This window comes from Rhodococcus sp. 05-2254-6 (assembly GCF_002258565.1).
Classification (GTDB): domain Bacteria; phylum Actinomycetota; class Actinomycetes; order Mycobacteriales; family Mycobacteriaceae; genus Rhodococcoides.
In genome coordinates this window covers 1-43,311 of record NZ_NOZF01000120.1, presented here as the reverse complement: position 1 = coordinate 43,311, position 43,311 = coordinate 1, and the positions used below count along the sequence as shown (strand labels likewise).

40 protein-coding genes and 1 pseudogene are annotated in these 43,311 nt (G+C 64.8%); 12 read left to right on the top strand and 29 right to left on the bottom strand.

Features of this window, described 5'->3' with window-relative positions:
• Positions 1 to 13: 13 nt before the first annotated feature.
• On the top strand, positions 14 to 802 hold the full coding sequence (locus tag CH256_RS15560; protein WP_068050717.1) for an ABC transporter ATP-binding protein: 789 nt from the start codon (positions 14 to 16) through the stop codon (positions 800 to 802).
• Positions 803 to 805: 3 nt separating this feature from the next.
• Here the strand turns inward: CH256_RS15560 and CH256_RS15555 are convergent, their stop codons facing one another.
• The 6 genes from CH256_RS15555 to CH256_RS15530 form a co-directional block, all read right to left on the bottom strand.
• Complete coding sequence (locus CH256_RS15555; RefSeq protein ID WP_094642078.1) at positions 806 to 1,912, bottom strand: alcohol dehydrogenase catalytic domain-containing protein; 1,107 nt, start codon at positions 1,910 to 1,912, stop codon at positions 806 to 808.
• 83 nt (positions 1,913 to 1,995) lie between these two features.
• Positions 1,996 to 4,674 (bottom strand): MGH1-like glycoside hydrolase domain-containing protein, encoded by a 2,679-nt coding sequence (locus tag CH256_RS15550; RefSeq protein ID WP_256980959.1) that lies wholly within the window; start codon positions 4,672 to 4,674, stop codon positions 1,996 to 1,998.
• Between the two features lie 24 nt (positions 4,675 to 4,698).
• Entirely contained in the window at positions 4,699 to 6,621 is a 1,923-nt protein-coding gene (locus tag CH256_RS15545; RefSeq protein WP_094670015.1) for a putative nucleotidyltransferase substrate binding domain-containing protein, read from the bottom strand.
• The gene (locus tag CH256_RS15540; protein ID WP_094670014.1) at positions 6,611 to 8,158 is read right to left on the bottom strand and encodes a GMC family oxidoreductase; all 1,548 of its coding nucleotides are present in this window, start codon (positions 8,156 to 8,158) and stop codon (positions 6,611 to 6,613) included. Before CH256_RS15540 ends, CH256_RS15545 begins: the two co-directional genes overlap by 11 nt.
• 12 nt (positions 8,159 to 8,170) lie before the next feature.
• Complete coding sequence (locus CH256_RS15535) at positions 8,171 to 9,682, bottom strand: APC family permease (protein ID WP_094670013.1); 1,512 nt, start codon at positions 9,680 to 9,682, stop codon at positions 8,171 to 8,173.
• A gap of 25 nt (positions 9,683 to 9,707) precedes the next feature.
• Entirely contained in the window at positions 9,708 to 11,198 is a 1,491-nt protein-coding gene (locus CH256_RS15530; RefSeq protein WP_373454832.1) for an aldehyde dehydrogenase family protein, read from the bottom strand.
• Between the two features lie 279 nt (positions 11,199 to 11,477).
• Here CH256_RS15530 and CH256_RS15525 point away from each other — a divergent pair, with 279 nt between their 5' ends.
• Complete coding sequence (locus CH256_RS15525) at positions 11,478 to 11,732, top strand: hypothetical protein (RefSeq protein WP_068050740.1); 255 nt, start codon at positions 11,478 to 11,480, stop codon at positions 11,730 to 11,732.
• Positions 11,733 to 11,858: 126 nt separating this feature from the next.
• Positions 11,859 to 12,779, top strand: a complete 921-nt coding sequence (locus CH256_RS15520; RefSeq protein WP_094670012.1) for a YdcF family protein — start codon at positions 11,859 to 11,861, stop codon at positions 12,777 to 12,779.
• On the opposite strand, the gene CH256_RS15515 is transcribed toward CH256_RS15520, so the two are convergent.
• Positions 12,773 to 13,366 carry a TetR/AcrR family transcriptional regulator gene (locus tag CH256_RS15515; protein ID WP_094670011.1) on the bottom strand — a complete coding sequence of 198 codons (594 nt, stop codon included), beginning with the start codon at positions 13,364 to 13,366 and terminating at the stop codon, positions 12,773 to 12,775. The two genes, CH256_RS15520 and CH256_RS15515, sit on opposite strands and share 7 nt — an antisense overlap.
• A gap of 76 nt (positions 13,367 to 13,442) precedes the next feature.
• Here CH256_RS15515 and CH256_RS15510 point away from each other — a divergent pair, with 76 nt between their 5' ends.
• A complete protein-coding gene (locus CH256_RS15510; protein WP_094670010.1) occupies positions 13,443 to 13,919 on the top strand; it encodes a DUF4188 domain-containing protein in 477 nt (158 codons plus the stop codon).
• Positions 13,920 to 13,930: 11 nt separating this feature from the next.
• On the opposite strand, the gene nuoN is transcribed toward CH256_RS15510, so the two are convergent.
• The 14 genes from nuoN to CH256_RS15440 form a co-directional block, all read right to left on the bottom strand.
• The gene (gene nuoN / locus CH256_RS15505) at positions 13,931 to 15,493 is read right to left on the bottom strand and encodes an NADH-quinone oxidoreductase subunit NuoN (protein WP_094670009.1); all 1,563 of its coding nucleotides are present in this window, start codon (positions 15,491 to 15,493) and stop codon (positions 13,931 to 13,933) included.
• Positions 15,490 to 16,989 (bottom strand): NADH-quinone oxidoreductase subunit M, encoded by a 1,500-nt coding sequence (locus CH256_RS15500; RefSeq protein WP_373454831.1) that lies wholly within the window; start codon positions 16,987 to 16,989, stop codon positions 15,490 to 15,492. The genes nuoN and CH256_RS15500 overlap by 4 nt, the downstream gene beginning before the upstream one ends.
• 35 nt (positions 16,990 to 17,024) lie before the next feature.
• Positions 17,025 to 18,893, bottom strand: a complete 1,869-nt coding sequence (gene nuoL, locus CH256_RS15495; RefSeq protein ID WP_094670007.1) for an NADH-quinone oxidoreductase subunit L — start codon at positions 18,891 to 18,893, stop codon at positions 17,025 to 17,027.
• Between the two features lie 13 nt (positions 18,894 to 18,906).
• On the bottom strand, positions 18,907 to 19,206 hold the full coding sequence (gene nuoK, locus CH256_RS15490) for an NADH-quinone oxidoreductase subunit NuoK (protein WP_094670006.1): 300 nt from the start codon (positions 19,204 to 19,206) through the stop codon (positions 18,907 to 18,909).
• Complete coding sequence (locus CH256_RS15485; protein ID WP_094670005.1) at positions 19,203 to 19,955, bottom strand: NADH-quinone oxidoreductase subunit J; 753 nt, start codon at positions 19,953 to 19,955, stop codon at positions 19,203 to 19,205. The genes nuoK and CH256_RS15485 overlap by 4 nt, the downstream gene beginning before the upstream one ends.
• Positions 19,952 to 20,497, bottom strand: a complete 546-nt coding sequence (gene nuoI, locus CH256_RS15480) for an NADH-quinone oxidoreductase subunit NuoI (protein ID WP_094670004.1) — start codon at positions 20,495 to 20,497, stop codon at positions 19,952 to 19,954. Before nuoI ends, CH256_RS15485 begins: the two co-directional genes overlap by 4 nt.
• Complete coding sequence (nuoH, locus tag CH256_RS15475) at positions 20,490 to 21,800, bottom strand: NADH-quinone oxidoreductase subunit NuoH (protein ID WP_094670003.1); 1,311 nt, start codon at positions 21,798 to 21,800, stop codon at positions 20,490 to 20,492. Before nuoH ends, nuoI begins: the two co-directional genes overlap by 8 nt.
• Positions 21,797 to 24,265 carry an NADH-quinone oxidoreductase subunit G gene (locus CH256_RS15470; protein ID WP_094670002.1) on the bottom strand — a complete coding sequence of 823 codons (2,469 nt, stop codon included), beginning with the start codon at positions 24,263 to 24,265 and terminating at the stop codon, positions 21,797 to 21,799. Before CH256_RS15470 ends, nuoH begins: the two co-directional genes overlap by 4 nt.
• Positions 24,262 to 25,563 (bottom strand): NADH-quinone oxidoreductase subunit NuoF, encoded by a 1,302-nt coding sequence (gene nuoF, locus CH256_RS15465; protein ID WP_094670001.1) that lies wholly within the window; start codon positions 25,561 to 25,563, stop codon positions 24,262 to 24,264. Before nuoF ends, CH256_RS15470 begins: the two co-directional genes overlap by 4 nt.
• A gap of 1 nt (position 25,564) precedes the next feature.
• The gene (nuoE, locus tag CH256_RS15460; protein WP_094670000.1) at positions 25,565 to 26,458 is read right to left on the bottom strand and encodes an NADH-quinone oxidoreductase subunit NuoE; all 894 of its coding nucleotides are present in this window, start codon (positions 26,456 to 26,458) and stop codon (positions 25,565 to 25,567) included.
• A complete protein-coding gene (gene nuoD, locus CH256_RS15455; RefSeq protein ID WP_068050737.1) occupies positions 26,455 to 27,753 on the bottom strand; it encodes an NADH dehydrogenase (quinone) subunit D in 1,299 nt (432 codons plus the stop codon). Before nuoD ends, nuoE begins: the two co-directional genes overlap by 4 nt.
• Positions 27,753 to 28,415 carry an NADH-quinone oxidoreductase subunit C gene (locus CH256_RS15450; protein ID WP_094669999.1) on the bottom strand — a complete coding sequence of 221 codons (663 nt, stop codon included), beginning with the start codon at positions 28,413 to 28,415 and terminating at the stop codon, positions 27,753 to 27,755. The genes nuoD and CH256_RS15450 overlap by 1 nt, the downstream gene beginning before the upstream one ends.
• A complete protein-coding gene (locus tag CH256_RS15445) occupies positions 28,412 to 28,966 on the bottom strand; it encodes a NuoB/complex I 20 kDa subunit family protein (RefSeq protein WP_094669998.1) in 555 nt (184 codons plus the stop codon). Before CH256_RS15445 ends, CH256_RS15450 begins: the two co-directional genes overlap by 4 nt.
• Before the next feature lie 72 nt (positions 28,967 to 29,038).
• Complete coding sequence (locus CH256_RS15440; protein WP_032397854.1) at positions 29,039 to 29,398, bottom strand: NADH-quinone oxidoreductase subunit A; 360 nt, start codon at positions 29,396 to 29,398, stop codon at positions 29,039 to 29,041.
• A 289-nt stretch (positions 29,399 to 29,687) separates the two neighbouring features.
• Here CH256_RS15440 and CH256_RS15435 point away from each other — a divergent pair, with 289 nt between their 5' ends.
• On the top strand, positions 29,688 to 30,401 hold the full coding sequence (locus CH256_RS15435; protein ID WP_094669997.1) for an aquaporin: 714 nt from the start codon (positions 29,688 to 29,690) through the stop codon (positions 30,399 to 30,401).
• Between the two features lies 1 nt (position 30,402).
• Here the strand turns inward: CH256_RS15435 and CH256_RS15430 are convergent, their stop codons facing one another.
• Positions 30,403 to 30,852, bottom strand: coding sequence for a hypothetical protein (locus tag CH256_RS15430; RefSeq protein WP_094642113.1), 450 nt, complete (start codon positions 30,850 to 30,852; stop codon positions 30,403 to 30,405).
• 79 nt (positions 30,853 to 30,931) lie between these two features.
• Positions 30,932 to 31,576: an AMIN-like domain-containing (lipo)protein gene (locus CH256_RS15425; RefSeq protein WP_094669996.1), complete on the bottom strand. Its 645-nt coding sequence runs from the start codon at positions 31,574 to 31,576 to the stop codon at positions 30,932 to 30,934.
• A 100-nt stretch (positions 31,577 to 31,676) separates the two neighbouring features.
• Between CH256_RS15425 and CH256_RS15420 the strand changes: the two genes are divergently transcribed.
• Positions 31,677 to 31,952 (top strand): hypothetical protein, encoded by a 276-nt coding sequence (locus CH256_RS15420; RefSeq protein WP_068050747.1) that lies wholly within the window; start codon positions 31,677 to 31,679, stop codon positions 31,950 to 31,952.
• A gap of 9 nt (positions 31,953 to 31,961) precedes the next feature.
• Here CH256_RS15420 and CH256_RS15415 read toward each other — a convergent pair whose 3' ends face one another.
• Positions 31,962 to 32,393 (bottom strand): hypothetical protein, encoded by a 432-nt coding sequence (locus CH256_RS15415; RefSeq protein WP_068050748.1) that lies wholly within the window; start codon positions 32,391 to 32,393, stop codon positions 31,962 to 31,964.
• A gap of 66 nt (positions 32,394 to 32,459) precedes the next feature.
• Here CH256_RS15415 and CH256_RS15410 point away from each other — a divergent pair, with 66 nt between their 5' ends.
• Positions 32,460 to 33,224 carry a 2-phosphosulfolactate phosphatase gene (locus CH256_RS15410; RefSeq protein WP_094669995.1) on the top strand — a complete coding sequence of 255 codons (765 nt, stop codon included), beginning with the start codon at positions 32,460 to 32,462 and terminating at the stop codon, positions 33,222 to 33,224.
• 97 nt (positions 33,225 to 33,321) lie between these two features.
• Complete coding sequence (locus tag CH256_RS15405; protein WP_068050753.1) at positions 33,322 to 34,065, top strand: polyprenol monophosphomannose synthase; 744 nt, start codon at positions 33,322 to 33,324, stop codon at positions 34,063 to 34,065.
• Between the two features lie 8 nt (positions 34,066 to 34,073).
• Here CH256_RS15405 and CH256_RS15400 read toward each other — a convergent pair whose 3' ends face one another.
• The 5 genes from CH256_RS15400 to CH256_RS15380 all read right to left on the bottom strand — a co-directional run bounded on the left by CH256_RS15400 (position 34,074) and on the right by CH256_RS15380 (position 40,362).
• Complete coding sequence (locus CH256_RS15400; protein ID WP_068050750.1) at positions 34,074 to 34,859, bottom strand: SDR family oxidoreductase; 786 nt, start codon at positions 34,857 to 34,859, stop codon at positions 34,074 to 34,076.
• Positions 34,860 to 34,994: 135 nt separating this feature from the next.
• A complete protein-coding gene (locus CH256_RS15395) occupies positions 34,995 to 36,281 on the bottom strand; it encodes a M16 family metallopeptidase (protein WP_068050751.1) in 1,287 nt (428 codons plus the stop codon).
• A 67-nt stretch (positions 36,282 to 36,348) separates the two neighbouring features.
• Positions 36,349 to 38,610, bottom strand: a complete 2,262-nt coding sequence (locus CH256_RS15390) for a polyribonucleotide nucleotidyltransferase (protein ID WP_094642123.1) — start codon at positions 38,608 to 38,610, stop codon at positions 36,349 to 36,351.
• Positions 38,611 to 39,002: 392 nt separating this feature from the next.
• Positions 39,003 to 39,272: a 30S ribosomal protein S15 gene (rpsO, locus tag CH256_RS15385; protein ID WP_032397847.1), complete on the bottom strand. Its 270-nt coding sequence runs from the start codon at positions 39,270 to 39,272 to the stop codon at positions 39,003 to 39,005.
• Between the two features lie 121 nt (positions 39,273 to 39,393).
• Complete coding sequence (locus CH256_RS15380) at positions 39,394 to 40,362, bottom strand: bifunctional riboflavin kinase/FAD synthetase (protein WP_094669994.1); 969 nt, start codon at positions 40,360 to 40,362, stop codon at positions 39,394 to 39,396.
• 102 nt (positions 40,363 to 40,464) lie between these two features.
• On the opposite strand from CH256_RS15380, the gene CH256_RS15375 reads away from it, so the two are divergent.
• From CH256_RS15375 to CH256_RS28610, 4 genes and pseudogenes are all read left to right on the top strand, one after another.
• Positions 40,465 to 41,427, top strand: a complete 963-nt coding sequence (locus CH256_RS15375; RefSeq protein WP_373454829.1) for a metal ABC transporter substrate-binding protein — start codon at positions 40,465 to 40,467, stop codon at positions 41,425 to 41,427.
• Positions 41,424 to 42,251, top strand: coding sequence for a metal ABC transporter ATP-binding protein (locus CH256_RS15370; protein ID WP_094669993.1), 828 nt, complete (start codon positions 41,424 to 41,426; stop codon positions 42,249 to 42,251). Before CH256_RS15375 ends, CH256_RS15370 begins: the two co-directional genes overlap by 4 nt.
• A 3-nt stretch (positions 42,252 to 42,254) precedes the next feature.
• Positions 42,255 to 43,127, top strand: coding sequence for a metal ABC transporter permease (locus CH256_RS15365; RefSeq protein ID WP_094669992.1), 873 nt, complete (start codon positions 42,255 to 42,257; stop codon positions 43,125 to 43,127).
• Between the two features lies 1 nt (position 43,128).
• Positions 43,129 to 43,311, top strand: a pseudogene (locus CH256_RS28610) (metal-dependent transcriptional regulator); the annotation flags it as partial.

Here is a 43,311-nt window from a genome sequence, read left to right as displayed (position 1 = left end):
GGCCGGTCGTCCGGTGCCATCCAGCGTCCTGTTCGCCGACCGAGTCGATCTCGTCCGTGGCGGGCGATACCTGCTCAGCGATGCCTCGCTGCGGGTCGAGGAGGGTCAGCACTGGGTGTTGCTCGGTGCCAACGGCGCGGGCAAATCCACCCTGCTCAGCTTGCTCGGCGCGCTCGTCCATCCCACGCACGGTGCAGTGCACGTTCTGGGCCATCGCCTCGGGCGAGTGGACATGCGCGAATTGCGGACGCACATCGGCCACGTCGACCCGCGGTTGAAGATCGAGGCTCCGCTGACGCTGTTCCAGGTGGTGCTGACCGGGCTGACCAATACTCCGGATCTGGTCCCGAGATGGTCGGCCGACAACCACCAGATCGCCCGCGCTCACCGTCTGATCGAATCCCTCGGCGTCGCCCATCGCACCGACGCGTCGTGGCACACGCTCTCGCAGGGCGAGCGAGGCCGAGCGCTCATCGCGCGCGCCCTACTTCCCGACCCGGCGCTGCTGTTGCTCGACGAGCCTGCCACCGGGCTCGATCTCGCTGCCCGCGAACAACTTCTGAGTGCACTCGACTCGTTGCGGGCCGAACACCCGACCCTGGCCAGCATTCTGGTGACTCATCACCTCGAGGAAATCCCGACCTCGACCACCCATGCCCTCCTCATCCGCGACGGAAGAGTACAGACACAAGGAGCCGTCGACGTAGTACTGACCACCGACAACATCAGTGAGTGCTTCGACCATCCCATCGAGATCTCGAAGCAACGCGGGCGGTGGGTCGCCACGGCGGCCCACCGCTGATGCTCAGTCGAAGACGATGACCTGACGGATCGCGTTGCCGTCGGCCAATTCGTCCATGCCGCGGTTGATCTCGTCCAACGTGATTCTCGACGAGATCAGCTTCTCGACGGGAAGCCGTCCCTCACGCCACATCTGTGCGTAGGTCGGGATGTCGCGAGCCGGTACGGCGGAGCCCAGGTAGCTGCCGATGATCGTGCGGGCTTCGGCCACCAGGCCCAGCGGTGAGATGGACGAGCGGGCGTCGGGTGCGGGGAGACCGACGGTGATGGTCTTGCCGCCGGGAGCCGTTGCAGCGACTGCAGTTTCGAATGCTCGCGCGTTGCCTGCCGCCTCGATGACGATATCGGCCTTGATTCCCTTCTCGGCGAGCTCGGCCGGCGAATACACCTGCGTTGCGCCCAGATCGGTTGCGGTGGACAGCTTGTCCGGCACCCCGTCGACTCCGATCACCTCACCGGCACCCACCGATACGGCCGTCAGAACCGCTGCCATACCGACTCCGCCGAGGCCAACCACCATCACCGACTGTCCGGGCTTCGGAGTGCCGGCGTTGAGCACCGCGCCGCCACCGGTCAGTACCGCACAACCGAGGACCGCTGCGATATCGGCGGGGATGTCGTCCTCGACCGGAACCACCGACTTTCGGCTCACCACAGCGTGTGTGGCGAATCCGGAAACTCCGAGGTGATGCTTGACCTCTTCCCCGTCACGGTGCAACTTGATGCCTCCGCCGAGCAGTGTCCCGGCATTGTTCGACGCGCTGCCGGTGACGCACGGCATCTGGCCGTCGGTGGCGCACCCGGCGCATTCGCCGCAGCGTGGCAGGAATGTCATGACGACGCGGGTGCCGACCGCGATGTCGTCGACGCCCGCGCCGACCTCCTCGACGCGGCCTGCGGCCTCGTGGCCGAGCAACATCGGCACCGGACGAACTCGATTGCCGTCGACCACCGACAAATCCGAATGACACAGGCCCGCGGCTTCGATTCTGATCAGCAGCTCCCCCTCGCCCGGCGAACCGAGCTCGAGGTCGGAGACGGTGATGGGATGCGAGTCCGCGAAGGGACGAGATCGGCCGATTTCTTCGAGTACTGCGCCGCGAATCTTCATCCCACCAGACTATGCGGCTCCGCCGCATGTGCGTGGAACTTCGTAGTGGGCTACGAGTTTCCATGCACATGGGCCGCAGGCCCTCAGAGCGGCAGACGGGGCCTGAGCAGGTGCGCAACCAATGCCGTCCATCCGGTTTGGTGTGTGGCCCCGAGTCCCTCGCCGGTGTCTCCGTCGAAGTACTCGTTGAAGCTGGGGTGCACGCTCCACAGCGGGTCGAGGCTCGATTCGATGCGATTCCCGTCGGCGGGCCTCTTGCCGTCCACCGGTCGGAACAGCCCGGCGAGACCGTTGTCGATCAGATCGGCGGCATCGGTGAGGGTGCGATGGTTGCCCGAGCCGGTGGGGATCTCGATGGTGAACGAGTCGCCGTAGTACCGGCCGTAGGCGCGCAGCTTGTCGGCCAGCAATACGTTCACCGGGAACCACACCGGACCGCGCCAGTTGGAGTTCCCACCGAACATTCCGGTGCGCGACTCCCCCGGCTCGTATTCGATGGACAGGCTCCGGCCGTCCACGTCGAACGTGACCGGTTCGCGGTAGGAGGCCGAGAGCGATCGAATCCCGAAGTGCGACAGAAACTCTTCGGAGTCGAACATGCGAGCCAGGATGCGCTTGAGTCGTTCGGGTTGGACGAGTGTCAGCAGCATGCGCACCTCGCCGCCCTCGCGCCGAGCCAGCAGAGGGCTGACCATCTCCGGTCGCCTGCGTTGGATCCAGCGCAGGCGAGCGGTGAGATCGGGACATTCCTCCTCGACCCACGGCGGGATCTCGGTGGCACCGAGGATGGGCAGCAGTCCAACCATGGACCGCACGCGCATCGGTACCGCATCGCCCTCGGGCTGAACCAGGACGTCGTAGAAGAACCCGTCCTCCTCGTGCCATAGCGAAATGTGCTGCGATCCGAAGGAGTTCACTGCCTTGGCGATCGAGAGGAAGTGTGAGAAGAACTTGGTCGCGACGTCGTCCCAGGCGCTGTCGTGTCGCGCGAGTTCCAGCGCGATCTTGAACATCTGCTGGCAGTAGAACGCCATCCAACTCGTCGCGTCCGACTGTTCGAGCCGAAATCCGGGTGGCAGTGGGGCAGATCGATTGAACAGTCCGATGTTGTCCATGCCGAGGAATCCACCCTCGAAGATGTTCGAGCCCTCGGAGTCCTTGCGGTTGACCCACCAGGCGAAGTTGAGCAGCAGCTTGGTGAACACCCGCACCAGGAATTCGCGATCGCGGTAGCCGTCGATGCGATAGACGTGCCATGCCGCCCACGCGTGCACGGGTGGGTTGACGTCACCGAACTCCCACTCGTACGCGGGCAGTTGGCCGTTGGGGTGCATGGCCCATTCCCGGCACATGAGCACCAACTGTTCCTTGGCGAAATCGGCGTCCACGTGCGCCAACGGAATCGCGTGGAAAGCCAGGTCCCAGGCCGCGAACCACGGGTACTCCCACTCGTCGGGCATCGAGATCACATCGGCCAACGCCAGGTGACGCCAGTGCGCATTGCGCCCACCCGGGTCCTGCCTCGAGTCCGGAGCCGGAGCGCCGACCTTGTCGCCCTCGATCCACTCCTCCACGTCGTATCGGTAGAGCTGTTTGGTCCACAGCAAACCGGCGTAGGCGCGCCGCGCGACATGCCGGTCGACATCGGTGAGGTCGGCTCCGATCACGGCACCGTAGAACTCGTCGGCCTCGGCCTGCCGGTCGGCGTGGACGGCATCGAATCCGGCCCCGAACGTCTGCTCGTCCGGCCGGTTGGGCGACAACCGCAATCGAACCGATTCCGTTGCACCGGGGGCGATGTCGTCGAAGCGGTACCAGAACGCAGCCTTCGTACCGGTCTGCTCGGGGTTGACCGCATCGAGCTCCCCGTCGACGACTCGGCGGCCGATGCCGTCCTTGGGGTACGCCGAGATGTTCTCCTGCCCCCACAGAGCCTCGGCATTGGTTTCGTTGTCGCAGAACAGAACTGCCGGTGTTCCCTCGGCACTGAGGTAGTAGCGACCGAGGAATCCGTGGTCGACGGCGATGGCTTCGAGTCCACCTGCCATCAGGTCCGGCGGGCTCAGCTGCGCCAGCGTGCCGCCACGCTCGTCGCGTCCCCACGACCAGGTGTTGCGCAGCCACAGGTGCGGCAGTAGATCGACCGACGCCGCCTCGGGGCCGTGGTTGGTGATCGAGATGGTGATGCAGATGTCGTCGGGTGAGGCCTTGGCGTACGTGACCTGGACGTCGAAGAATCTGTTCTCGTCGAGGATGCCGGTGTCGGCCAGCTCGTATTCGCGGTCGTCACGCCCGCGTCGAGCATTCTCTTCTCGCAGGTGGGCGTACGGATACTCCGCGTGCGGATAGCGGTAGAGCCATTGCATCCAGCTGTGCGTCGGTGTTCCGTCGACGGCCCAGAAGTATTCCTTGACGTCTTCGCCGTGATTGCCCTCCTCGTTTGCGAGGCCGAACAACCGTTCCTTGAGGATCGGGTCCTTTCGATTCCACAGTGCGAACGAGAAGTTCAGGAACCCGAAGCGGTCGCAAATTCCGCCGATACCGTCCTCGCCCCAGCGGTAAGCGCGCTTGTGCGCCTGATCGAACGGAAACGACGCCCAGGCATTGCCGTCCTCCGAGTAGTCCTCGCGCACGGTGCCCCATTGGCGGCCCGCCAGGTACGGGCCCCACTGACGCCACGGTCCACTGACCCCGGGCGATTCCGCCAACCGATGGTGTTCGACGGTGGACGGGATGGGAACGCTCACGGGATTGGTGGTCACGGCACACAGTCTGGTCGTTGCAGGTCATCGATGCACGCCGACATTGGCCGCCAGATACCCGACGCGTCGTTGCACCGCGGCGATCTCGCGGATGCCGTCGGTGAGCAGACTCCGCTCCAGAGGTGACAGATCTGCCATGATCAGCACGTCACCGGGTCGGTGGCCGGCCGTGATCTGGTCGATCTGATGCGACAGTCGAAGCCGCTGCAGCAGCTCGAACACCTCGGACAGTGCAGCGACATCACGTTCGGAGAGCATGCCGTTGCCCGACGCCGCCGCGAGCCGCGCGGGGGTCGAGGCCGATGCCATGCCGACCGACAGCCCACCCCACCGAGCGAGGTTGACGATGGGCGTCAGGGCATGGGCCTTGAGGTCGAACGTGCCGCCGCGCCGAGCCAACACGTCTCGCAGCGATCGCAGCCGAGCCCGTCCGGCGAGGGCGTCCCGCAGTTGCAACCGCAGGGCGTCGGGGTGATCGACCAGGAGTCGCCGGTAGGCCTCGGGCACCGTGTGCAGTTCTTTCGGGCCCCACACCACTCTGCCGTCGATCATCAACGAGGACATGATGAGGCCGGAGTCTTCCGCCGGATTGCCACGTTCGCCGAACGGGTTGCTGAGCCAATGGGCCGCGGCCCTTTCCCATTGACCGGCCGAGCGTGCGAATCGGGGCGAGCTCGCGACCGCTCCGTTGGTGTCCGACGGCAATCCGGCACCGTCGAGGCTCATGTGCACACGGGCGGCCAAGTCCATCAACGCCTCGTCGCGGGTCCACGACACCGCGTTCGATGTCCCTCGCACATCGGGATCTGCGGTGGCATCCGCCCAGGTCAATGCACTGTCGACGTCCGAGGAGGGCATCGCTTCTCGACGCGCCACGCTGCCGAGGGTGATCCAGGCGAAGTGGTCACGCGGCACGTCCGGACGTGCGGTCCATTCGATCTCGACGGCCCGGCGGACGAGGCTGTCGACGACGACGGAGAGGATCGCGCTGACCGCCATCGCATCGGTTCCGCCCTCGAACAGATCCACCACCAGGCGGGGCACGAGCCTGCCTGCGTCGGCGAGCTCGGCGGCGGTCGACGCCGATGCCACAGCTCGGCGGACCACGAAGCTGCGTCGGGTGGACGCGGCATGCAGATCCGAATCCTCGACGACGCCGAGCACCTCACCGCGGGTCGACACCACCGGCATGTGCCGCAGGCCTCGCTCGAGCATGTCCATCAGCACCGTGCCGGCCAACCGGTCCGCCGTCACGGTCTCGGCAGGCGAGGTCATGACCTGCTCGATCGGAGTATCGACGCCGATCCCGGCGGCCACCACCCGAATTCGGAGGTCGCGGTCGGTGAAGATGCCGTGGCGAGAACCGCGCAGCGGAACCAGAACGTAGGAGCTGCCCTGCTCGGTCATGTGCCGGACGGCATCTCGAACGGTGGTGCCGACGGGCGTGAACACCGTTGGGGCCGAGAGCAGTTCACCGACGGTGCGGCCCGCACTCCCCTCGACCGGCCCGCCGCGGTGCGCGGTGGCCGAGGTGACGGCGTCGGCCAGGAACGCCAGGCCGGTCGGCGTCGCGAACAACGGCCGAATCAGCTCGCCGGGCAAGCGAATCACAATGCTCGGTTCCGTTGCCCGCGCACGGAATTCGACGGTTCCGCCGGACAGCAGAGCCGAGAAGCCGAAGACACCACCGGGACCGATGGTGTCGATCGGCACCTCGGTGGGAGAGGTCGCCTCCGGGTGCGTGATCACCACGCGCCCGGTGCGCACCACCCATACGGTGTCGGCAGCTGCCGAGACGTCGGTCCGCGGAGGGTCCACAACCCATGCCCCACCGCCGTACTCGCGTTCGACGGCCGAGGCAGCCAGCTCGGCCAGGACTGCCGGTGGCGCGCCCTGAAACGGTGGATGCGCGCCGAGAAAATCGGCCAGCTCCGATCTATCCGCCACGGATCAGGTCGGCGCATTTCTCCGCCATGGTCATCACCGTGATGTTGGGATTGACGTACGGCAGCTTCGGCATCGCCGACGCGTCGACCACGCGCAGGTGCGCGATGCCCTTGACGCGCAACTCGGGATCCAGCACGGCCATGGTGTCGTCCACCGATCCCATCCGCGCCGTGCCTGCCGGGTGATAGACCGTGTTGTGGGTCTTGTGCACGTAGTCCAGCAGGTCGTCGTCGGTGACGGCCTCGGGTCCGGGGGCGAGTTCGCGTTCGATCCACTCGGCCATCGGACCGTCCGCTGCAATCCGACGAGCGAGCTTCAGACCGGCGAGCATCACCGCGTCGTCGTGGCCGTCGGGGTCGGTGAAGTAGCGAGGATCCACCTTTGCCCGGTCGCGAAAATCCCTGCTGCGCAACCGAACAGTGCCCCGGGAGCGCCCCTGGGTGACGTTGGGCGTGAGACAGAAACCGTTGGCGGTGGTCGGGTAGCCCCAGCGAAGGGTGTTCATGTCGAACGGCACGCTGCCGTAATGCATCATGATGTCCGGGTAGTTCACCGAGTCGTCGGTCTGCGCGAACACGCCGATCTCCCACCACTGCGAGGACGTGGTGACCATCGGCTTGCTCGCCTCCCAGAACACCAGCCCCTCGACGTGGTCGTCGAGGTTCTCGCCCACTCCGGGTGAATCGACCCGAACGGTGATCCCCATCTCCTGCAACTGTGCCGCCGGTCCGATTCCGGAGAGCATCAACAACTTCGGCGTATCGATGGCACCGGCGGTGACGATCACCTCGCGACGCGCCGAGACGGTGTCGTAGCCGGTGAGATCGGGGCGTTGGTACCGCACTCCGGTCGCGGTCAGCGATTCGTCGATCAGAATCTCGCTGATCCAGCAGTCCGTTCGCACCTCCAGGTTGGGGCGCGTGCCGATGATCGGATGCAGGTAGGCGTGTGAGGTCGACATGCGCAAGCCGTCTTCGCCCGCATTGATCTGGAACCAGCCGGCACCGTTGAGTACCGGCGTTCCGCGGTTGAATGCGACCGTCGGAAGACCTATCCCGGCGGCCGATTCGAGCACTGCCGCACCGCACGGATCGTTCGGTGGCACGTCGCGAATCCGCACCGGCCCGTCCTGTCCGCGACCGGTGTCGTTGCTCTCGACTCGCGCGACGAGCGGAAGGATGTCCGACGCGCCCCATCCCGTCGCGCCCGCAGCCGCCCAATCGTCGAGGGTTTCCGCCGGCGGGTGAAAGGCGATGCAGGAGTTGTGCGAGGAGCAGCCACCGAGCACTTTCGCCCGCGCGTGCCGCATGAAGCTGTTGCCGCGCTCCTGCGGTTCGACGGGATAGTCCCAGTCGTAGCCGGAGTCGAGTAAGTGCATCCACTCGGCCAGTTCGAGAATTGCCTTGTCGCCGACGTCGGTCGGCCCTGCTTCGACGAGGCAGACACTGACGGAGGGGTCCTCGCTCAGCCGAGCAGCGAGGACACACCCCGCCGTCCCGCCACCTGCGACGACGTAATCGAACTGGGTGTCTGTCACTGCACGCTCCTTCTAGTCGCCCGTGGAGGCATGTGATTTCAGAGTGCCGATGTGCTTGCGTCCCTTGACTGCGTACCACAGCAGGCCGACGCCCAGAATGCCACCGATGTAGACGAACGCACCGAACGTGTTGTACCAGGGGGTTCCGTACACGGCCTCGCGCGGCCAGGCGAGGTTGATCGCCATCCCTGCGCCCCACACCACTGCTGCGATGTTCACCGGCAGGCCCCACCTGCCCATCGTGAAGTACCCGCCGGGCTTCAGGTCCTCCGGCGGCCACTCACCCTTGACTCGTTTGACCAACAGCGGCGCGGTGACCATCAGATACGCGAGGTAGATCATGATGATCGCGATCGACGTGAGGACGGTGAAGATCTGCGGCTGACCGATGTTGACGACGAGAATGACGATGGCCAGCACGCCGATGGTCACTGCGGGCACCACCGGGGTCTGGGTCTTCGGGTTTACCTTGGCCAGACTCTCGCCGAAGGGCAACGCGTTGTCTCGCGCCATGGCGAACGTGAGCCGGATCGCCGCGGTGTGCACCGCCAGCGAGCAGACGAAGACCGCGATGACGATGCAGATGAGGAAGACGGTGCCCAGCGGGCCCCACATCACGGCTTCGACGATGGACTGCAAGCTACCGTCCGGGCTGCCGAGCGACGGATCGTCCAGATCGGGCGCGGCCATGACGGCGAACACCAGGATGGCTCCACCGATGACGAACGACGCGAGGATGGCGCGCAGGATGGCCTTCGGCGCGGTACGCCGAGGTTCGACGGTCTCCTCTCCGAGCGAGCTCGCAGTGTCGAAGCCGTACATCACGTAGCCCGACGCCAACGACGCCACCAGGAAGGCTCCGAGGTAGCCGCCGCTCTCACCGGCACCGTAGCCGTTGGTGGAGAAGAACACCTCGGGGCCGCGGTTGATGTTGGCCGCGAGCAGAATCGCGATCAACACGGCCGCGATGAGCTCGATGAACACTCCTGCGCTGTTGATCATCGCCATCAGCCGGACCCCGAGCGCATTGATCGTCGTGGTGATGGCGATGAGGATCGCACCGAGCAGCACCGCGTTGGCCGCGAAATCACTGGCGCCGGAACCGTCACCGATGATCTGGAATCCGCTCCAGATACGGGGCAGATTCAGCTGCAATGCCAGCGCCACGGCGGACAGCGTCACGATCGAGGCCGTCAGCATCAACCAGCCCGCAGACCATCCGACGATTCTGCGGCCCAACAACTTCGCCCAGTTGTACACCGAACCCGCTACCGGATACTTCGCGGCCAGTTCCATGAAGCACAGTGCCACGCAGAGCTGACCGACGAACACTGCAGGCCACGACCACAGATACGCCGGTCCGGCCGCACCGAATCCGAAATAGAACAGCTGGAACGTACCGGTGAGAATGGAAATGTAGCTGACGCCCGCGGCGAAGCTGGCGAATTTGCCGAGGCTTCGATCGAGTGACTCCTTGTAGCCGAAGTCGTCCATTCCGCTCGAACTGTCGTTCAGTAGTGCCATGCGCCTGGCCTTTCCGATCTTTTCTTTATCGGGTGCCGAACCACCCCGCCGCCGTGGGCGAGGTGTTGTGCCAAATATGCTTCGCCTCTTGATATTCAGACATTCCGGACGGACCGAGTTCGCGGCCGTTGCCGGATTGCTTGAAACCGCCCCATTCTGCGGCCGCGGTGTAGACACCGAAGTCGTTGAGCCACACCGTTCCATGGCGAAGCCCACGCACCATTCTTTCGCCTCGCGCGGCGTCGGATGTCCGAACTCCCGCGGCGAGACCGTAATTCGTATCGTTACCCAGCAGGAGTGCTTCGGCCTCGGTGTCGAAGCGTTCCACAGTGAGTATGGGCCCGAATGTCTCCTCCTGCACGATATTCATCGACCGATCGCAATGGTCGAAGATCGTGGGCAGAAAGTAGCTGCCGGCATCCAGTTCCGGATTGTCCGGTTCGGTACCACCGATGACCAACGTCGCACCCTCTTCGATTCCGCCCGCGACGAAGGCTGCGATCTTCTCTCGCTGAGCCTGCGACACGAGCGGTCCGGTCTCGCTGGCCGGGTCCATACCCGGGCCGATCACGATGGTCTTCGCACGTTCGGCAACGGCAGCAACGAAACGGTCGGCGACCGATTCTTCGATGATGAGTCGGGTGCCTGCCGAACACACCTGACCCGAATGCAGAAAGACTCCGGTCAGGACGTTGTCGACCGAGTCGGCGAATGCCTGATCGTCGGCCACCGCGTCGGCGAACACGATATGTGGATTCTTGCCACCGAGCTCGACGGCCACCTTGGTGACGTTCTCGGCCGCCGCGGCCAAGATGTGTCTGCCTGTCGCCAGCCCACCGGTGAAGGAAATGAAGTCGACGTCGCGGTTCCTGGTGAGCGCGTCCCCGAGAACCGCGCCACTGCCCTGCAGCAGGTTGACCACACCGGCCGGCACTCCGGCTTCTTCCACCAACTTGGTGAACGCGATGGTGCTGAGCGGAGTCACCTCGCTCGGCTTGAGCACCATCGTGCAGCCGGCCGCCAGCGCCGGGGCGATCTTCCACGAGATCTGCAGCAGCGGATAGTTCCACGGCGCGATCATGACGCAGACGCCGATCGGTTCGTGCACCACTCGGCTGATGATTTCGGGTCGGTCGACGTCGATCAGACGATCGGCCTCGACCACTGCGAGATCGGCGTAGAAGCGGAAGACCGACGTCACGTCGTCGATGTCGATTTCACTCTCGCCGAACGTCTTTCCGGTATCGAGGGTCTCGATACGCGCGAGCTCGGCCTTGTCTCTCTGGAGCAGATCTGCGATGCGATTCAACAGATTGCTGCGCTCACCCACCGTCACCGACCGCCACGGCCCGTCGTCGAACGCCGCCCGCGCCGAGGCCACCGCGCGCAGAGCGTCGTCCGGAGTTGCCTCGTCCACGACGGCGACCGTGCTGCCGTCCGCGGGGTTCACGATGTCTCGGGTTCCGCCGTCACCGGATCCCTGCCACTGCCCGTCGACGAACAACGAGGGCCGCAGCGCGGTCGGGTCGAATCCTGCATCGGAGTCGGTCACCGAAACACCTTCTTCCGTATGGGGGGGTCGGGTCGTGTGTCTACGCTATGCCCTCAGCGCCCGGCGGTCCCGTCGATCCGTTCGTGAAACTCGTCTTCCCGCGGACCGATGCGCGAACGTACCGTCCTCCCCGCTGAGAGGCATTGGCCTCCGCCCTTTTCCTGCTGCGATTGTCGAACATCCGACGGCACTGTGTCGGACATGCAACAGCACAGCGCAGCGCAGCGCATTACGCTGGGATTCATGACTATCGAAGATGTGGGCGGCAGACGAACGGTGACGGCGGACGAACTTCTTCTCCTGGTGGGTGATCATCTGCTCATAGAGGAGGGTGTCGCGACCGGGTTCATCGAGAGCGCAGGCCAGGTTGCCGAGAGCGTGGCGGTGACGGTGACCGACGGCGTCGACGGAACCACGACGACCGAACGGGTGTTCCTTCCCGATGCCGAGGTGACCATCGAACCCGCCGATCGCGGACGCGCCCCTGTCACGATGTGAGGGCAGGACAATCCCTGCTCAGAAGTACATTCATGTAACTCGAACAACTCTGCTCACTCCAGTCACACAGGCACCGAACTGAGCTAGGGTGGCGGAAACCCGTCACCGTTCGGAAGGACGTCAGCAGTGCGACAAGGCCGAGGACACCCGACCGTTCGCGTTGCCGTCGTGTCCTGTGCCGCTGCCCTCGCCGTCGGTTTCGGCTCGTTCACGGCAGTGGCCGATCCCGAGGCGTCGGCCCCGGCAACCGCCGCCGAGTCGGTCCGCTCGGCCGACGCAGATCAGTACAACAGCGCGCAGGACGCCTTGGTGAAGGGTCGCTACGACGACGGTTTCGCTGCCCTCGACGCACTCGCACTCGCCGCCCCGGACGACGCCAACGTGGCAGCGCTGCAGACGTTCTATGCCAACTCGACCGCCGACACCGATGCGCGTGCGCAACACTCGGCTCGTCTGCACACGCTGTCTCCCACCCTCGCCGATGCAGTCGACCGGGCCATCGCCGTCATCGACGAAGCCGCTACGGAGACAATCGACTTCGACCCGATCACCGACGGACCCCGCACCGCGATCGTGGTACTCGGTGTGGGCCTGAACGGCGACGGCAGCACGACCCCGGAGTTGGTGGAGCGTCTCCGCTCGGCCGTCGCCGCGGCGGAGCGCTCCCCCGATTCCCCCATCATCGTCACCGGCGGAAATCCGCATAGCGGCGTCACCGAGGCCGAGGCGATGCAGCGATGGCTCGTCGAGGAAGGCATCGCGGCCGACCGCATTCACATCGAATCGACCGCGAATTCGACTGTGCAGAACGCACAGCGCGCTACCGCACTGGCCGCCGAGATCGGCGTCGACGATCTCGTGCTGGCGACGACCCCCAGTCATCTTCGACGAGCAATCTCCGACTTCGAGATAGCGGGCGGTGACGTGATCGGCGCTGCGACAGCAACTCCCGACGATCTTCCGGATCTGCCTGCACTCGCTCCGACGGCACGGTTGGGCATGACCGTCGATGCCACCAAGATCCTCGGGATCCCGCGCACCTACTGACGCGTCCACCCTCGCAGCACCGACTCCGTTCCGGCTTCGAACATCGCACGACGGGTCTCGTCGTCGGAGTTCGTCGGCATCGCCAGTTCCAACGACACCAGACCGTGCACGATCGCCCAGAACGAGTGGCTGATCAACTCGACCGGCGCCCCGGCCATGATGCCGTCCGCAACGGCGCGTGCCACCGCCGCCCGAAGCGGGTCCATCGCCGCGGATGCGAGTTGCGCCTCGTCGGATACATCGATCGAACCGAGCACTCCGCCGAACATCACCGCGTACAGATGCGGATTGCGTAGCGCCCAGTCTCGGTACGCGATAGCCAGTGCACGCAGATCGACCTCGGGATCGCCGGTGACCGGAACCTCGCGCTGAGCGTCCCCGAAGCTCAAGAACGACGTGGCGAACAGTGCCACGAGCAGCTCGGCGCGACCACCGAACAGTGAGTAGATGGCGGTGGTCGAGGTGCTCTGCGCAGCCGCGAGTTTACGTAGTGACAACGAGTCGACGCCCTGCTGCGCAACGGTTTCCGCCGCGGCCTCGAGTAGCCGGGTCCGCAACTCGGCGTCGTGAATTCTTGGTCTCGCCACTTGCGAAACCTACCACAACGGTGTTTTATAACAGTGTCACACAACGCTTCGATCCTCGAACGGACGGGAACAAGTCATGCCAACCATCATCGACGGCCGCACCACGGTCGAATCCGAACGAGACACCGTCACGGTCTTCCTCATCGGAATGCGCAACAATCCCCTTGCCGTTCGCTCCTGGTTACCTGCGGTGCGGGCGATGCCGCGGATGCTCGGCCATCTCGAGCGGGATCCCGCATCCGGGCTGCTCGGCTACCACTCGTGGTTGGGACGCACCACCATGCTGGTCAGTTATTGGCGCAACGCCGAGGATCTCACCAGGTTCGCCTCCGACCCCGACGCACCACATGCACCCGCCTGGCGCGCCTTCAATCGATCGGTAGCCGCAACCCGCCACGTCGGAGTGTGGCACGAAACCTATACCGCGACAGCGCAGAACAGTGAGGCGATCTACGTCAACATGCCTGCGTTCGGACTCGCGGGAGCCATCGGTGGACTCCCGGTCGGTACCGGCTCGCACACATGGAAGCAGCGAATGAAGTCTGCGCAGTAACAGCTCGACGGTTACAGGAAGTTCCCGGCACGCGCAGCCAGGTCGAGAACGGGCTGCGGGAAGACTCCGAGGGCCACGGTGACCACCACCGAGACCCCGATCGCGCACGACACCGACGCCGTCGGCCGCACGATCGTGGCGGTCCGCTCTCCTGGATCGGTGAAGAACATCAGCACGATCACCCGCACGTAGAAGAACGCTGCAATCGCGCTGCACACCACTCCGACCACGACCAGTGCCGCTCCCCCAGCGCCCGAGGCAGCGCTGAACACCGCGAACTTGCCGATGAACCCACTGGTGAGTGGAATGCCGGCGAACGAGAGCAGGAACAACCCGAACACTGCCGCGACCAGCGGTGAGCGACGGCCGATTCCGGCCCACCGTTCCAGATCGCTCACTTCACCGCGTTCGTCGCGCGCCAACCCGATGATCGCGAACCCTCCGAGAGTGCTGAAGGCATAGGCCAGCAGATAGAACATCGTGGCCGACACACCGGAATCACCCACATCACCCGAATCACCCAGTGCCGTCACTCCGGTGAGGATGAATCCGGTGTGCGCGACGGACGAGTACGCCAGCATCCGTTTGACATCGGTCTGCGTCACCGCGACAACGGAACCCAGCACCATGGTCGCGATGGCCACGACCCACAGCATCGGCCGCCAACTCGATTCGAGACCGGGAAGCGCCACCCCGAAGATGCGAAGAATCGCACCGAACGCCGCGACCTTGGTCACCGTGGCCATCAGAGCTGTCACCGGAGTGGGGGCACCCTGGTAGACGTCGGGAATCCACGAATGGAACGGCACAGCACCGACCTTGAACAACAGACCCACCGCGAGCAGGGCGGTTCCGATCAGCGCGAGCGATCTGCCCTGACCGTCCTCCGCGATCGCGTCGGCGATGCCGTCCAACCGAACGGTTCCGGCGTACCCGTACAGGAAGGCAACCCCGAACAGAAAGAATGCGGACGAGAACGCGCCCAGCAGAAAGTATTTGAGGGCAGCTTCCTGCGAGAGCAACCGACGTCGTCGGGCCAGTCCGCAGAGCAGATACAGCGGCAACGACAACACCTCCAGCGCCACGAACATCGTCAACAGATCCGTGGACGCCGGAAACAGCAACATGCCGCCGATCGCGAACATCGCCAGAGGAAACACCTCGGTCTGGGCGACGCCTGCGTCGATGGCCTCCTTCTCCGCCACGCTGCCCGGAGTGGTCGATGCCTGCGGGGTGAACGAATCGATGCGACGCTCGGCACCGGCCCCGGTGACTGCAACGGTGCGCTCCGCCAACAGCGCGATCGCCGGAATCGACACCAGCACAATGGTTCCCTGCAGAAACAGCGTCGGACCGTCGATCGCGACCGCGCCGGACATCGCCGACGCCTCGGTGCCTGCCAGACCCAGGATGGCCGCCAGCGCCGCCACCAGTCCCGCGAGAGCGAGACCCACATGCGTGATCCGACGGGCCCGCAGCGGCACGAACGCCTCGACGAGAACACCGAGAACTGCGACCGAGAACACGATCAGCATCGGTGCCAGCAGACCGTACTGCACCTCGGGTGTGGTCATCGCTGACCTCCTGAACTGTCGACGATCGTGGATTGCACTGCCGGGGTGATGACATCGAGCGCAGGTTTCGGATACACACCGAGCACGATCAGCAACGCGATCAACGGCACCACCACGGCCAGTTCGCGGCGAACGAGATCGGGCACCGTCTCGTTGCCCTCTCGGACCGGCCCGGTCATGACGCGTTGGTAGAGCCACAGTATGTAGATCGCCGACAGCACGAGGGCTCCGGCGGCCACTATCGCGGCGACTCCGTATCGACCGAACGTGCCGATCAGCACGAGGAATTCGCTCACGAACGGGGCGAGGCCGGGTAGCGAGAGCGTGGCGAGTCCCGAGATCAGGAACGTTCCGGCGAGCACCGGTGCCACCTTCTGCACACCGCCGTAGTCGGCGATCGCTCGTGATCCTCGACGCGACACGAGGAAGCCTGCGATCAAGAACAGTGCGGCCGTGGAGATTCCATGGTTGACCATGTACAGCGTGGCACCGGCCTGACTCTGACCGGTCATGGCGAAGATCCCGAGGATGATGAATCCGAAGTGTGAAATCGACGTGTAGGCAATCAGTCTCATCATGTCGGTCTGGCCGATCGCCAGTATCGCGCCGTAGACGATGCCGATGACCGCGAGAGTGATGATCCACGGCGCGAACGTCTGCGACGAGCCGGGAAAGAGTTCGAGACAGAACCGCAGCATCGCGAACGTGCCGACCTTGTCCACCACCGACATCATCAGCACCGCAGTCGCGTGCGTGGACTGCACTGCGGCGTCGGGTAGCCACGAGTGGAACGGCCACAACGGTGCCTTGATAGCGAACGCGAACATGAAGCCGAGGAACAGTGCGTTCAGAACCATCGGATCCACACCGAGTCCGCCCGATGCCGCCGCGTCGGCGATCACGCGCAGATCGAATGTCCCGCCGTCGAAAGGCCCGTCGGGTCGCGCGGTCACCACGTACAGGCCGATGACGGCAGCCAACATGATCAGACCGCCGAACAGGTTGTACAACAGGAACTTCACCGCGGCGCGCGTTCGATGCACTCCCCCGAAACCACCGATGAGGAAGTACATCGGAATCAGCATCGCCTCGAAGAAGATGTAGAACAACAACACGTCCAACGCGAGGAACGACACGAGCACCATCGACTCGACCACAAGGATCAACGCCATGTACGTGTGCGACACCCGACGGGAGCCGTAATTCGCGACGCGACTGCCGTCGTACCAGCCCGCGACGAGCAGCAAGGGCGTGAGAACGGTGGTGAGCAACACCAGGACCAGGCCGATTCCATCGAGTCCGAGGGTGTACCGCGCACCGAAAGCCGCTATCCACGAATGGTCTTCGACGAATTGGTACCGATCACCACCGGAGTCGAACGACACTGCCAGGGCGACCGACACGGCCAGTGTTCCGGCAGCGAAACCCACTGCGACACTGCGCGCGACGGTCGGGCGAGCGGCGGGCACCAGGGCGACGACGATCGCACCGAGCATCGGGAGTACCCACAGGACGGTCAACCAGGGAGTCGTCACAGAGCCACCACCATCAGTACCACGAGAACGGCTCCCGCGAACATCGCCAACGCGTACGACCGCACATAGCCCGTCTGCAGCCGCCCGGACCGCGTCGATGCGCCACCGATCGAGCTCCCCACCCCGTCCACGACGGCGTCGATACCGTTGTCTGCGTGCACCAGTGCGCGCGTGAGTGTCTGCCCTGGCCGCATGAATGCCGCCTCGTTGACGGCATCTCCGTAGAGATCGGCACGTGCAGCTCGGGTCAGGGGCGAGACATCCTCGGGTGGTGTCGGCGGAACCTCGTTCGCGATGTACTTGCGGTACGCGATGCTCGCACCCACCAGCACGACCACCAGGACCGCGACGGTGACCAACCAGGCCGGAATCGCGTGCTCCTCGTGTTCCGATCCCACCACCGGTTCCAGCCATGCCTCGAGGCGCCCACCCACCGCGAGGAAGGCTCCCGACGCCACCGAGCCGACGGCCAACACGATCATCGGGACGGTCATCGTCGCCGTCGCCTCGTGCGGATGTGCCTGCGCGGACCAGCGTTTCGGACCGAAGAACGTCAACAGCATCACCCGAGTCATGTAGAAGGCCGTCAGCCCTGCACCGAGCAATGTCACGCAGCCGAGAATCGGACCTGCCACTCCCTCGGCGGCGAATGCAACCTCGATGATCGGATCCTTGGCGAAGAAGCCGGAGAACGGCGGCAGTCCGATGATCGCGAGATAGCCGAGGCCGAACGTGACGAACGTGATCGGCATCGCGGCGCGGAGTCCACCGAACTGTCGCATGTCGGTCTCGTCGTTCATCGCGTGCATCACCGAGCCCGCGCCCAGGAACAAGCCCGCTTTGAAGAAGCCGTGCGAGATCAACAGCACGATGGCGTAGGCGTAACCGGAGGGGCCGAGCCCGGCTGCGAGCACCATGTACCCGATCTGACTCATCGTCGATGCCGCGAGCGCCTTCTTGATGTCGTCCTTCGCACAACCGATGACGGCACCGAACAGCAAGGTGACCGCACCGACGGTGACGGTGGCCGCGCGGGCGGTGGGCGACGCCTCGAACACCGGTCCGGAGCGCACGATGAGATACACCCCGGCCGTGACCATCGTGGCCGCGTGAATCAATGCCGACACCGGTGTCGGGCCCTCCATGGCGTCCCCGAGCCACGATTGCAGCGGCACCTGCGCCGACTTTCCACACGCCGCCAACAGCAACATCAGCGCCATGGCGGTGGCCACCGATTCGCTCGCCTCGCCGATTCCGGCGAACACGTCGTCGTACTGGACGGAGCCGAAGTTCACGAACATGATCATCAGCGCAACGGCCAGGCCGATGTCACCGACTCGGTTGACCACGAACGCTTTTCGGGCAGCCGATGCAGCCGACGGCTTGTGCTGCCAGAAGCCGATCAGCAGGTACGACGCCAAACCGACTCCCTCCCACCCCAGGTAGAGGCCCAGGAAGTTGTCGGCCAGAACCAGCAGCAGCATGGCGGCGAGAAACAGGTTGAGGTACGCGAAGAAGCGCCGCCGCTCGGCGTCGTGGCTCATGTAGCCGATGGAGTACACGTGAATGAGCGACCCGACTCCGGTGATCAGCAGGACGAAGCAGATCGACAGTTGATCTGCGCGCAAGCCGAAGTCGACCTGCAGTTCGTCGACCGGAACCCACCGGAACAGGGTCTGGGTGAGCATCCTGTTCGACTCGTCACGCCCGAGCATCGAGGCGAACACCACCGCGGCCACCACGAACGACGACACCGCTGCCGCCGTCGCGACCAGATGCCCCCAGGAGTTGCAGCGCCGGCCACCGAGCAACAGGAACGCCGCACCGAACGCCGGCAGAGCCGGAAGAAGCCACAGGATCGACATCGTTGTTCCCCCGTCAGTTCTTCATCAGTGAATTCTCGTCCATGGAGACAGAACGCCGAGAACGGAAGATGGCCATGATGATGGCCAGGCCCACCACCACCTCGGCAGCGGCGACCACCATGGTGAAGAACGCGAACAACTGCCCGTCGAGATTGCCGTGCATGCGGGAGAACGTCACGAACGCGAGATTGACTGCGTTGAGCATCAATTCGATACACATGAACACGATGATGGCGTTGCGTCTGACGATGACGCCTGCCGCGCCGATCGTGAACAGCAGAACGGACAGGTAGAGATAGTTCTCTGGATTCATCGCTCGTCACGCTCGATCCGAGGATCGGCGAACATGGCGTTGACGGAGGACTCGGATTCGGTTCCGTCGGGCAGCAGAGCGCGGCGATCCACCCCGTTGTGGCGGGCGTACACCCCCGGACTCGGCAGCGGTGTCACCCTCGAACCATCGCGGAATCGATCGCGGGCCATTTCTCGCTGACCCTTGACCGGCCCCAGAGCTTCCCGGTGCGCCAGAATCATCGCCCCGATGGTGGCAGTGATCAGCAGTGCCCCGGTCAACTCGAACGCCCACACGTACTCGACGAAGATCAGCTCGGCCAGGCCCTCGACGTTTCCGGTGGAGTTGACGGCGTCGAGACCGGCGAAGTCGAGCCGACCGCTCCGGACGGAATCGCGCAGCAGCACCCCGATGATCAACAGCCCGAAACCGATTCCGATGACGACGGCCGCGATGCGGTGCCCGCGCAGGGTTTCGGTCAGCGACTCCGAGGTGTCGACTCCGACGAGCATCAGCACGAACAGGAAAAGCATCATGACCGCGCCGGTGTAGACGACGATCTGCACGACACCGAGGAACAACGCCCCCTGCGCCATGTAGAAGGTCGCCAGCACCACCATCGTGGCGGCGAGGAACAATGCCGAGTAGACGGCTTTGGTGCTCATCACCACGCCGAGCGCACCGATGACGGCTACGACGCCGAGGGTCCAGAACTGCACGGCCTCACCGGTGGACGTCGCCGCGAGGGCGAGCTGAGCGGTGGCAGTCATCGGACCGGACCGCCCTCGGTTTCGGTTGTTTTCTCGTCGCCGGTGACGATGCCGCGGTAGTAGTCCTCCGCCAAACGGCCCGGTGCCATCGCGTGCGGCGGTGCGGTCATGTCCGGCTCCAGCGGTGCCAGCAGCGCGTCCTTCTCGTAGATCAGATCGGCTCGGTTGTCACCGGCCAGCTCGTACTCGTTGGTCATCGTCAGAGCGCGTGTCGGACAGGCCTCCACGCACAGGCCGCACCCGATGCACCGGAGGTAGTTGATCTGATAGACCCCGCCGTAGCGCTCGCCAGGAGAGAACCTCGCGGTCTCGGTGTTGTCGGCCCCTTCGACGTAGATGGCGTCGGCCGGGCAGGCCCACGCGCAAAGCTCGCAGCCGATGCACTTCTCGAGACCGTCGGCGTACCGATTGAGCTGATGACGACCGTGGTAGCGAACCTCTGTCGGCTTCTTCTCTTCCGGATACAACTCCGTCTCGGCCTTCTTGAACATCGTCGCGAAGGTGACCCCGAAACCGGCTATGGGACCGAGAAATTCAGGCATCGGCGTTCTCCTTCGGTGACCTGGCGGCGGGTGAGCGCACACCGGCGTGCCGGCTCGGGAAAGTCGAGCCCTGCGTGGGAATGGGAGGTATCGGGAATCCGCCTGCCACAGCATCGAACTCGGCGACGGGTACAGGAGGCGGCACGTTCCGTTCTCGTGCACGCCTGCGCACCATCAGCAGCAACGCACCCAGCACGGCCACCGCGAAGATCATCGACACGCCGAACGTGACCACTGGTACGTCGTACCGATCGGCCCCGAGTACCCGCACCGTCGCGATCACCATGACCCAGATCAGGGCAACCGGAATGAGAATCTTCCAGCCGAAGTTCATGAACTGGTCGTAGCGCAGCCTCGGCAGCGTCGAACGCAGCCAGATGAACACGAACAGGAACACCCAGACCTTGAGGGTGAACCACAGCACCGGCCACCACCCCGAATTGGCACCGCTCCACAGACTCAACGGAATCGGAGCCTGCCAGCCACCGAGGAACAGCGTGGTCGCGAGTGCCGACACGGTGACCATGTTGATGTACTCGGCGAGCATGAACATGGCGAAACGGAGAGACGAGTACTCCGTGTGGAATCCGCCCACCAGCTCACCCTCCGCCTCGGGCAGATCGAACGGAGCGCGGTTGGTTTCGCCGACCATCGCCGTCACGTACACCAGGAACGACGGCAGCAGCAGAAACACGTACCAGGTGTTCTGTTGCGCAGCAACGATTCCGGAAGTCGACATAGTGCCCGCGTACAGGAAGACCGCCGCGAACGACAGGCCCATCGCGACCTCGTAGGAAATCACCTGCGCCGTCGAACGCAGCGCACCGAGCAGCGGGTACGTCGAGCCCGACGCCCACCCCGCCAACACGATCCCGTACACACCCACCGACGTGACCGCGAGAATGTACAGAACCCCCACCGGCAGGTCGGTCATCTGCAGCGGCGTCGTCGTACCGAACACCGACACTTCGGGACCGAACGGAATCACCGCGAAGGCCATGAACGCAGGAACCACCGAAATGATCGGAGCCAGAACGTAAATCGGCTTGTCGACGCCGGTCGGAGTGATCCCCTCCTTCAACGCCAGCTTGATCCCGTCCATCAGAGACTGCAACAGCCCCCACGGGCCCACCCGGTTCGGCCCCACCCGCATCTGCATCCACGCCATGATCTTGCGTTCGGCGTAGATCGCAACCAGCGGCGTCAACACCAGGAACACGAAGACCGCCAGGGCCTTGCCGACAACCAGCCACCACGGATCGTTGCCGAACATCGACAGATCGGTCGGCGCGGCCACGTTCATGACTGCCCACCTTTGGGTCGTTCCGCAGACTCCACTCCCCCACCTCGGGGTCGTTCCGCAGAACCACGCCGAATACTCACCGCAGCGCCCGACTGCACCCCCAGCGAGCGATACACCGTCGAACCGGGCGAGTTCATCGGTATCCACACCACGGTGTCGGGCAGATCGGTGATCGTCAGCGGCAACGTGATCGAGCCACGGTCCGTCGCAACACTCACCAGATCGCCGGTCTCGGCTCCGGTCGCCGAGGCCGTTGCCGCAGACAGCCGAACGGTAGGTGCGCGACCGGTCGCGGCGAGATTGTCCTCCCCGTCCTGCATTCGTCCCGCATCGATGAGCATCCGCCACGTGGCCAGAATCGCCTGCCCCGGACCGAGGGTCGGAACGTCCGCGCGGGGTGCCACCCGGGCCACCGCGGTGCGCGGGCCGTGCCACACACCGAGGCGAGCCATCTCGGCGCGTGCCGCTGCGGCGTCGGGCACGGCCAGTTCGACGCCCATCTGCGCGGCGATGGTGTCGAGGATGCGTTGATCCGGCATCACCGCGCCTGCACCGAGTGCAGTGTCGAACGTACGGGGCCGTCCTTCCCAGTCGACGAAAGTTCCCGACTTGTCGACCACCGGTGCTACCGGGAACACCACGTCGGCCCGCTCGGTGACCGCGCTGTGGCGCAGTTCGAGGCTCACCACGAACGCCGATCGGTCCAGTGCGGCGAGTGCCTCCCGGGGGTCCGGCAGATCGTCGAGATCGATTCCCGCCGCGACCAGAGCGCGATTCGTTCCTGCGTCGGCCAGGATCGCCGCCGTGTCACGGCCCACCTCCGCCGGCAACTCGGGCACTCCCCACACCGCGGCCACCTCGGCGCGCGCAGCCGCATCGGCAACAGGACGCCCGCCGGGCAGGACGTTCGGCAGCGCCCCTGCGTCGAGCGCACCGCGTTCGCCTGCGCGTCGAGGAATCCAGGCCAGGCTCGCGCCGGTGTCGTCCGCCAGTTTCGATGCCGCCGCCAGACCACCGGGAACGCAGCCGAGCCGCTCGCCCACGAGAACGATCGCACCGGGCTCCCGGAGAAGATGTGCAATCGATTCGGTGCCGCGATCCCCGACGTGCAACGCATCGAGCCAGCCCGGCTCGCCGCCGGGAATCGATTGCAGCAGGACGCCGTCCAGCTTCCGTAGGCCCCGGGAGGAGAACGGCGCGATCGATGCCACCACTACTGCGCTCGCGCGGTGCGCCTTACGCAGCCTCAGGAAAACCAGGGGTGACTCTTCCTCGGGCTCGAAGCCGACCAGTAGCACCACGGGGGCGTTCTCGAGATCGGAGTAGGTGACCCCCAACCCGGTCGCCGCGATACGACCGGCCAGGAAACTTGCTTCCTCGGCGCTGTGATCCCGATTGCGGAAGTCGATGTCGTTGGTGTGCAGCACTGTTCGGGCGAACTTGGCATAGGCGTAGGAGTCTTCGAGAGTCGATCGTCCGCCCACGAGTACTGCGGCACGTCCGACCGATGCGGCCAATCCCGTTGCCGCAGCCGCCAATGCAGCCGACCACGACGTTTCGATCAACTCCCCGGATTCGTCGCGGATCATCGGCGCGGTGATGCGGTCGGGTTCGGTGGCGTACTTGAATGCCCACCGGCCCTTGTCGCAGTTCCATTCCTCGTTGACCTGGGGATCGTCACCGGCCAGCCGTCGCAGGACCTTGCCGCGTCGATGGTCCGTGCGTTGAGCACAGCCCCCTGCGCAGTGCTCGCACACGCTCGGCGACGAGGTGAGGTCGTACGGGCGCGCCCGGAACCGATACTCGGTGTTGGTCAGCGCACCCACCGGACAGATCTGCACGGTGTTGCCCGAGAAGTAGGAGTCGAACGGCTCGTCGCCGAAGATCCCCACCTGTTGAATCGCACCACGTTCGAGTAGCTCGATGGACGGATCGCCGGCCACTTGAGCTGCGAAGCGAGTGCATCGCGCGCACAGGACGCACCGTTCGCGGTCCAGCAACACCTCGGCCGACAGCGGAATCGGCTTGGGGTACGTGCGTTTGGTCTCGACGAACCTGGACTCGGCCCTGCCCGCAGCCATCGCCTGGTTCTGCAGTGGACACTCACCGCCCTTGTCACACACCGGGCAATCGAGCGGATGGTTGATCAGCAGCAGCTCCATGACGCCGCGTTGCGCCTTCTCCGCCGACTCCGATGTCACTTGGGTGCGCACGATCATGCCCTCGGCCACTGTCGTGGTGCAGGACGCCAACGGCTTGCGCTGCCCTTCGACATCGACCAGGCATTGCCGGCACGCCCCCACCGGATCGAGCAGCGGGTGATCGCAGAAGCGCGGAATCTGCACGCCCATCAGCTCGGCGGCGCGAATCACCAACGTGCCCTTGGGAACACTGATCTCGTGGTCGTCGATGGTCAGTGTCACCATTTCGACTGGAGTGACCGATTGCTCCGTCTGTGCCGTCATGACGTCAGCTCCTCTGCCATCAGGGTCGATCGGTGTGGATCGAATGGGCATGCCTGTTCGGTGACGTGTCGGATGTATTCGTCGCGGAAGTACTTCAGCGAGGACACGATCGGGCTTGCGGCTCCGTCTCCCAACGCGCAGAACGATTTTCCGGCGATGCCGTCCGCGATGTCGAGCAGTGTCGTGAGGTCGGCTTCGGTACCGGTTCCGCCGTCGAGGCGGCGCAGGATCTGCACCAGCCAGTAGGTTCCTTCTCGGCACGGCGTGCATTTGCCGCAGGATTCGTGTGCGTAGAACTCCGTCCATCGCAACACTGCTCGCACGACGCAGGTCGTGTCGTCGAAGATCTGCAGGGCCTTGGTACCCAGCATCGATCCGGCGGCACCGACGCCCTCGTAGTCGAGCGGCACGTCCAGGTGTTCGCCGGTGAACATCGGTGTCGACGATCCTCCCGGTGTCCAGAACTTGAGCTCGTGACCGGGCCGGATACCGCCCGCGTAGTCCAGCAGTTCCCGCAGGGTGATGCCCAGCGGGGCCTCGTACTGGCCGGGTCGACACACGTGGCCGGAGATCGAGTAGAGGGTGAACCCGGGTGATTTCTCGCTTCCCATCGATCGGAACCATTCGATGCCCTTGCGCAGGATCACCGGGACGCTGGCGATGGATTCGACGTTGTTGACCACCGTCGGCCGCGCGTACAGGCCTGCCACCGCGGGGAACGGTGGACGCAGTCGGGGTTGACCTCGTCGCCCTTCGAGCGAGTCGAGCAGCGCCGTCTCCTCGCCGCAGATGTAGGCCCCGGCCCCGGCATGGATCACCAACTCGAGGTCGAACCCCGATCCGAGGAGGTTCTTGCCCAGGTAGCCGGCGTCGTAGGCCTCGGCAACTGCGGCCTGCAGTCTGCGCAGCACCGGTACCACTTCGCCGCGAACGTAGACGAATGCGTGCGATGCACGTATTGCGTATGCCGCGATGATGATTCCTTCGATCAACGTGTGCGGGCTCGCCATCATCAAGGGCATGTCCTTGCAGGTGCCCGGCTCCGACTCGTCGGCGTTGACCACCAGATAGTGAGCTTTCCCGTCACCCTGTGGAATGAAGCTCCACTTCGTTCCGGTGGGGAATCCCGCACCGCCACGGCCGCGCAGGCCGGAGTCCTTGACGAACGCGATGAGATCGTCGGGGTCCATGGCGAGGGCCTTCTCGAGCCCCCGATAGCCGTCGTGACTGCGGTAGGTGTCGAGTGTCCACGAGTCCTTCTCGCCCCAGAACTCGCTCAGCACCGGCGTCAGGGCCATGTCATTTCCCCTTCGTCGGTGGATCGGTTTCGGTGGTGTTCGGCTGCGGTGGAACGGTCGCCGAAGGAGCCGGAGCCGGTTTCTCGCGCACCGTTTCCGCCACTGCTTCGGCACCGAGATCGGGATGATCGTCCGGGGAGCCGGTGACGGCCCGGGGAGCCGTCATCGAGTGCTCACGGGCGTACCGCAGACCCGTGAGACTGGCTTCGCCTGCGCTGCCGGAGGATTCGAGTGCACCCGGCCGATCGTCGGCGAAGCCGGCCAGAATCCGCTCGGTCTCGCGGAACGTGCACAGCGGAGCGCCGCGGGTCGGGGTCACCTGCGCACCGGATCGAAGCGCATCGACCAGTTCTCGTGCCGACGCCGGAGTTCTGTTGTCGAAGAACTCCCAGTTGACCATCATCACCGGTGCGAAGTCGCAGGCGGCGTTGCACTCGATGTGCTCGAGAGTGATGGTGCCGTCGGCGGTGGTCTCGCCGTGATCGATATCGAGGTGATCACGCAGGGCATCCATGATGGCGTCGCCGCCCATGACAGCGCACAGGGTGTTGGTGCACACTCCGACGCGGTAGTTTCCGGTGGGCTCGCGGCGGTACATCGAGTAGAAGGTCGCGACCGCGGTGACCTCTGCTCCGGTGAGATCGAGTACGTCCGAACAGAATTCGATTCCGGCCGGCGTGAGATATCCGTCCTCGGATTGCACCAGGTGCAGCAGCGGTAGCAACGCCGATCGGGCCTGAGGATAACGACTCAGGATGACCTCGGCGTCGGCGCGCAGGCGGGCACGAACGTCGGCGGGATAGAACGCACGTGCGTCGGGGCCGACCAGCTGTACTGCTTCCTCGGGGCGAGCTCCGAGTTGGACGAGCACCGGCTCCGAGCGCGGCGTGGTCATCGGTCCACCCCGCCCATCACCGGATCGATACTGGCGACGGCAGCGATGACGTCGGAGATCATGCCGCCCTCGCACATCGCGGCAACCGCCTGCAGGTTGGTGAACGAGGGGTCTCTGAAATGCACTCGGTACGGCCGAGTTCCACCGTCACTGACGATGTGCACACCCAGTTCGCCTCGCGGCGATTCCACCGTGGACAGCACTTGGCCCGCCGGCACACGCATGCCCTCGGTCACCAATTTGAAGTGGTGGATCAACGACTCCATCGAGGTGTCCATGATGGTGCGCACGTGGTCCTGAGAATTGCCGAGACCATCGGGTCCGGAGACGAGTTCGGCCGGCCAGGCGATCTTCTTGTCGTCGATGACCACCGGTCCGGGCCGAAGACGATCGAGAGTCTGCTCGACGATCTTGAGCGATTCCTTCATCTCTTCGACGCGAATCAGATAGCGCCCGTAGCAGTCACATCCGGTGTCTGTGACGACATCGAACTCGTAGTTCTCGTACCCGCAGTAGGGGTCGGACCGGCGCAGATCGTAGGGCAGTCCGGTCGATCGGAGCACCGGCCCGGTGACGCCGAGGGCCATGCATCCGGTGAGGTCCAGGTAGCCGACGTTCTCGGTTCTGGCCTTCCAAATCGGGTTGTCGTTGAGCATGAGTTCGAGATCGCGTAGCCGTCCGGGAAGAACCCGCAGCAACTCGCGGACCTTGTCGATCGCATCGGCGGGCAGGTCCTGAGACAAGCCGCCGGGACGGATGTAGGCGTGGTTCATTCGAAGTCCGGTGATGGCCTCGAAGACGTCGAGAATCAGTTCGCGCTCCCGGAAGCCGAACAGCATCGCCGTCACGGCACCCAATTCCATTCCACCCGTGGCCAATGCAACGAGGTGCGACGAGATCCGATTGAGCTCCATCAGCATCACCCGGATCACCGTCGCGCGCTCGGGAATGTCGTCGGTGATGTCGAGCAGCTTCTCCACCCCGAGGCAGTACGCGGTCTCGTTGAAGAAGGGCGAGAGATAGTCCATCCGAGTGACGAACGTGACGCCCTGAGTCCAGTTGCGATACTCGAGATTCTTCTCGATACCGGTGTGCAGGTACCCGATTCCACACCGGGCCTCGGTGACGGTCTCGCCTTCGATCTCGAGAATCAACCGAAGCACACCATGGGTGGACGGGTGCTGCGGACCCATGTTGACCACGATGCGTTCCGTGGTCGACCCGCGCGCAAGTTCGACCACGTCGTCCCAGTCCTGGCCCGACACTGCATAGATGGTTTCGTCCGTTGCGCTCATCAGTTGTACGACCTGCGCTCGTTGGGAGGCGCGACCCGAGCGCCCTTGTACTCGATGGGAATTCCACCCAAGGGATAGTCCTTGCGTTGCGGGTGCCCGACCCAGTCGTCCGGCATCTCGATCCGCGTCAGTGCGGGATGACCGTCGAACACGATGCCGAAGAAGTCGTAGACCTCGCGTTCGTGCCAATCGTTGGTCGGATAGACCGCGCAGAGCGACGGTGTGTGCGGATCCGCATCGGGCACAGCGACTTCGAGTCGCAGGCGGCGTCCGTGGGTGATGGACACCAGATGGTAGACCGCGCGCAGTTCCCGGCCGACCTGATCCGGGTAGTGCACACCCGATGCTCCCGTGCACAATTCGAATCTCAGTTCCTCGTCGTCACGGAGAGCGCGGGCCACGGCGGGCACGTGTTCTCGCGAGAGATGCAGCGTCAGTTCGTCGCGAAAGATCACGGCACGCTCGACGGCGTCCTCGAAGGGTACGGCCGCGTCACCGGTGTCGAGGACCGCGGCCAATCGATCGACCACGGCGTCGAAGTAGCTGCCGTAGGGCCGGACAGCCGTGTCCACCGATGCCACCGGCGGCTGCAACCGGCCGTAGCCGGAGGTGTCACCGCTCCCCCGGACGCCGAACATCCCGCGGGGCCCGTGCGGCGTCATCTCAGCAGCCCCTTCAGATCGATGGTCGGGGTGGACGCCAACGCCGCAGCCTCGGCGGCCGCGCGCACCTGCTCGCGATTGACACCCAGCGGCATCTGCTGAATCTTTCTGTGCAGCTCCAAGATTGCGTTGAGCAGCATCTCGGGTCGGGGCGGACAACCGGGTAGGTAAATGTCGACGGGAACGATGTGGTCGACACCCTGCACCACCGCATAGTTGTTGAACATTCCGCCCGAGGACGCGCAGACGCCCATGGCCAGAACCCATTTCGGTTCCGCCATCTGGTCGTACACCTGCCGCAGCACAGGTGCCATCTTTTGGCTGACACGGCCGGCCACGATCATCAGGTCCGCTTGGCGCGGAGACGCACGGAACGCTTCCATGCCGAATCGTGCGAGATCGAACCGACCGGAGGTGGTGGCCATCATCTCGATCGCGCAGCACGCGAGACCGAAGGTCGCGGGCCACAACGAGCCCTTACGAGCGTATCCGGCCAACCCCTCTACGGTGGTCAGCAGAAATCCGCTGGGTAGCTTCTCTTCGAGTCCCATCGATCACACTCTTTCCGCATCCGTTCGAGGTGAGAACCGTGCATCGTGCCGTCGCCGATCAGTGGTTGGACGTCAGTCCCATCCGAGTCCGCCTCGCCGCCACTCGTAGACGTAGGCCACCGACACGTTGACGACGAACAGTGCCATGGCAACCAGTCCGAACGCGCCCAGCACATCGAGATGGACGGCCCACGGATAGAGGAAGACGATCTCGATGTCGAAGATGATGAACAGCATCGCGGTCAGGTAGAACTTCACCGGAAATCGTTGGCCCGTCGGCGCATGCATCGTGGGCTCGATTCCGCACTCGTACGCGTCGAACTTCGCTCGGTTGTACCGCGCGGGTCCCACCATGGTGCCGACCATCACCGAGAACACCGCGAACACGACCGCGATGGCACCGAGAACGAGGATCGGAACGTAGGCGTTCATCCCGGCATCTGCTCCCTCGATCGACTACCGCGCCGGCGCGTAGTAAATGCGACGGCCGTACCAATGTGACCTGAACCACACAGTATGGGTTCGGTGTCGATCTCGCGGGATTTCGAGGAGTCCAGTTTTCGTAAAGCGTTGACGCGCATGGATCACCCGAATTCGTCCACCAAGGAACTGTGACTCAGATCACCTGTCGGCCCCATGCGATCCGCACCGACGAAAACGACAAACCTCCCGACGATCTCGGCCCGCCGAACAAGGCTGCCGACATGGAACAGGAGAGATGATGAAATCGATTTCCGTCTCGGCGCTCGCCGCCGAGGGACTGGGAACTGCCCTGCTCGTGATCTTCGGCGTCGGCACCGCGGTGATCGCGGGCGACACCGTCGGAACCCCGGGCATCGCCCTGGCATTCGGCCTCACGCTGCTCGCGCTGGTCTATGCGATCGGACCGATCTCGGGATGCCACATCAACCCGGCTGTGACGATCGGAGCCCTGATCGCTCGCGCCATCACCCCGATCAAGGCTGTGTTCTACATCGTCGCTCAGGCCGTCGGTGCACTGATCGGCGCGCTGATCGTACTGTTCGTCGCGTCCGGCCGTCCCGGATACGACATGGCGTCGGACGGTCTGGGCACCAATGGATTCGGCAGCGCCTCGCCCGGAGGATACGGGCTGGCGTCGGTCGCGGTGTTCGAGACGATCGCGACCGGCCTGCTCGTCCTCGTCGTACTGGCCACCACGGCTCCCACCGTTCACCCCGTCGTTGCAGCCGGCATACCGATCGGCCTGACCCTGACCGTGGTTCACCTGCTGGGCATCGGAATCGACTCGACGTCGGTCAACCCTGCTCGGTCCCTCGGCCCGGCCCTCCTCGCCGGCGGACCTGCCCTGTCCCAGCTATGGGTGTTCGTGGTGTTCCCCGTACTCGGAGCAGTCGTCGCCGGCGTGATCCATCGGTTCGCGCTGACTGTGCCTGCATCGGAGAAAACGGTCTGATCTAGCGCGATCGAGAGACCCGGGCACCGACGCGTACCGAGCGCTGCTTCAGCAGATCGACCACCGCTCGACCCAGCCGGATCGGATCCAGCGGGTGCGGAACGGCAGCCTCGGCGCGCGACCACTCGGCCAACCACGCATCGTCCGGACGTCCGATGAGTACCAACACCGGTGGGCAGTCGAGGATCTCGTCTTTCAACTGCTTCGCCAGACCCAGACCGCCGACAGGTGAGGACTCGCCGTCGAGAATCGCCAACGCGACATCGCCTGCATCCATGTGCTCGATGACAACGGCTGCCGTGGCGATGTCGACGTACTCGATGTCACCGAGTGCAGGATCCGGTCGAGTTCCGACGGCAGACCGCACCTGGGCGCGGGTTGCGGCATTGCTGCTGTACACGAGCACGCGGACACGACCGGATGGACTCGTTCCCGCTGTGGCGTCGGACACATCGCGATGCTACCGCGCGGTCCCCGGCACACGGATCGAAACAGCCACGGCCGACATGTATTCGACGTTGCTGCGCCGGTCAGTTCTCGACGGTGACGACGACCGCGGCCGGTTCTTCGGTGGTTGTCACCGTGAACGCGGGTCGATCGGCCGCAACTCCGATGAAAGCCTGCGAGATTCCGCCGGGATCAGCCAGAAAATCGGCCGAGACGATCGTAGACTCCGCGTCACCTCGCACCCGTTCCGGCCCGGCATACGGAGAGAAGGTGTCGTCGGAGTCCGTCGACGTACCCGACAGGTCCACCTGCAACACCGATCTCCCCGGCACTGCCAGCGGTTCACTGGTGCCGTAGCGAATGGCCTCGTCGACGTACCGCACCGTATAGGAGACGGGGCCGTTGCCTGCCAACCTGAATTCGACGGCCGCCGACTCCGCGAACACCACGTCGGTGACACCGACCGGCGACGCACCTGGGAATCGCGCGCCATCGAGGCTCAGAGGAAGCTCTGTCACCGCGGGCGGCAGCGCTTCGACGGTCGGCCTGGGATTGGACATTGGATCACCGACGACCAGTGATCCCGTGACCGTGGTGTAGTTCGTGTCGGCCGAGACCTCGTCGACCGGGCCGCTGCCCCCTGCGCCGGCACAGCCCGCGACAAAACCGAGTATCAGTGATCCGACGACCGAGAGCGCGACCGGAGCCCTGCGGTGGCCGTCGTACATCGCCTCACCGTACTGAAGAAACCGATCGGTTCGGTAGTGCTGCGTCGACGCGATTCGGTCACGATTGCACCGACCTCCGATCCTGCTAGCGTCAGAGGGTATGGACCCGAAGAGCTATTCGTCCGGTGAGCGTGTGTTCGGTCCGCCCAACGGAACTTTCGACGCGGATTGGGCGGCGACCGCACTGCGATCGAACCGTCCCGAGTTGGACCACCCCACCTCGGTGCGGCTGGTGGAACAGGCCTGGGACCTACTCCGAACGCAAGGGCTGCGCGGAGAACGACTCGCCACTGCGCTGGACCTCGAGCCCGGTCTTGCTGCTGCAGTGTCCGCGGTAGCCACCGAGACCGCCGAGCTCTACCTGGACCCTCGGTAGCTCCAGGTCTCAGCTCGGACCGAACTGCTCCCACGCGAACCCGGCCACGAGCACCGCTGTACCGCCGATTTCGGCAACGATCAACGACACCATGAACAGGTGCGTCCCCGGGACGGGATCGACGAACTGGTTCTCGGTGTCTCGCCGAAATCCGTGGACGGTGTAACTCGCGACGGCTGCGACGAAGAACACCAGCACCACCGACGCGGCGATCAGGTCCACCGTGACCGACCACGCGCTGAACTGCGCCAGCACTGCGAGCACCAGGGCGGCGAACGAGTACATCAACGCTGCCCGATGGGCGATGTCGACATAACGATGCGCAGTGCCATCCGGTGACGTCGACATCTGGTGATACTTGATCACCCCCAATCCCAATGCCCACAGCAGCAGGAGACCGGCCACGAGGACGATCACCTTGGTGTCCAGGTCCAGCTGCATGTCTACCTCCCCCACTCGATCCCGCGCCGAAGGTATCACCGGCACCGGACTTGATACCGTTCCGCAATGCCGGCCGACTCCGTACTGTCCCAGAACGCATTCGGGCTCCGCTTCGACTGGGGTCTGTCCGGTGCCGACGCCATCGTCGACGGCGCAGACATCGCCGTCGTCGTGGACGTCCTGTCCTTCACCACCACTCTCACGGTTGCTGTGGACGCGGGCATCGACGTCATCCCCAGTCGGTGGCGCGACGACCGGGCCACGCAGTTGGCCGAGCAGTTCGACGCGGTCCTCGCCGTGGGGCGGTCGGCCGCCTCACCGGGCCTGATCAGCTTGTGCCCGGCGACCGTCCGGGCCGCGCCTGCTCCGACACGACTGGTGCTGCCGTCACCGAACGGATCCACCATCGCCCACGAGCTCGCGAGCACGGCCCCGCTGTGCGTGGGCGCGTCGCTCAGAAACGCATCGGCCGTAGCGCAGTGGATACGTGCCAGGAACCCAAACGCAGTGACAGCGGTCATAGCGGGCGGTGAAAAGTGGCCGGACGGATCCCTCCGGCCCGCCGTCGAGGACCTGTGGGGTGCCGGTGCAGTCATCGCTGCCCTCGTCGACGCCGGAGCTGCCGATGTCTCCCCGGAGGCGCGCGCAGCTGCGTCCGCGTGGCGAGCCGTGGAGCGAGACGTGGGCTCGGAGCTGCGACAATGCGGCTCCAGTCGTGAATTGGCCGGGATGGGGCACCTGGAAGACGTGGACATCGCAGCCGAGGTCGATTCGAGTTCGAGCGTTCCGATTCTGCGCGGCGGCGTATTCGTCGACGCGACTCGGGCATGAGTCGACCGGCGCTCGAAAACGACCCACGATACCGACCCGACACGGCCGGTCGTGTCCGATATTTGGATCGGAACCCCGAATCACGGATCATACGGTGGTGAGTACGGAACGAGTCGCCCCGAAGACCACCGTCGTTGTACCGACGTACAACGAACGTGAGAACCTCCCCAAGCTCGTCGAGCTGCTGGCAGGGTTGCAGGTGGAGGGGCTCGGTGTGTTGGTCGTCGACGACAATTCGCCCGACGGCACCGGCGACGTCGCCGACAAGTTGGCCATCGACGGCCCCATCGAGGTCAGCGTTCTGCACCGCACGGAGAAGAACGGGCTCGGACGCGCGTACGTCGCAGGCATGACCAGGGCCCTCGACGAGGGTGCGGACATCGTCATTCAAATGGACGCCGATCTCTCGCACCCCACCGAGGTGATCCCGGCGATGATCGACAAACTGAACACCACCGACGCGGCCGTGGTGCTCGGATCGCGATACGTACCGGGCGGAGCGGTCGCCGCCGATTGGCCCTGGCACCGCAAGGCCCTGTCCGCATGGGCGAACTTCTACGTCAACACGATCCTGCGCCTCGGCGTCAAGGATGCGACAGCGGGATTCAAGGCGTGGCACGCGCGCACCCTGCGCACCATCGATGTTGCCTCGGTCGAGAGCAACGGGTACGCATTCCAGGTCGAGATGAACTACCGAACCGTCAAGCACGGCCTCACTCTCGCCGAAGTGCCGATCACCTTCGAGGAGCGCAGCGAGGGCGAATCCAAGATGAGCCTGTCGGTTCAGCTCGAGTCGGCATTGGTGCCCTGGAAGCTGTTGCTGCGCAAGAAGAAGCTCTGACCGAGGCGTCACGGCGTGAAGCGTCGGAATCCGCCTTCGGCACCGATGACCTGACCGGTGATCGAGCCCGAATCGGGCGAGAGCAGCATCGCCACGACCGCCGCGGCCTCGTCCGGAGAGTTCCACCGACCCCGCGGCATGTGGCGCAAGACGAACGTGTCCAGATCGGCACTCGCCCAACCGGTATCGGTCGGACCAGGATTGATCGTGTTGACGGTGATACCCCGTTCGATCAGCGAATCGGCCAAGGTCGGTGTGATCGCGGCGATCGCGCCCTTGGTCACCGCGTAGGGAATCTCGGTCGGCATCGGCCCCTCACCCTGCCCGGACGTGAACAGCACGATGCGTCCGCCGTCGCGGTGATCGACGTACCGTTCCGCAAATTCCTGCACCAGAAGCAAGGACGCGCGCACGTTCACCGCCCACGTCAGGTCGAGGCTCTCTGCCGTCAGAGACCCCACGTCGCCCAGCTGTGATCGCGCATGGTTGATGACCAACGAGTCGACGGCTCCGAACCTGGATTCGGCAGCATCGAACAGGGCGGCAGGTGCTTCGGGATCGGAGAGATCGATGTCGAGATGCCCGAGCCTGCTTGGCGCGGTGGACAACTCGGCCAGAACCTGTACTGCTCCCGGCGTCCCCGCTCCCCACGGCTCGCTCACGTCGTAGGAATCGCAGGATTGAACGAAGACGCGGCCGCGCTCATCCTGCAGCAACCTACGAGTGATGGCGTAGCCGATACCGAGGCGTCGACTCACACCGGTGACGAGGACGGTACGCCCATCGCTGTTCATGCTGCATTGTCGACCTTAGCGGCATACACGTCAACGCCGAGAGCACGGTTGCCACCGTCGCACCGGAGAATCCACAGTTCACCGCCCTGCGACTGTGGACCTCCGTGCACGGAAACAGCGACGCGATCGCCGACGCTACCGAACCAGGGACTTGACCGACGCCGGTAGCTGGCGGACGTTCTTGTAGGGGCCGACCACCGCGGCACCGAAAGGACGGTCGAGCAACACGGCCGCGACCTCACGTACTTCGTCGTTGCCGACACTGTCGATCCGTGCCAACGTATCGGTGATGTCGCGGTGATTGCCGTAGTTCAGTTCGCTACGACCGATCCGGTTCATCCGAGAGCCCGAATCTTCGAGTCCCAGAACCAATCCGCCGCGCAACGAACCCTTGGCCCGCGCACACTCCGCGTCGGTGATGCCCTCGGAGGCGACCTTGGCGAGCACTTCCCTGATCACCGTGGTCACTTCGCCCAGGTTCTCCGGCTGACAACCCGCGTAGACGGAGAACGCACCGCTGTCGGCAAACGTGTCCACCGAGGAGTACACCGAGTACGCCAGTCCGCGCTCTTCCCTGATCTCCTGGAACAAGCGAGAACTGAGCCCGCCGCCCACTGCCGAGTTCAGCACGGACAACGCCCAGCGATGCCCTTCGTGTCGACCGAACGCACGTACGCCGAGGCACAGGTGTGCCTGCTCGCTGTCACGAGTCGTCAGACTCAACGTGGGAGCATTACGCAATCGCGCTGTGCCGCTTCGCCTTTCGGCCGGCCGCAGACCCTTTTCCAGATGGCCCGCGAAAGCGCGACGCACCAACGACACAATCTGCTTGTGGTCGACGTTGCCCGCAACAGCAACGACCATGCGCTGCGGCGTGTAGCGCCGAACGTGGAACGAGTGCAACTGCGCACGGGTCATCGACTCGATGGATTCGACGGAGCCGATGATCGGGCGCCCGATCGGATGATCACCGAACATGGCTTCCAGGAAGGCATCTCCCAGCAGATCCTCGGGATCGTCGTCGCGCATGGAGATCTCTTCGAGGACCACCTGACGCTCGACGTCGACATCTGCCGATCGGCACCGGCCACGAAGCACCACATCGCTGACGAGATCGATGGCGAGCGCCACGTCCTCGTCGAGCACGTGCGCGTAGAAGCACGTGCTCTCCTTCGAGGTGAACGCGTTCAGCTCTCCCCCGACACCGTCCATCACCTGGGCGATCTCGAGCGCACTGCGCGTGGGCGTCGATTTGAACAGCAGATGTTCGAGGAAGTGTGCCGCACCGGCAACACTGGGTTGCTCGTCGCGCGAGCCGACTCCGACCCACACACCGACCGAGGCCGAGCGAACGCCTGGCACGAACTCGGTGACGACCCGAAGACCGCCGGGCAGAGTGGTGCGTTGCACGCCCGTGTCGATGCCGGTGCTCTCTGGAACGGCCGAACGGTACGTCCCGAGGGGACGTACCGTTCGGCTCGATTGCTTCTTACTCAGCGCTGACCTCGGCGGGTGCCTCGGGAGCGTCGGCGGGAGCAGCAGCGTTGTCGTCTTCGACGGGAACGAGGCTGATCTTGCCGCGGTTGTCGATATCGGCGATCTCGACGCGCAACTTCGATCCGACGCTCACGACGTCCTCGACCTTGTTGATGCGCTTGCCGTTACCGAGCTTGGAGATGTGCACCAGTCCGTCGCGGCCCGGGAGCAGCGAGACGAATGCACCGAAAGCCGTTGTCTTGACGACGGTTCCGAGGAATCGCTCGCCGACCTTCGGCAGCTGCGGGTTGGCGATGGCGTTGATCATGTCGATCGCGGCCTGTGCGGACGGGCCGTCCGCTGCACCGACGTAGACAGTGCCGTCATCTTCGATCGAGATGTTGGCACCGGTCTGCTCGGTGATGGAGTTGATCATCTTGCCCTTGGGCCCGATGACCTCGCCGATCTTGTCGACCGGCACCTTGATCGCGGTGACGCGAGGTGCGTACGGGCTCATCTCGTCCGGGGTGTCGATGGCCTCGGCCATGACCTCGAGGATCGTCGTGCGCGCATCCTTGGCCTGCGACAGCGCGCCGGCGAGCACCTTGGAGGGGATGCCGTCGAGCTTGGTGTCGAGCTGCAGTGCGGTGACGAAGTCCTTGGTTCCGGCGACCTTGAAGTCCATGTCGCCGAATGCGTCCTCGGCACCGAGGATGTCGGTGAGGGCGACGTAGCGGGTCTCACCGTCGACCTCGTCGGACACGAGGCCCATTGCGATTCCGGCGACCGGGGCACGCAGTGGCACACCGGCATTGAGCAGCGACAGCGTCGATGCACACACCGAGCCCATCGAGGTCGAGCCGTTGGAGCTCAGTGCCTCGGAGACCTGGCGGATGGCGTACGGGAACTCTGCCTGGCTGGGCAGAACCGGCAGCAGAGCGCGCTCGGCGAGCGCGCCGTGGCCGATCTCGCGACGCTTCGGCGAACCGACGCGGCCGGTCTCACCGGTGGAGTAGGGCGGGAAGTTGTAGTGGTGCATGTAGCGCTTGGACGTCTCGGGCCCGAGCGAGTCGACCTGCTGCGCCATCTTGACCATGTCGAGGGTGGTGACGCCCAGGATCTGGGTCTCGCCGCGCTCGAACAGGGCGGATCCGTGGGTACGCGGGATGATCGCGACCTCGGCGGACAGCGACCGGATGTCGGTGATGCCGCGGCCGTCGATGCGGAAGTGATCGGTGAGGATGCGCTGGCGAACCGACTTCTTGGTCAGTGCGCGGAATGCGGCACCGATCTCCTTCTCGCGGCCGGCGAAGCTGTCTCCGACCGACGTGAGGACCTGAGCCTTGACCTCGTCGAGCTTGCTCTCACGCTCGGCCTTGCCTGCGATGGTCAGTGCCTCGTTGAGCGGGATCTTCGCGGCGTTCTCGACGGCCTCGAAGACGTCCGACTGGTACGCCGGGAAAACCGGGTAGTCGCCGGTGGGCTTTGCTGCCTTGGACGCGAGCTCCTGCTGTGCGGTGCACAGGGCTGCGATGAAGGGCTTCGATGCCTCGAGTCCCTCGGCGACGACCGCTTCGTTGGGGGCGGTAGCGCCACCCTCGATGAGCTCGATGACGTTCTCGGTGGCCTCGGCTTCGACCATCATGATCGCGACGTCTGCGTCGGCACCTGAGCCGGAGACGATGCGGCCGGCGACGACCATGTTGAACACGGCCTTCTCGAGCTGCTCGTTGGTCGGGAACGCGACCCACTGCTTGTCGATCAGTGCGACGCGAACGCCGCCGATCGGACCGGAGAACGGCAGTCCGGCGATCTGCGTCGAGGCCGATGCCGCGTTGATCGCGACGACGTCGTACAGATCGGCCGGGTTGAGGCTCATAACCGTGATGACGACCTGGATCTCGTTGCGCAGTCCGTCGACGAACGTCGGACGCAGCGGCCGGTCGATCAGGCGGCAGGTGAGGATGGCGTCGGTGGACGGACGGCCCTCGCGACGGAAGAACGATCCGGGGATACGGCCCGCGGCGTACATGCGCTCTTCGACGTCGACCGTCAGCGGGAAGAAATCGAAGCCCTCACGGGGGTGCTTGCCGGCGGTCGTTGCCGACAGCAGCATGGTGTCCTCGTCGAGGTACGCGGCGACTGCGCCTGCGGCCTGCTGCGCGAGGCGGCCGGTCTCGAAGCGGATGGTCCGCTTGCCGAACGTGCCGTTGTCGATGATCGCAGTTGCTTCGTAGACGCCTTCTTCGACGTCCAAGGTTGTGGTTTCCGACATGTGTTCTGTTCTCGTCCTCTCGTCTTTGCCGTGCCCGCGTGGACACACCACCAGCCCTCCTGGCTGTGGCGGCATACCTGTGCCGTCCATCTCCGAGCTTCTCTCGGGACGCGGCTGCGCGGAGGCGGCCATCGATCGAAGCCCACCGGATCTCGTATCCGAAAGGCCACTACCGAAGACCGTCACCACGGCATGACAGGCATACACGGCGGTGTGCGAATGCTGTGCATTCGCTTTCTCGTGCTGGCGAAACTGTTCTTGCGGTACAAACACAGATAGCCAACGAGGAACAGTCTAAGCACTGCCTCGTTGGCTACTGCACTATTGCTGCGAGTCGGGTGCGCACCGGCGCGTCGAACCGTGCATCGGTGACATCCTCGCGTCGATGCGAATTATCGACGCAGACCCAGACGCTCGATGAGCGAGCGGTAGCGGGTGACGTCGACCTTCGCGATGTACTTGAGCAGACGACGACGACGTCCGACCAGCAGCAGCAGGCCGCGGCGGGAGTGGTGGTCGTGCTTGTGCGTCTTGAGGTGCTCGGTCAAGTCGACGATGCGCTTGGTGAGCATTGCAACCTGCGCCTCGGGCGAACCCGTGTCGGTGGGGTGCAAGCCGTACTCGCCGAGAACGGCCTTCTTCTGTTCGGTGGTCAATGCCACTGGTACTACTCCTGATCAATGACGTCCGCGTGAAAGGAAGCTACGCGCCCGGTGTCGAGACCACGGGATCGAAGCCGGTACAGCCGCCGCGGACCGCAGCGAGCACCGAGGGGACAGCCTATCAGGCCGTGCTGGCCGCCAGGATCGTCCGGGCCCGCTCGGCGTCGCGGCCCATCTCCTCCACGAGGGCTTCCATCGAGTCGAACTTCTCCATGCCGCGCAGTCGGTCGACGAAGTCGACTGCCACGTGCTGCCCGTACAGGTCGGCCTCACCGTCGAGGACGAATGCCTCGACGGTCCTGGTACGACCCGAGAACGTGGGATTGGTGCCCACCGATACGGCAGCCGGATGCCGCTCCCCCGGAGTGACCGTCCCCATGATCGGACCCGGCCCGAGCACGGTGAACCATGCCGCGTACACGCCGTCGGCGGGAATGGCCGAGTACATGGGCGGCGCGACATTGGCTGTGGGATAACCCATTTGGCGACCTCGGCCGTCTCCGTGCACGACGACTCCTTCGACGCGATGCGGTCGCCCGAGCGCGGCGGTGGCTGCAGCGACGTCACCGGCGTCCACACACGATCTGATGTACGTCGAGGAGAACGTCACGGCGTGCTCGGCGAGCAGGTTGACTCCGTCGACTGCGAATCCGGACCGTTCGCCGATCTTGCGCAGCATGGGCACGGTGCCGAGCGCCTTCTTCCCGTAGGTGAAGTTCTCACCGACGACGACCTCGGCAACGTGCAGGCGTTCGATCAGGATCTCGTGCACGTAACGCTCGGGAGTGAGCTTCATCAACTCGGGCGTGAACGGCATGACGCAGAAGACGTCGATACCCAGCTCCTCGGCGAGTTCGGCCCGCCTCGTCAGGGTCGTCAACTGAGCAGGATGGCTTCCCGGTCGCACGACCTCCATCGGATGGGGATCGAACGTCATGAGCACGCTGGGAACGCCGCGCTTCTTCGCAGCGGCCACCGCTCGCCCGATCAGTTGTGCGTGTCCGCGATGAACGCCGTCGAAGACGCCGATCGTGAGCACGCACCGACCCCAGTCGGCAGGTACATCGTCGAGACCTCGCCATCTCTGCACACGCGAAGCCTACGGCCCGACGGCCGCTCGGTCACTCTCGGACAGGCGTGTCGCGCGCGGCACGTATGGACAAAAAGGTATCCCCACGGTAAATGTTTCGGTGTGCCTAACTTTTTTCTTCGCCGGTGTGGATCGCGCAGTGGGCGGATTCTCGCGAGCTGGGCCGTGGTGGGACTACTGGTGGCAGCCTCGAGCGGCTGCGCCCGTGCCGTCGGGGAGGACGATCCGGCGGTGCTCGACGACGGCAGACCCCTGGTTCTGACGACCTTCACCGTCCTCGCCGACATGGCCGCCAATGTCGCCGGCGATCACCTCCGAGTGGAATCGATCACAAAAGCCGGAGCCGAGATCCACGGCTACGAGCCGACCCCAGGAGACCTACGCACCGCAGAGCAGGCCGAGCTGATCCTGGACAACGGTCTCGGGCTGGAGGCCTGGTTCGAGAAATTCGTCGAGCGCATCCCCGCACCCCACGCCGTGGTGAGTGCGAACGTGGACCCGATCTACATTCGCGACGACGCCTACGCCGGCAAAGCGAACCCCCACGCATGGATGTCGCCCGTCGTGGCCGAGACGTACGTCGAGAACATCGCCGACGCCTTCGTCGCGCTCGATCCCGCCAACACCGACGACTACCGCGCGAACGCAGCCGCATACGTGGGACAACTACGCGAGGTCGGTGCCGAACTGGCCGCGGATCTCTCCGGGCTACCGGCTCGTCAGCGCGCGCTCGTCACCTGCGAGGGCGCATTCGGCTATCTGGCCCGCGACTTCGATCTGCAGGAGGCCTACCTGTGGCCGGTCAACGCCGAGCAGGAAGGAACGCCGAAGCAGGTGGTCCGCACCATCGACTTCGTTCGCGACAACGACGTACCTGCCGTGTTCTGCGAGTCGACGGTCTCGGACAAGGCGCAGCTGCAGGTCGCCGAGGACACCGGCGCGCGGTTCGGCGGACAGCTCTACGTCGATTCTCTGAGCGACGCCACCGGACCGGTCCCCACGTACCTGGATCTACTGCGCTACGACGCACGGTTGATCGCCGACGCACTGGTAGGAGAACGATGACCCAGCACACTGGAGACCCGCGTCAAAGGACCCCGCACGAGACCGGGGCAGCGCTGTCGGTGGACGCCGTCAACGTTCGATACCGCGACGTCGTAGCCCTCACCGATGCCAGCCTGACCCTCGCACCCGGCCGGGTGTGCGGGTTGGTCGGAATGAACGGGTCGGGCAAGTCGACGCTGTTCAAAGCCGTCATGGGAGTGGTCAAGCCCAACTCCGGCTCGATCACCGTGTTCGGCGGAGACCCGGCGCAGGCGCGCAAGGCCGGCACGGTCAGCTACGTGCCCCAGGCGGAATCCGTCGATTGGACATTCCCGATCAGCGTGCGCGACGTGGTGATGATGGGCCGATACGGAAAGCAGAATTTTCTCCGCACTCCCCGAGCCGCCGATCGACTGGCCGTCGACGAGGCTCTGCAGCGCGTCGACCTCGCCGAACTGGCGAACCGACAGATCGGCCAGCTCTCCGGCGGTCAGCGCAAGCGTGCGTTCGTCGCCCGCGCCATCGCCCAGGAGGCATCGCTGCTGTTGCTCGACGAGCCCTTCGCCGGTGTGGACAAGAAAACCGAGGCAACCATCACCCGGCTGCTCCGCGAACTCGCAGCACAGGGTGCGTCGGTTCTGGTGTCCACACACGATCTACATGCCCTACCGGAACTGTGCGACGAAGCGATCCTGCTGCAGCAGCGCGTGCTGATGCACGGCAGTCCGATCGACGTACTGCGCCCGGAGAACCTGGCGCTGGCCTTCGGCATCGACCCGTCGAAGGTCGGCGAGTTGGGTGCGGGCAGTCGAACTCCTGCCACCCGAACCACGGAAGCGAGCTGAACCGTGTATCTGATCGATTTTCTCGTGGACCCACTCGAGTACACCTTCATGCAGCGAGCCCTTCTGGTCACCGTCACCGCCTCGATCGTGTGCGCGGTGCTGAGCTGCTGGCTCGTCCTCATCGGGTGGTCGCTGATGGGCGACGCCGTCTCGCACGCAGTTCTTCCCGGCGTCGCGCTGTCGTACCTGTTCGGGGCACCGTTCGCGATCGGAGCGCTGCTGTTCGCCCTCATCGCGGTCGGTGCCATCGGAGTGGTCCGCAACACCACCATCGTCAAGGAGGACGCCGCGATCGGCGTCGTCTTCACCACCTTGTTCGCGCTCGGCGTCGTCCTGATCTCCAAGTTTCCGAGTCAGATCGACCTCAACCACATCCTGTTCGGCAATCTGCTGGGAGTCTCGCAGGCAGACATGGTTCAGGTGTTCGTCCTCGGCGGTATCGCGCTGGTCGTCATGATCGTCAAGCGTCGCGACTTCACTCTCTTCGCCTTCGACCGCACCCAGGCCCGCGCCGTAGGCATCAACCCGTCGGTGATCTCGGCCGTCATGCTGACCCTGCTCGCCCTGACGACCGTGGTCGCGCTCCAGGCCGTCGGCGTCATCCTCGTGGTGGCGATGCTGATCACTCCCGGTGCGTCCGCCTATCTGCTCACGCACAGCTTCGGCCGCATGCTCGTGCTGGCACCGGTCATTTCGGTGGGTTGCGCGCTGGTGGGGATCTACGCCAGCTTCTACCTCGACGTGTCCTCCGGCGGCAGCGTCGTGCTCACCCAGGGACTGGTCTTCGTCCTTGCCTACCTCTTCAGCCCCTCACAGGGCATCGTCGTCCGCGCTCTGCGACAACGCGGACAGGTGCCGGTGGCTCCGGCCGGGTGAGATGTCTTTTTCCATTGGATTGCCTAAGCTCGGCGACGTGGCGCTACGAAAAGACGATCCCGCACCGGCCGACGAGGGCGTCCAGCTGTCCGCGGTTGCGCAGGACTATCTCAAGGTCATCTGGACGGCCAGTGAGTGGAGCGAGGACTCGGTCAGCACCAAGATGCTCTCCGAGCGCATCGGT

Coding starts and splice junctions, on each gene's coding strand:
- nuoK (WP_094670006.1), bottom strand. CDS start 19,206: ATGAATCCAGAGAACTATCTCTACCTGTCCGTTCTGCTGTTCACGATC.
- nuoH (WP_094670003.1), bottom strand. CDS start 21,800: ATGAACGTGGCCGCGCCGACCGATCTGTCGATGTTCGGCAACGATCCG.
- CH256_RS15525 (WP_068050740.1), top strand. CDS start 11,478: ATGACTATCGAAGATGTGGGCGGCAGACGAACGGTGACGGCGGACGAA.
- CH256_RS15420 (WP_068050747.1), top strand. CDS start 31,677: ATGGACCCGAAGAGCTATTCGTCCGGTGAGCGTGTGTTCGGTCCGCCC.
- CH256_RS15450 (WP_094669999.1), bottom strand. CDS start 28,415: ATGACGCCGCACGGGCCCCGCGGGATGTTCGGCGTCCGGGGGAGCGGT.
- CH256_RS15445 (WP_094669998.1), bottom strand. CDS start 28,966: ATGGGACTCGAAGAGAAGCTACCCAGCGGATTTCTGCTGACCACCGTA.
- CH256_RS15555 (WP_094642078.1), bottom strand. CDS start 1,912: ATGAAGATTCGCGGCGCAGTACTCGAAGAAATCGGCCGATCTCGTCCC.
- CH256_RS15390 (WP_094642123.1), bottom strand. CDS start 38,610: ATGTCGGAAACCACAACCTTGGACGTCGAAGAAGGCGTCTACGAAGCA.
- CH256_RS15370 (WP_094669993.1), top strand. CDS start 41,424: ATGACCCAGCACACTGGAGACCCGCGTCAAAGGACCCCGCACGAGACC.
- CH256_RS15485 (WP_094670005.1), bottom strand. CDS start 19,955: ATGACTGCCACCGCTCAGCTCGCCCTCGCGGCGACGTCCACCGGTGAG.
- nuoI (WP_094670004.1), bottom strand. CDS start 20,497: ATGCCTGAATTTCTCGGTCCCATAGCCGGTTTCGGGGTCACCTTCGCG.
- nuoE (WP_094670000.1), bottom strand. CDS start 26,458: ATGACCACGCCGCGCTCGGAGCCGGTGCTCGTCCAACTCGGAGCTCGC.
- nuoN (WP_094670009.1), bottom strand. CDS start 15,493: ATGACCACACCCGAGGTGCAGTACGGTCTGCTGGCACCGATGCTGATC.
- CH256_RS15425 (WP_094669996.1), bottom strand. CDS start 31,576: ATGTACGACGGCCACCGCAGGGCTCCGGTCGCGCTCTCGGTCGTCGGA.
- CH256_RS15410 (WP_094669995.1), top strand. CDS start 32,460: ATGCCGGCCGACTCCGTACTGTCCCAGAACGCATTCGGGCTCCGCTTC.
- CH256_RS15435 (WP_094669997.1), top strand. CDS start 29,688: ATGAAATCGATTTCCGTCTCGGCGCTCGCCGCCGAGGGACTGGGAACT.
- CH256_RS15415 (WP_068050748.1), bottom strand. CDS start 32,393: ATGCAGCTGGACCTGGACACCAAGGTGATCGTCCTCGTGGCCGGTCTC.
- CH256_RS15500 (WP_373454831.1), bottom strand. CDS start 16,989: ATGCTCGGTGCGATCGTCGTCGCCCTGGTGCCCGCCGCTCGCCCGACC.
- CH256_RS15470 (WP_094670002.1), bottom strand. CDS start 24,265: ATGACGGCACAGACGGAGCAATCGGTCACTCCAGTCGAAATGGTGACA.
- nuoL (WP_094670007.1), bottom strand. CDS start 18,893: ATGTCGATCCTGTGGCTTCTTCCGGCTCTGCCGGCGTTCGGTGCGGCG.
- CH256_RS15510 (WP_094670010.1), top strand. CDS start 13,443: ATGCCAACCATCATCGACGGCCGCACCACGGTCGAATCCGAACGAGAC.
- nuoD (WP_068050737.1), bottom strand. CDS start 27,753: ATGAGCGCAACGGACGAAACCATCTATGCAGTGTCGGGCCAGGACTGG.
- CH256_RS15440 (WP_032397854.1), bottom strand. CDS start 29,398: ATGAACGCCTACGTTCCGATCCTCGTTCTCGGTGCCATCGCGGTCGTG.
- nuoF (WP_094670001.1), bottom strand. CDS start 25,563: ATGGCCCTGACGCCGGTGCTGAGCGAGTTCTGGGGCGAGAAGGACTCG.
- CH256_RS15400 (WP_068050750.1), bottom strand. CDS start 34,859: ATGAACAGCGATGGGCGTACCGTCCTCGTCACCGGTGTGAGTCGACGC.
- CH256_RS15535 (WP_094670013.1), bottom strand. CDS start 9,682: ATGGCACTACTGAACGACAGTTCGAGCGGAATGGACGACTTCGGCTAC.